This is a genomic window from Nocardia wallacei, assembly GCF_029868745.1.
GTDB classification, from domain to species: Bacteria; Actinomycetota; Actinomycetes; order Mycobacteriales; family Mycobacteriaceae; genus Nocardia; species Nocardia wallacei_B.
Genome location: NZ_JARWOP010000206.1, coordinates 1 through 47,437, shown reverse-complemented (window position 1 = coordinate 47,437; position 47,437 = coordinate 1). Strand labels below are relative to the sequence as shown.

The following is a 47,437-nucleotide window of genomic DNA, read 5'->3' as shown; positions in this document are numbered from 1 at the left end:
CGTCTCCCCGGTCAGCGGCGTGGTGGCCCGCCTCCTACTCCCCACCACCAACCCCCCCCCCCCCACCCCCCCCCCCCCCCCCCCCCCCCCCCGGCGCCGGCCCCCCCCCCCCCCCCCCCCCCCCCCCCCCCCCCCCCGGCCGGCCCCCCCCGCTGCTGTACTACTGGCTAACCCGTCAGGTCGTCCACTGTGGGGGACTCGTTGCGGGAGAGGGTGATTCCGAGGTTGGCGGCGGTGCGGTCTACCTCGTCGTCGCTTTGTTGGAGTTGGATGGCGGTGCCGGCGGAGAGGACCTCTACGTTGAGGCAGAGGGACTGGAGTTCTTTGAGGAGGACCTTGAAGGACTCCGGGACGCCGGGCTCGGGGATGTTCTCGCCCTTGACGATTGCCTCGTACACCTTGACGCGGCCGACGATGTCGTCGGATTTGATGGTGAGCAATTCTTGCAGGGTGTAGGCGGCGCCGTAGGCCTGCATGGCCCAGCACTCCATCTCACCGAAACGCTGACCACCGAACTGCGCCTTACCACCCAACGGCTGCTGCGTGATCATCGAGTACGGACCCGTCGACCGCGCGTGAATCTTGTCGTCCACCAAGTGATGCAACTTCAAGATGTACATGTAGCCCACCGCCACCGGATACGGGAACGGCTCACCCGAACGACCGTCGAACAGCGTCGCCTTGCCGTCGGCCCCGACCATGACCTCACCGTCACGGTTGGGCAGAGTCGAGCCCAGCAGCCCGGTCAGCTCGTCCTCGCGGGCGCCGTCGAACACCGGGGTGGCGATATTGGTGTCCGGCTCGGCGGACAACAATTCCTCCGGCAGGCGTTGCGCCCAGTCCGGACGCGTGCCGTCGGCGAGCTGAATGTTCCAGCCCGCCTTACCGATCCAGCCCAAGTGGGTTTCCAGGATCTGGCCGATGTTCATACGACGCGGCACACCGTGCGTATTCAGGATGATGTCCACGGGAGTGCCGTCCGGCAGGAACGGCATGTCCTCCTTCGGCAAAATCTTGCCGATCACACCCTTGTTGCCGTGACGACCCGCGAGCTTGTCACCGTCCTGAATCTTGCGCTTCTGGGCGACATACACCCGCACGAGCTCGTTCACACCCGGCGGCAGATCGTCGTCGTCCTCACGCGAGAACACCCGGATACCGATCACCTTGCCCGACTCGCCGTGCGGCACCTTCAACGAGGTATCACGCACCTCGCGCGCCTTCTCACCGAAGATCGCGCGCAACAGGCGCTCCTCGGGGGTCAGCTCGGTCTCACCCTTCGGCGTGACCTTACCGACCAGGATGTCACCGTCACGAACCTCGGCACCGATGCGGACAATGCCCCGCTCATCGAGATCCGCCAAGACCTCATCCGAGACATTCGGAATGTCCCGCGTGATCTCCTCGGCACCCAATTTGGTGTCACGAGCGTCGACCTCGTGCTCCTCGATGTGAATCGAGGTCAGCACATCTTCTTCCACGACGCGCTGCGAGAGAATGATCGCGTCCTCGTAGTTGTGGCCCTCCCACGGCATGATCGCCACCAGAAGGTTCTTGCCGAGCGCCATCTCACCGTTCTCGGTGGACGGACCATCGGCCAGAACCTGACCCTGCTCGACCCGGTGCCCCTCGTCCACGATCGGACGCTGGTTGGCGCACGTGCCCTGATTCGACCGCGAGAACTTCCGCATGCGATAACTACGACGAGTGCCATCATCGTGCATCACGGTGATGTAGTCAGCCGAAACCTCTTCGACCACACCGGCTTTCTCGTTCACGACCATGTCGCCCGCATCGACCGCCGCACGCAACTCCATGCCCGTGCCGACCAAAGGCGCTTCGGTGCGGATCAGCGGCACGGCCTGCTTCTGCATGTTCGCGCCCATCAGGGCACGGTTGGCGTCGTCGTGCTCGAGGAACGGGATCATGGCGGTCGCCACCGAAACCATCTGGCGCGGTGAGACATCCATGTAGTCGACCTCGTCGACGCTGACCAGTTCGACCTCGGAGTTCTTGCGGCGCACCGGAATACGGCGCTCCAGGAAGCGGCCCTCGGCATCGAGCGGCTCGTTCGCCTGCGCCACCACATGCAGGTCTTCCTGGTCGGCGGTCAGGTAGACCACCTCGTCGGTCACCTTGCCGTCCAGCACTTTTCGGTACGGCGTCTCGATGAAACCGAACGGGTTCACTCGCGCGTACACCGACAGGTAACCGATCAGGCCGATGTTCGGGCCTTCCGGCGTCTCGATCGGGCACATGCGGCCGTAGTGGCTGTAGTGCACGTCGCGCACGTCCAGACCGGCGCGTTCGCGGCTCAGACCACCCGGACCGAGCGCCGACACGCGGCGCTTCTGCGTCAGGCTGGCGAGCGGATTGCGATGGTCGAGGAAGTTCGACATCTGCGAGGTGCCGAAGAACTCCTTCATGCCCGCGACGACGGGACGGATGTTCATCAGCGTCTGCGGTGTGATCGCCTCGACGTCCTGGGTGGTCATGCGCTCACGGACCACGCGCTCCATACGCGACAGGCCGACCCGGAACTGGTTCTGGATCAGCTCGCCGACCGTGCGCAGGCGACGGTTGCCGAAGTGGTCGATGTCGTCCACCTCGACCGGGACCTCGATACCACCGGGCGCGGTCATCGTCCGGTCGCCCGCGTGCAGGCGCAGCAGGTATTCGATGATCGTGACGATGTCTTCCTCGGTGAGCACCCGCGGGCCCGCGGCCTCGCCGGGGTGGGTGCCGAGCTTCTTGTTGATCTTGTAGCGGCCGACGCGAGCCAGGTCGTAGCGCTTCTCCTTGAAGAACAGATTCTCCAGCAGAGCCTGCGCCGACTCCTTCGTCGGCGGCTCGCCCGGACGCAGCTTGCGGTACACGTCCAGCAGCGCCTCGTCGGTGCCCGGGGTGTTGTCCTTCTCCAGGGTCGTCATCATGATCCCGGAGAAGCCGAACCGCTCGGTGATCTGTTCGCTGGTCCAGCCGAGCGCCTTGAGCAGCACCGACACTGGCTGCCGGCGCTTGCGGTCGATGCGTACGCCGACGGTGTCGCGCTTGTCGACGTCGAACTCCAGCCACGCGCCGCGCGACGGGATCACCCGTACGGCGTGCAGGTCCTTGTCGGTCGCCTTGTCGGTGGTGCGATCGAAGTAGACGCCCGGGGAACGCACCAGCTGCGAGACGATCACGCGCTCGGTGCCGTTGATGACGAAAGTGCCCATTTCGGTCATCATCGGGAAATCGCCCATGAAGACCGTCTGAGACTTGATCTCACCGGTGTTGTTGTTGATGAACTCCGCGGTGACGAACAACGGCGCCGCGTAGGTCATGTCCTTGTCCTTGCACTCGTCGACGGAGGCCTTGACCTCCTCGAAGCGCGGATCGGACAGCGTCAGCGACATGGTTTCGGCGAAGTCCTCGATGGGGCTGATCTCCTCGAGCACCTCCGCCAATCCGCTGACCGGCGAGGTGCCGCGCGCCTCGGCACGGGCACGCCAGGCGGGCGCGCCGATCAGCCAGCCGAACGACTCCGTCTGCACGTCGAGGAGGTCGGGGACCTCCAGTGGTTCACGGACTTTCGCGAAAGAGACACGCTTCGGTGCGCCGGGAATGGTCTGATTCGAGACTGCCAAGATGCGTCCTTCGTCACGGTATCTGCTTGACCTGCGGGCGGATTTCACATATCGCGCCGTTCCGGACGCCGTGCCGACCGACTCGACGGCAACACGCGAAAAGCGGCATGCAGACAAGTGCCACTTTCCATGGTTGGGCATTTCGAGAGTCGGACAGCACGCGACCCGGCGCGAAGACTCAAATTACACCCAGAATCGGGAGATGTCTAGAGACGCAAAGAAACAAGCACCTGATTTCCGGTGCCTTCCCATATTCATAATGGCATCGCACCGTGCGATCCGTCAAGTCGCGGGATCGGCCCTGTGACGAGCGACGTACTCATCGATCTCGGCAAGGTACCGCTCGCGCCGCGCCGGCGTAATCCAGGAGGCGCGGAACGAGTTTCGGGCCAGCTCGGCCAGCTGCTCCCGGCTCAGTCCGGCCTGTTCGGCCAGGGCCGTGTAGTTCTCGGCAGCGTACGCGCCGAAATAGGCGGGGTCGTCGCTGTTCACCGTGACGGTCACACCGCGCTCCAGCAGCCCGGTGATCTCGGCCGATTTCATCTGCGCGGTGACGAACGAGTTGGAGACCGGACAGCAGGTGAAGGCGATGCCCTTGGACCTCGCGAACTCCACCAGGCGCTCGTCCTCGACGATGTTGGTGCCGTGGTCGATTCGGTCCACGGCGATGTCCTCGAGCGCCTGCCGGATGTGTTCGAGGGAGTTCTGCTGATCGATGTCGCAGTGCATGGTCAGCTGGAAGCCCTCGCGCCGCGCGCGCTCGAAGACGGCGGCGAACTTGCTCGGCGGGTTGCCGCGCTCGTCGGAGTCCAGGCCGACGCCGATGATCCAATTCCGGTACGGCAGCGCCTCCAGCAAGGTGGCCATCGCGTATTCGGCGGAGTGGTCGCGCAGGAAACACAGGATCAGCTCGGCCGAGATGCCTACCTCGCGGTGCGCCCGCACGATCGCCGAGCGGTAGCCGCCGATCACCGTGTCGAAGGAGACGCCGCGGCCGGTGTGGGCCTGCGGGTCGAAGAACATCTCGACGTGCCGCACGCCTTGGGCGTGCGCCCGGAGCAGGTATTCGTAGGCGAGGTCGTGGAAGTCCGGCGCGCGCTGCAGGACCCGCATGGCCGGGTAGTAGACCTGCAGGAAGGACGTCAGGTCGTGGAAGTCGTAGGTCTGCTTCACCTCGTCCACCGTGCGTTCGGGCAGCTCCACACCGTTGCGCCGGGCCAGCCGGAATTTCAGCTCCGGCTCCAGCGTGCCCTCGAGGTGCAGGTGCAGTTCGGCCTTGGGCAGTCCGCGCACGAAGGCGGCCAGGTCGCTCGACATACCTCCATGATCACCCCGCGCCCCGCGTTTCGCGCGCAAATAGCGGCGTGCCACATAGGACCGAAACTGTCCTATATCCCGATCAGGATGGGTTCATGACGGAACTCTCGCGACGCGCGCTGAACCGGACACTGCTGACCCGGCAGTTCCTGACCGAGCGGGTGACGATGCCCGCGCTGGAGGTGATCCGCCATCTGGTCGCGGTGCAGGGGCAGGAGCCGAACTGGCCGTATGTCGGGCTGTGGACGCGGCTTCGGGGCTTCCGGCACGACGAGCTGGAGGGCCTGCTGCGGGATCGGAAGGTGGTGCGATCCACCATGATTCGCCGCACCGTGCATCTGTCCACGGCGGAGGATTTCCGCTGGTTGCAGCCGACGGTGCGGGCGGCCGTCGAGTCGCTGCTGCGGTCGGCGTACTTCCGCGACGAGATCGCGGGACTGGATCTCGGTGAACTGGCCGCCGCGGGAAGGGGTTTGCTGACCGGTGCCACGCCCACCCGGCGGGAGCTGGGCAAGGTGCTGGCCGAACGGTTTCCGCGGCGGCATCCGGGACGGCTCGCCCAGTCGGTCGGGCTGCTGATGCCCCTTGTGCACGTGGGTGATTCGGGCGCGTGGGGCGGCTGGCGCACCCGGTACGTGTCGGTCGCGCTCGCGGAGGAATGGATCGGCGAGTCCCTGGAACGGCTGCCGCAACCGGAGACGATGGTGCTGCGATATCTCGCGGCGTTCGGTCCGGCGACCGTCGCGGATGTGCAGGCCTGGTCGGGCGTCACGCGGCTGACGGAGGTCGTGGAGCGGTTGCGGCCACGGCTGCGGATCGTCCGAGACGAGGACGGTCGCGAGCTGTTCGACCTGCCCGGGGCGCCACTGGCCGACCCGGAGTTGCCGGTGCCGGTGCGTTTCCTGCCCGCCTTCGACAACGCGCTCCTCGGGCATCGGGATCGGCGGCGCGTCATCAGCGACGAGGACCGGACGCGCATCGCCAAGGTGGCCTCGGCGGGCGTGCCGATGTACCTCGTCGACGGATTCGTCCACGGCCGTTGGGATTTGAGCGGTTCGACGCTGCGCATCACCCCGTGGCATCCGCTGTCGGCCGCCGACGAGGAGGCCGTGCGCGCGGAGGCGGCGCAGTTGCTGCCGTTCCTGTTGCCCGGAGGCGGCGAGATCGCGCTGACACCGGCCTGAGCGGACGCAGATCACCCCGGCACGGCGAGAATTGCCGCGCCGGCCCGGATTGTGTCCGTTAAGGCCGAATGCCTTGTGGCCTTCATGACGTGGCGCGATACGACGTGCTTCATCTACTATTTACGTACGTAGATAGTAGATTGCTCAACGGCGAGCAGAGAGGCGAGAGTCATGGCATATGTTCCTCGCGCAACGTTCACACTCACCGCGATTGCCGCGGTGATCGTCGGAGGGGTCGGCCTGGTGACAGGCCCGGCCGCGGCGGAATCCCACACGTCGACGGTCCACCCCACGGCGGCCTGCGCCTGGGACGGCGCCGCGCATCACCCCGGCGCGACCGTGGTCGCGGGTGGCCGCGAGTATCGTTGCGGGGCAGACAGTCTCGGCGCACCGTACTGGTTCGCCGGAGCCTCGACCGATCGCCTCGACACCGTCGCCAACCCGGGTGCCCGCACCGATCCCGCCGGGCAGTTCAGCGCCGGGGCTCGCCAGCCCGGCACCTCGTACAACGACTACTGCAGCGGCAACCAGCTGATCCCCGGCACCGAGGACATCTACCAGGTGGTCCGGGCCGCCGACGGGCGGCTGTTCTGGAAGGCCGCCGGGCCCGTAGCGGGCTGGCACTTCGGCGCGGGAACGGCCCGCCCCGAAGCGACTTGGCGCACCGCCTCGCTCTGCTACGACGGCAACATGGCCTGATCGCCCACTCGGCGAGCGCGATTCAGCTCGCCGAGTAGCCGCCAGGTTCGGCGCTGGTCCTCGGAGGTGGTCAGGCCGGTCTGCGAGAAGACCACATCGGTCGCGCCCGCGGCGAAGTATTCCTCGACGCGGGCGGCGATGTGCTCCTCGTCGCCGATGACGACCAGGTCGGCGGCGCGGGAGACGCCGGAGAGGCCGATCATGCGGGTGTAGGACGGGATGGAGTCGTAGAAGGCCGTCTGCTCGGCCGCCGCCTCGCGGGCTCGGTCGACATCGGCGGTGACGACTCCGGGAACCAGCACGACCGTGCGCGGGCGGTTCCGCCCGGCCCGCGCCGCGGCGCGCTCGATCGGAGCGACGACGTGTTCGGCCAGTGCCCGCGGACTCACCAGGAAGGGCAGCGTGCCGTCGGCCAGTTCGCCGGTGGCCCGCAAGGCCTGTGGTCCCATGGCCGCCACCAGGATCGGCACCCGCGGCTCGGCGCCGGCGACCGCGGCGGGCATAGGGTTCGCCGCCGTTATCGTCTCGCCCTGGAAATCGACTGTGCCGGTGTCGAATACGGAGTTCAGCACGGTGACGAATTCGCGCAGGCGGGCGATCGGGCGCGCGAAGCCGGTCCCGAAGACCTGTTCGGTGGTGGCCGCGGTGCCGAGCGCCAGCCCGAGCATGAAACGCCCGCCCGTCGCCGCCTGCGCGGTCTGGGCCTGGCTCGCGACCAGCAGTGGATGGCGGCCCGAAATCGGCACGGCGGACGTGCCCACCTCGATACCCGGCACTTCGCGCCCCACCACGGCGGACACCAGCACGGCGTCGTGCGAGAAACCCTGCCCGAACCACAGCGAACTCAGCCCGGCCCCGGCCGCCTCCCGGCCGATGGCGACGGCCGCATCCACCGCATTGCCGGTGGCATCGAGCGCGAACGGCGATACCGCAATTCCAATGCTCACCCCAGGCCCAACCCCCGCCGCGAGCGAACCGATTCCCCCATGACCGTTTTCCGCTCAATCGGCGCCTTCGCGGTTTTCCAGGCCGACCGCGGCGAGCAGTTCGCGGCGGTCCTGTTGGAGTTCGGGGTTATCGGTGCCGACGGCCTGCATCAGGTCGGCGAGGCCGTCGGCGATCGCGTTGAGTTTCTGCTGGACGGCGGCGTCGGCGCGGCGCTGGGTGTTCTGCAGGAGGGCGACGAGGAGGAAAGTGATGACCGTCGTCACCGTGTTGATGATCAGCTGCCAGGTGTCGAGGTCGGTCAGGAGAATCGTGGGCGCCCAGAGGACGACGATGAGCGCGCAGGCGGTGAAAAACCACGCCTGCGAGACGCGATCCGCGACGACGGTCGCGAAGCGGTCGAACACCGACCGGTCGTCACCTACCTGGCTCGGCAGCACGGCCTGATCGCCCCGAGAGTTGTTGTCGGACATCGTCCCTCCTGCTCGGGGCGGGTTTCGCGGCCCCAATCCGCACTTCGCTGAGCGCTGACGAGATACCCGCGCAGCGGGTCGCGAAACGCCCGTCAGTTGCTCCGGGTGTGCCCGAGATGCACCGCATTTGGCGCCCCGCTAGTTTCGTGGAGAACATTCACTCGGATCGGCGATCCCGGTCCGCCCGCAGCACCGCCTGATGGAGGAAAACCGTGCGCATCCTGCTGGTCGCCAGCGCATTCAACAGTCTCACGCAGCGGGTGCACACCGAGCTACGGGAACGCGGGCACCGAGTCGGCGTCGAACTGGCGCTGGGCGACGATCTGCTGCGCGCGCGGGTGAGCCATTTCCGGCCGGACCTGATTCTGGCTCCGATGCTCACTTCGGCGATTCCGGAGGACATCTGGACTGCCTATCCCGTCCTGATCGTGCATCCGGGTCCCAAGGGCGACCGTGGACCGTCCTCGCTGGACTGGGCCATTCAGGAGGGCGCTCCGGAGTGGGGCGTCACCGTGTTGCAGGCGGTCGCGGAGATGGACGCCGGGCCGATCTGGGCCTCCGAGCCCTTCCCGGTCGCGGCGTGCGGCAAGAGCGAGCTGTATCGCAACGAGGTCTCCGACGCGGCCGTGCGCGCGGTGCTGCTCGCCGTCGAGCGCTTCGCCGACAGCCGGTTCATGCCCGAACCGCTCGACTACAGCCGCCCCGACGTGCGCGGACAGCTGCGGCCCTACCACGCCCAGGAGTACCGCCGCATCGACTGGTCGGCCGACGACACCGCCACCGTGCTGCGGCGGCTGCGCGCCGCCGACTCCCAGCCGGGCGTGCTGGACGAGCTGTTCGGGCGGCAGTACTTCCTGCACGGCGGGCACAACGAGGATCGGCTGCGCGGCTTCCCCGGCTCGGTGATCGCGACCCGCGACGGCGCGATCTGCCGGGCCACCGTCGACGGCGCGGTGTGGCTGCCGCAGTTGCGGCCGCGGCGTACGCCGGGCGGACCGGCCACATTCAAGCGGCCCGCGGTCGACGAGCTGGGCCCCGAGTTGCTCGCCGGAGTTCCGGAGGTTCCGGTGACGCCGTTCGAGGCGGCCACCCGGGACACGTGGTCGGAACTGCGGTACCGCGAGCACGGCGAGGTCGGCTATCTGGAATTCGCGTTCGCGGGCGGTGCGATGAGTACCGATCAGTGCCGCCGGCTGCTGGCCGCCTACCGTCAGGCCGCGCAACGGCCGGTGGCCGTGCTGGTGCTGGGTCCGCCGCGGGACTTCTTCTCCAACGGCATCCACCTCAATGTCATCGAGGCGGCGGACGATCCGGCCGAGGAGTCCTGGTACAACATCAACGCGATGAACGACCTGGTCGAGGCGATCCTGACCACCACAGACAAGCTGGTCATCTCGGCCCTGGCGGGCAATGCGGCCGCGGGCGGGGTGATGCTGGCGCTGGCCGCCGACGAGGTGTGGTGCCGCGAGTCGGTCGTGTTGAATCCGCACTACCGGCTGATGGGACTGCACGGGTCGGAGTACTGGACCTACACGCTGCCGCGGCGGGTCGGCAGCGAGGTCGCCGACCGGCTCACCCGCGAGACGCTGCCGGTCGGGGCCCGGCGCGCGGCGGCGATCGGCCTGGCGGACCGGGTGGCCCCGGGCAGTGCCGAGGAGTTCCGGGCGTGGGTGCGCGGAGAGGCCGAGGCGATGGCCGCGGCGCCGGAGCTGGCGGACCGGTTGGTCGCGAAGAAGCAGCGCCGCGCCGCGGACGAGGCCGCGAAGCCGCTGTCTGCCTACCGGGATTACGAACTGGCGCAAATGCGCCAGAACTTCTACGGCGAGCACGAGCCCTACCACCGGCTACGCCGAAACTTCGTGCACAAGGTACGTCCGCAGGTGACACCGACCCACCTACTAGCCTGAGCCGCTGATCCAGCGGCACGAAGCTTTCACAATGCAATCCCCAACCCGCACCGGATTGAACTATCGTCCGGTCACGGATTGATAACTGCTGTTGCCATTGGAGAACATCGCCGTGCTCGAGCTCGACCATTTCAACCATGGGTTGCTGACACCCATTCTCGCGTATCTCATGTCTTTCATCGGCTCTGTGCTCGGCCTTCGCTGTGCCGTCCACGCCCGATCGTCGCGGTGGCCGGGCGGCTGGCTCGTCGCCGCGGCGGTGGCGCTGGGTGGTTGCGGCATCTGGGTCATGCACTTCACCGCCATGCTCGGTTTCTCCATTCAGGGCATGACCGTTCGCTACGACATTCCGATGACGTTGCTCAGCGCGGCCATCGCGATCGTGGTGGTGTGGATCGGGCTGTCCATCGTGGTGCGGGTGCGGCGGGAGATCCTGGCGCTACCCATCGGCGGCGCGGTCACCGGCGTGGGCGTGGCGGCCATGCACTACCTCGGGATGTCCGCGATGCACGCGGGCGCGCACGTGGAGTACGGCATGGGGCTGGTGACGCTGTCGGTCGTGATCGCGGTGGTCGCGGCGACGGCGGCGCTGTGGTTCATGCTGCACGTGCACGGCTTCGGCGCGACCCTCGGCGCGGCGGTGATCATGGGTCTGGCGGTGTGCGGCATGCACTACACCGGTATGGCGTCCATGAGCGCGCACCACGGTGATCATGCCGTGGGCGGCAGCGGTGTGGAGCCGGTGGAACTGCTCACTCCACTGATCATGACGGTCACGCTGGTGACCATGATGCTGATCGTGCTGGTCGGCCTCGCCGAGGTGGACGCACCGTCGCGACGCGAGGCCGACGCGCTGGAGCAGGAGCCCGAGCTGGCCGACAGCGGACGCAGCTGGCCGCGCCTCGACCCCTTCTCCGACGCGCCGAGCCAGCCCGTCCGCGCGCCCCGGCCACCGCAGCAACCGCAGCAATCCGTCCCCACCTCGGTCAGCCTGCGGGCCGCCAGCAACCGAGCCGCCGACAACGGGCCGGGGCTGGGCCGCTCCGCACGCTGACCCGCCATCGGCGGCTGGTCGTTCCGTCAATTCTTACCGCCGCCCCTGGGCCCCGCCACCGACCCCGACCCGGCCTCGTCATTCCGGCATGCTCTTGGCCGGAATCCATTCGCGCGACGTGGATCCCGGCCAAAAGCGCGCCGGGATGACGAGGCGGGACGGGCGACGACGAGGCGGGACGGGGACGGGCTGGCGTGGCTAGTCGGCGACCGTCAGGACCGTTCCCGCGGCGACGGTGCGGCCGCCCTCTCGGACGGCGAAGCCGAGGCCGGGTTCGAGGGGGATCGGGTGGCCGAGGGTGACGGTCAGTTCTACCGTCGAGCCGGGGGTTACCACCTGGGTGTCGAGGGTGACGTCGCCGACGACGTCGCCCGTGCGGATGTAGAACTGCGGGCGGTAGCCGGTGGTGATCGGCGTGCGCCGGCCGCCCTCCGCCGCCGACAGCAGGTGCACCCGGGCGGTGAACCGGGTGTGCACGCGCACGCTGCCGACCGCCGCCACCACCTGGCCGCGCCGCACCTGGGACCGTTGCACGCCACGCAGCAGCAGCGCGACGTTGTCCCCGGCTTCCGCGGATTCCATGGTGCGGCCGAAGGTTTCGACCCCGGTGACCACCGACTCCAGCGCGCCGTCGTAGCCGAGGATCTCGACCCGGTCGCCCATCCGGACCCGGCCGCGCTCCACCGCGCCGGTGACCACCGTGCCGCGGCCGGTGATGGTGAGCACGTTCTCGACCGGCAGCAGGAAGGGCGCGTCGGTATAGCGCACGGGGGTCGGGATGTAGGCGTCGACCGCGTCCAGCAGGCGCAGCAACTCACCTACCCAGTGCGGGTCGCCCGCCAGTGCCCGCAGTCCCGACACCGGCACCACCGGCGCACCGGAACCGTCGAAACCGTTGGCGCTCAACAGATCCCGGACCTCCAGCTCGACCAGCTCCAGCAGTTCGGGGTCGGCGCCGTCGGCCTTGTTCAAGGCCACCACGACGTGCTCGACACCGACCTGCCGGGCCAGCAGCACATGTTCGACGGTCTGCGGCATCACGCCGTCGTGCGCCGACAGCACCAGGATCGCGCCGTCCAGCTGGGCCGCGCCGGTGATCATGTTCTTCACGAAGTCGGCGTGGCCCGGCATGTCGACATGCGCGTAATGCCTTGCGGCCGTTTCATATTCGACATGCGCGATATTGACCGTGATGCCGCGCGCGGCCTCCTCCGGCGCGCGGTCGATACGCTCGAACGGCACGAAGGAAGCACCGCCTCGGGCGGCCAGCACCTTGGTGATGGCGGCCGTCAGCGTGGTCTTGCCGTGGTCGACGTGGCCCATGGTGCCGATGTTCAGGTGCGGCTTGGTGCGGACGAAGGCCTGCTTGGCCATGATGAAACTCTCCCTGGGAGTTGCGAATCGGAACCTCGCGCGCCGAGCCACCTTCCCCGGCCGAGGTCCCGGGGACATCCCGGGGAATGTCAGCGTCGGGCGCCGTCGAATGCGGATGCGACCGCCAGGGCAGCAGCCATCGCGCCCGCGACCGCGGGCGATGCGACGATGGACTGCCGGAACATGCGAATCATGGTGCCCGGTGCGGGACCACCCGCGCCACCGGTTTTTCGGCGAGCACGGCGGCCCGGACCCGCCCGGTGGCGGCGACCCGGGCGGGCTGTGCTGGAATCAGAGGGAACGGCGTGATGGACAGCGACAACGAAAGTCACTCGTAATGCGCATGGTGTGGCGGCGGCAGAGGCCGACGGACGACGACTACGGGCTGCTGGTGACCGTGGCGACAGTCTTCGACGAGACCACGGCCGGTGATGTGGCGCGGCTGCTGCGCGAGCACGGCATCCGGTCCACCCGGGGCCGCGCCGGCCGCGCCCGCAATCGCATGCGCATCCTGGTCTTTCCCGAGGACGCCCGGCGCGCCTACGACGTGCTGTTCCTGCACACCAGCTGACCGGCCGTTCCTATGCGCCCCAACCCTATCCACGTGCCCGATGCGGTGCTGGACGACCTGCGGCACCGGCTCGAACTCACCCGGTGGCCCGACGATGTGGGCAACGAGGATGGGTACTACGGGGTCAACCGCCGCTATCTGGAGCGCCTGGTCGACTACTGGCGCAGCGACTTCGACTGGCGCGCGGCCGAGGCACGGATCAACGCGTACGAGCACTACCGCGTCGAGATCGACGGCGTGCCGGTGCATTTCATGCGCAAACCGGGAGTCGGCCCCGCCCCCACGCCACTGATCCTGACCCACGGCTGGCCGTGGACGTTCTGGCATTGGGCCAAGGTGATCGATCCACTGGCCGACCCCGGCGCACACGGCGGCGATCCGGCCGAAGCGTTCGATGTCATCGTCCCGTCGTTCCCCGGCTTCGGGTTTTCCACACCGCTGACCGATCACCCCGATATGAACTTCTGGAAGGTCGCCGACCTCTGGCACGTCCTGATGACCGAGACCTTGGGGCACAGCCGGTACGCCGCCGCGGGATGTGACGTGGGGGCGCTGGTCACCGGTCAGCTGGGGCACAAGTACGCCGACGAACTGTTCGGCATCCACATAGGGTCGGGTTTGAAGTTGACGCTGTTCAACGGCGACCGGGCGTGGGATTACAGTGGCGGACAACCTATTCCGGACGGCCTACCCGCCGAGGTCCACGCCCGCGTCGTCGAATTCGATCGCCGCTTCGCCGTCCATCTGGCCGCGCATGTGCTCGATTCCAGCACGCTGGCCGTCGGGCTGTCGGACTCACCCGCCGGGCTGCTCGCGTGGATTCTGCGCCGGTGGCAGAGCTGGAGCGACAACGGTGGTGACCTGGAATCGGTATTCGGCGCGGACGATCTGCTCACGCACGCCACGATTTTCTGGGCGACGAACTCGATCGGCACCTCGATACGCACCTACGCCAACAATAATCGTTACCCGTGGACGCCGTCGCACGATCGGTGGCCGGTGGTGGAAGCGCCGACCGGCATCACCTTCGTCGCCCACGAGAACCCGCCGGGCGTCGGGACCGACCGCCGTGTCGAGCACTTCCTCGCCGACTCGCGCGCGAGTTGGTACAACCTGGTCAACGTCACCGCCCACGATCGCGGCGGTCATTTCATACCCTGGGAGACCCCGGACGAATGGGTGGACGATCTGCGGCGCACCTTCCGCGGACGGCGCTGAGCCGGGCGCACACGACGGTTTCATCGCGGGCCTCAGAAGCGCCGGGCGCCGCTGGCGGGCATCTCGGACAGGTCCGTCATCTGCACGCCCGTGCTGTTGGTTCCCGCGTGGATGACCTTCCCGTCGCCGGCGTAGAGGGCCGAGTGGCCGCCGCCGTAGAACGACACCATGTCACCGGGTTCCAACTCGTCCATGCCCACCGGGGTCCCGGCGGAGAGCTGCTCGTAGCTGGTGCGCGGCACGTCGACGCCGGCCTGCCCGTAGGACCACTGCACCAGGCCGGAGCAGTCGAAGGAGTCGGGGCCGGCGGCGCCGTAGCCGTAGGCCGCGCCGATCTTCGATTCCGCCGCTTCGACGGCCAGTTCACCGCGGGTCTTCTCGGGTGTCACGGGCGCGTCCGCCGCCTCCGGCACGCGGGGCGCGGGCAGCAGCGCCCGGAAATCGATGCCCGGAATGACGGACTGCAATTGCTTCACGATTCCGGTGACGGCCGCCTCCGAATGCGGCGCGACCTTCGGCGCCACCGGCTCGACGGCGGGCACGGTCTCCGGAATTTCCGCCGGTGCCTGAATTTCGATCGGTACCTCGATCGACCCGATACCCGGAACGGATATCTGCTGCGCCGAGGCTTGGCCCGTGGTCAGTAGGAGTGCTCCGAATGCTCCGAATACCACCGCCGCGGCCGCTGTCAGCCACCAGAACAGGCGCCGCGTGTTGCGGGTATATCGGACTTCGTCGGTTCCTGCCATGATGCGGTCCTCCGATCCTCTCGTCGAGACTCCGGTGGCGACGCCGTATTGCGTCGGCCGGGCCCTCGAACAGATTCGAAAAGTTCGCGTCTTTCATGTCAGTCCAGCCGGATCCGAGGTGCCATGATTCGCCCGCATTCATATGAATGCAAGCAGATAAGCAGACAAATGCGATAACAAGAAGATAAACAATAGAAAACCGTCAGATCTCGAAGAAATGCCCCGCAGCCGATTAATATTCGCCGCGGGGCATTTCCGAACGGGGCTCAGGCCGTGATCTGCTGCTCGATCCGCTCGGCCATGTCGCGCAGCCGAGCCGCGAATTCCCGGGCCGCGCCGGGATCACCGGTGGAGCTGCGAACCACCCGGCGGGTCAGGGCGGCGAGCCGGGACTCCACGGTGCTGAACAGATCGACCGGACGGTCGGCGGCCCGCTCCTGGCTCATCTCGCCGCGCAACCACGCTTGCAGGCGCTGCACGGCCAGATCCTTGTCGAAGCGTTCCGGCAGCACCGCCGCCGCCTCCCGCAGCTTGCCCGCGGTGATCTTCACCTCGTCGGCGGCCAGGGTGGCGTAGACGGTCACGGCCGCCTCCTCGCCGTGCTCGGCCGCCACCGGCAGCAGTTCCCGGATCTGGCCCTCGTTGATGCCCGGGGCCATCGGGTGCAGCTTGGCGGCCAGCGGCCAGGCGCGAATCAGCTTGTGGGCGTAGGAGCGCTGCATCTCCCAGCGCTGCTCGACATAGTCGTCGAAGGTGCCGTACTCGCTGCGGTACAGCCGCCCGTCGCGGACGATCTGCAGCGCCCGGCCCGCCGCCCAGAACGCCAGCCGCAGCGTGCCGATCGAGGATTCGCACGCCGACAGCTGTACCTGCTCGTGTTCGCTGAGCGGGCCGTCGCCGGGTGCGGGCAGCGGCATCGTCAGCACGTTCGCGGCCGGATCCGAGGGCACCACCGACAGATTCCGCGCCGAGCGCCGCCACTCCGCGTCGCGCAGCGGCGAGACGGGCGGGGTGTGCTCGGCGGTGTCGGCCAGCGGATTGACGGCGACGGCGGCATTGCCGGATTTGGCGCCGATCACGGATTTCCTGCGTTGCGGAGGCATCAGGCGGGCACCCCCAGCGCGACGCGATAGGGACTCACCAATTCGTCACCCACCTGCCGGTATTCGCCCAGATCGTGCAGTGGATTCTCGGCCCCCTCGCCGACTTCCCCATCGGCGGCTTCCCGATACCACTTCCAGGCGCTCAGATACGAGCCGAACACCTCGTAACCGGCGTCCTCCAACTGCGTCCGCTGGGTGCGATATTCGGTGGAGACGTTGACGCCCTTCTTCATCGTCACCGGAACCTTCGTCATCAGGACCCGGACCCGGATCTCGCGGGCCGCGTCGACGGCCGCCTCCTCGGCGGCCCGATAGGTACTGGGCACTCGCTTCACCTCCGAGGGACTCACGCTCGTCAACAGGACGAGCTCGTCGGTCGAGGGAATCGCGGCCTTGAAGATCTCCGCCGATTCGCCTCCGGCATCCACGATGATCACGTCGTAGTTCGCGGCATTGTCGGCGATGCAGTCGTCGACGTGCCGGGACGGAAACGCGATCAGCGTGAATGGCACATCCACTTCTCCTTTCTGTAGCCGCCGATACCAGGAATAGCCGGTCTGGCTCAGCGGGTCGGCATCGATGACCAGCACTCGCAACTCGTGTTCGAGGGCGAAGTAACCGGCGAGAAAAAAGGCGGAGGTGGTTTTCCCGACGCCGCCTTTCAGATTCCCCAGGGTGACTACCAAGGGTTTCGGCAGATCCAGTGATGCAGCGGAATTCGTCACGGACGGTCCTCCTTGCATGAGGAGAGCAACACTGTGCGCCGCTCAGTGTTACACGCATGTAAGTCGAACGCGGAGATTTGGCGGTGGGACGCGGTGTGTCCAATTGGACACAGGACGCTACAGTGATCACCGTGCACCGAATCTTCGTAGTCACGCCGCCCCCCGCCGCCTGAGCGGGGCGGTTTGCCGGCCGGTAGGCCATCGAGACATCTGCCCCGCGTCGTCGTCATGTCTTCCTTCGACGCAGGAGCACCTTTTCATGTCTGTCGACATCGTCGCGCCCGCGCGCGACCGTTCGGCGGCGGCACTGATCGCCGCCGGAATCCTCTGGGGCACGGGCGGACTCGCCGGGTCTCTGCTCGCGGACCGGGCCGGTCTGCGGCCGCTGTCCGTGGCCACCTATCGACTGTTGCTCGGCGGCGGCCTCGCGGTCGCACTGCTCGCCGTGACCGGCGGGTTGCGCGGGGTGCCGCGCACCCCGGCCGTGGGGCGGCGGGTACTGGTCACCGGCGGCCTGCTGGGCTGCTATCAGGCCAGTTATTTTGTTGCGGTGCAACATATTTCGGTCAGCTTGGCCACGATGGTGACAATCGGGACGCTGCCCGTGTTCGTCGCCCTCGGCGCGGCGGTGCGCGACCGCCGCGTACCGGGCCGGGCCACGCTGCTCGCGATCGCCCTCGCGGTGAGCGGGCTCATCCTGCTCACGTGGTCACCCGGCGGCGCCGCGAGCGGCTGGACGTTGGCCGCCGGGGTGGGCACGGCATTGCTCGCCGCGGCGGGGTTCGCCCTCATGACCCTGATCACCGCGACGCCCGTCGCGGGTCTGGATCCCTTGCGCACCACCGCTTTCGGCATGCTCACCGGCGGAGTACTGCTCACCCCGGCGGCGCTGGCGTCCGGGATGGCGCTGCCGCTGCGGCCCGATGTGCTACTCACGGCCGCCTATCTGGGCAGCGCGCCGACGGCACTCGCCTACACCGCCTATTTCCGCGGATTGCGCACTGCCGCACCGGTTCTCGCGGCACTGGCGGCCCTCCTCGAACCCCTCACCGCCGCCCTGCTGTCGGCAGTGCTCCTCGGTGACCGGCTCGGTGGCCCGGGATGGTGCGGCGCGGCCCTGTTGATCACCGCCCTGGCCATCAGCTACCGGCGGTGAGGCCACGGCGGCGCGCCGCCCTCAGCGGGACGTGGTGGTCTCCGAGGTCGGCTCGCCGCCGGTGGCCAGCACCGAGTGGCGTCGGCTGTAGGCGAAATAGATGATCAGGCCGAGCACGAACCACACCCCGAAACGGGCCCAGGTCTCCGGCTTCAGATAGGTGATCAGCCAGAGCGAGAAGCCGATGCCGACCAGCGGGACGATCGGCATCAGCGGGGTGCGGAAGCCGCGGGGCAGGTCGGGCCGGCGGTAGCGCAGCACGATCACGGCCGCGCACACCACCACGAAGGCCAGCAGGATCCCGATGTTGGTCAGCTCGGCCGCCTCCCCGATCGGGAGGAAGCCCGCGATCAGCGCCGACACCGAGCCCGCGATCCAGGTGATCCGGGTCGGCACGTGCCGGGTCGGGTGCGTCTTGGCGAACCACCTGGGCAGCAACCCGTCCCGGCTCATCGAGTACCAGATCCGGGTGACGCCGAGCATGAAGGTGAACAGCACGGTCATGATGCCGACGATGGCCCCGGCCGCGATCAGGCTGCCCAGGCCGGGCAGGCCGACCGATTCGAAGGCCGAGGACAGCCCGCTCTTCGGGTTGATCTCGGTGTAGTGCTGCATGCCCGTCAAGACCAGGCACACCAGCACGTACAGCACCATCGAGACGGCCAGCGACAGCAGGATCGCCTTGGGCAGATGACGTTTGGCGTCCACCGACTCCTCGGCCGCCGTCGACATCGCGTCGTAGCCGAACACGGCGAAGAACACCGTCGACGCACCGGTCACCGCGCCGCCGAACCCGAACGGGAAGTACGGGGTGTAGTTGCCGCTGTCGAGGTAGAACGCGCCGACCACGATCACCACCAGCACCACGACGACCTTGATCCCGACCACCACGGTCTCGAACCGCGCCGCCGCCTTGATGCCCCGGTTCAGCAGGAACGCGATCAGCAGGCACAGCAGCGCGGCGAAGAGGTCGACGTAGTGCCCGTCGCCGGTGCCGGGCGCGCCGAGCATCCACTCCGGCAGCGCGATGTCGAGCTGCTCGAGCAGGAACGAGATGTAGCCGGAGATGCCGATGGCCACCACCGCGACGATGGCGGTGTACTCCAGCAGCAGGTCCCAGCCGATCAGCCAGCCGACCGGTTCGCCGAGCACCGCGTAGCCGTAGGTGTAGGCCGATCCGGCCTTCGGGATCAGGCCCGCGAACTCGGCGTAGGACAGCGCGGCCGCGGCGCTGGCGACGCCCGCGATGAGGAACGAGATGAGCACCGCGGGACCGGCGGTGTCGTGGGCGACCGACCCGGCGAGCGCGAAGATCCCGGCCCCGATGATGCCGCCGACTCCGATGGCGGTCAGCTGCCACAGGCCCAGTACCCGCTGCAGTCCGCCGGCGGGTTCATCCTCGATCAGCTCGATGGGTTTGCGCCGGAAGAGGTCACGCATCGCTGGGCTCGCCGGCATGTGTCTGCTCCTTGCACTACCTGATCGGGATACCGTAAATGTGAGCGATAACAACGCCATTGTCCAGCATCAGCCGATCTGCCCCACACCTTCCGCCACCGGCGCGAGGGCGACGGTGATGTTGTCGGCGCCGCCGGAGCGCACCGCGTAGTCGGTCAGATCCTGTGCGGCGCGGCGCGGGTCGGCCCCGGTCGCCACGGCGGCGAGACCCTCGGCGTCGGGCAGGTAGTTCCACATCCCGTCGCTGCACAGCAACAGCACGCCGGGTCCGCGCACGCGCAGCGAGTGCACGGGAGTCTCGGCGGGGACGTGGTCGGAATCCGCGCCGAGCCAGCGCATCAGCACATGTGCGCGGGGATCGCGCATCGCGGCTTCCTCGTCCACGCCGCTCGCGACCAGCAGTTGCGCGAAGGAGTCGTCGGAGGTCAGCCGCCGCGAGGACGTGCCGGTCTCGTCGGCGCTGAGCCAATAGGCCCGGCTGTCACCGACATTCGTCACCGTGATCGCGCATTCGCCGTCACTGCCCGGCCGCAGCACCGCCGACACGTACGTGCACGACGGGGAGTGCCCGTCGCCCACGGACAGGCCGCGCACGGCCGCGAAGGCCGCCTCCAGCCCCTGGAGCAGCGCCTCCTCGGCCGTGCGGCCGGCCGCCAGCGCGGCCAGGCAGGCGGAGACGCCGCTGCGGACGGCCGCGCCCGCGGCGACCTGCGGATCGTCGGAGGTCGAGACGCCGTCGGAGACCGCGAGCACGATCGCCGGTCCGTCCGGCCGCTCGAGTACCGCCGCCGCGACGGCATCCTCGTTGCGCGCGTGCACGATTCCGCGATCGGTGACCAGGTGCACCGCGTCCAGGTCGGCCGCCCCGCGATCGGTCTCCAGCTCGGCGAGGGTCAGTACATTCACCGCATACCACCTATCCGCTGTAGCGCGGGGCCGGCGCCCCCGCGGACGGTCCGAGCACACCGAGGTGGGCGGCGTACAGACGCTGCCAGGTGCCGTCGGCGCGGATCCGGTCGAGCACGCCGTTGACGAAGCGGACCATGTCGTCCTGGCCCTTCGGTACGCCGACCGCGTAGTTCTCGAAACCCAGTGGGTCACCGACGACTTGGAGGTTGGAGTCCTGTTCGGCCAGTCCGACCAGGATGGACTCGTCGGTACTGATCGCGTCCACCTGACCCTGCTGCAACGCGACCAGGCAGTCGGTCCAGTTGTCCACGCCCAGCACCTTGGGGCGGTTCGGCAGGGTGAACAGCGGACCGGAGGAGGTGGCGCCGAAGGTGACACACACACGCTTGCCCGCGAGATCGGGCAGCGCGCGGATACCGGCGGTGCGGGGTGCCAGAATGCGTTGCGCCCCTTTGTAATACACGGCCGAGAAGGCGACCTCGCGGCGGCGCTCACAGGTCACCGAGAAGGTCCGGGCCACGAGGTCGACCTGGTTGTTCTGCAGGGCGGGCAGCCGTTCCGCGGTGGACACCGAGCGCAGTTCGATGCGGTCCGGATCGCCGAACAGGTCGCGGGCGATCTCGCGGGCCAGATCGATGTCGAAGCCTTCCAGCTGACCGGTGGCCGGATCGCGGAAACCGAACAGGTAGGTGTTCTGGTCGACGCCCACCGTCACCCGGCCCTTCTGCACGATGCGGGCCATCGTCGAACCCGGCGGCATCGCACCGGGAGTGGGCTGCGGGCCGGGTCGCAGGCTCGCCTCGGCGTCGCAGCTGCGGTCGGCCCCCGGGGGCGTGGTGATCTCACGTGCCTTGGGCGGCAACGGATTCACCGCGACCGCCGGGCCGGAGCGTGGCACGGCCGGATCCGCGCCACAGGCCGCCAATACGGCGATCGACGCGACCACCAGTCCCGCGCGCAGCACCCGTGTGTTCACAGGAACTCCTTCAGCCGCGGCCACAATCCGGTGACGACGACGCCGGCCGCGACCACCAGCAACACCAATGTGCCTGCCGCGCCGCCGATCCACGCGTCGCCCGCGCCGTCGATCTGATCGCGCAGCTGTGCCCGCGTCCGCTCGAGCCCCTCGCGCAGCGAGGTGTCCAGCTGAGCGAAGCGCTGGGCCGACGACTCCGGGCCGGAGCCGATCGCTTGCTCCACCGCTGCCGGGTAGTTCGCGGAGTTGTAATGCTCGAGTTGCCGCTCGTGCCCGGCGGTCCACTGCGAGAACTGCTGCCGCATCGGCGAATCCGCGCCCACGACACTGGACAGCTCGGCGTCGAGCTGCGCCGTCTTGGTCTTGAAGTCCTCCTCGGTCTCCTTGGTATCGCCGCGGGTGATCAACTCGAGGGTCTCGTCGGTGCGGGCCTGCTGAGCGAGAATCCTTGCCTGCGCGAGGTTCTCGCTGTGCGCCGTGGGACCGCCGCCGCCCGTGTCGATCGCCTCGTTCGAGATGACGGTCGCCAGCACGATCCACAGCAGTGCCAGCGCCGCCGCGCCCGCTCCGGCCGCGAGGCCCGGATTGAACAGCCGGTTGGTGCGCCGCACCAGCATTCGCGACGCGACCACCGCACCGGCCAGCGTGAGTATCAGCAACACCAGTGCCGCCCACGGCGGGCCGGTGACGGCGCGCTGGTCGGCACGCAGCGCGGCGTGGCGCTGCTCGGTGAGCCGGGCGGCGCTGGGCAGCAGCGAGTTCTGCATCAGGCCCGAGGCCTCGCGCAGGTAGGCCGAGCCGACCGGGAAGCCCTGCCGGTTGTTCGCCCGCGCGGACTCCACCAGGCCGGTGTACACCGGGAGATCGGCCGAGATGCGCGCGACGACCTCGCGGGTCTGCGCGTCGCCTCCGCCCGCGGTGGCCGTGGCCAGCGCGTCGGCGGTGTCGGCGAGGGCCTGCTGGTATTGCCCGCGGATCCGCGGCGATTCGATGCCGCCGGTGAGGAACGCGGTAGCGGCCGAGGCGTCGGCCGCGGACAGCGCCACGTACAGCCGCTGCGCCGCGTCGGCCAGCGGCTCCGAGCGCTGCAGCGCCGCGTCGCGCCGGGCGGTCTTGGCGCTCAACTCGTTCGCGCAGACCAGGCCGGAGAGCAGACACAGCACGACGGCCGCGACGGCGATCACGACGATCGCGCCGGGGGTCGTCGCGGCGAAGCGCCGCAACCATTCCGCACCGTTGCGGACCGGCGCCGGTAGGCGAAGTCCCACACTCCCCTCCCCCTCGGTCCACCAGGAGTTCCGATCGCGATCGTACGGGAGCCGCCACCGATGTGCCGGGCGACCGCACGGGGGCCGAAACCGAGACCGAAAGGCAAGAAGTTCGCGACCGTTTCGACCCTGCCGACGCCCGAGCGGGCGTAGAGTACCCACCTGTCTTCCGAGTCCGACGACGCGACTCGACCCTCCTTTCACGACTGTCAGGGTGAGACGGATGCCCTTCCTGGATCGCCGCGAGGCCGGCCGCCGGCTCGTCGAACGCCTGCGCGCCTTCCGCGGGCCCGACACCATCGTGCTCGGGTTGCCGCGTGGTGGCATGCCGGTGGCTTTCGAGGTCGCCACCGCGTTGCGGGTGCCGCTGGACGTCGCCGTGGTGTGCAAGCTGGAGGTTCCCGACCGGCCCCGGCTGGTGTTCGGCGCGGTCGCCGAATCCGGTGTGCGCGTGGTCGACGACGACCTGGTGGTGCGGGCGTTCATCGGCCCGCCCGAGCGGTCCCGGGTGGAACGCCAGGCTCGAGAGACGGTGCTGCGCAACAGCGCTCGGCTGCGGCGCGGGCGGCCGCAGCCGCGGATCGCGGGCCGCACCGTGGTACTCGTCGACGACGGCGTCACGACCGGCAACACCGCGCGAGCGGCGTGCGAGCTGGCCCGGGCCCGCGGCGCGGGTGGTGTTCGCGGTGCCGGTGGGTTCCTGCCGCCCGATCCGCGCCCTGACGGGGTCCGCCGACAACGTGATCTGCCTGGAGACACCGGCGCTGTTCCACACCATCGGCCAGTGGTACCGCCACTTCGACGAGGTCAGCGAGGACACCGTGCGTGCCCTGCTGGACCGCGCGGCGGGCGAACTGGGCGACCGGCCGCCCACTCATCCGATTCGTACCGTCTGAAACATGTTCTAGACACATAGCCGGATTTGTCTTACCGTCGAGACATGCACGAGGATCTGTCTCACGAAGCTCGGTTCCGCCTCCGCTCCGGCGACAGCTGGCGCGACCCGTGGACGATGTACGCCGCGCTGCGTGAGTTCGACCCGGTGCACCACGTGGTTCCCGAGGGCCGCGCGCACGAGGACTACTACGTGCTCTCGCGGTACGCCGACGTGTACGACGCGGTCCGTGATCCCGAAACGTTCTCCTCCGCACAGGGTTTGACCGTCGACTACAACAACCTGTCGGAGATCGGGCTCGGCGAGAACCGGCCCTTCGTGTTCACCGATCCGCCGGATCACACGGTGTTCCGCCGCCGGGTGGCCAAGGGGTTCACGCCGCGTCAGGTGCAGGAGATCAGCCCGGCGGTCCGGGAATTCGTCGCCGAACGGATCGAGCGGATGCGCGCCGCGGGCGGCGGCGACCTCTCCGCCGAGCTGTTCAAACCGCTGCCGACGATGGTGGTCGCGCACTATCTCGGTGTGCCGGAAGAGGATCGGGCCAAGTTCGACGAGTGGAGCGAGGCCATCGTGGCGGCCTCGGCCACCGGTGGGATACTACAGGCGCAGGCCGCGGTCGGGGAGTTGAGCCAGTACTTCGCGGCGCTGATCGAGCGCCGCCGCGCCGCTCCCGGCGACGACACCATCTCGCATCTGCTGGCCTCGGGCCTGGCCGAGGACGGCGACGTCGGCGGCGTGCTGCAGATCCTCGGCTTCGCCTTCACCATGATCACCGGCGGTAACGACACCACCACCGGAAACCTCGGCGGCGCTGTGCAATTGCTGACGCTGTACCCGGAACAGCGGCGGTTGCTGCTGGACGATCCGGACCTGCTCTCCGGCGCGATCGACGAATTCCTGCGGCTCACCTCGCCGGTGCAGGGACTGGCTCGCACCACCACCCGGGACGTGGAGATCGAGGGTGTCACCATCCCCGCCGGGCGCCGCGTGCTGCTGCTGTACGCGTCGGCCAACCGCGACGAACGCGAATACGGCGCGGACGCAGGCGAACTCGACATACTGCGGCGGCCGAAGAACATCCTCACCTTCGGCAACGGCAACCACCACTGCCTCGGCGCGGCCGCGGCCCGCATGCAGGCGACCATCGCGCTGCGAGAGCTGCTGACGCGCTGCCCCGACTTCACCGTCGACCTCGACAAGGTGCGCTACACCGAAGGCAGTTACGTGCGGTGGCCGGTCAGCGTCCCCTTCCGGGCCGCGGCGTGAGCGGGACCGAGCGGCGCTGGTCGAGCGAACCGCGGGCGGTGCACGCCGCCGAGCGCATCCTCGACGCGGCCGCCGAGCTGTTCGCCGCACGCGGGGTGGCCGCCACGGGCATGGCCGATATCGCCAAGGCCGCCGGTTGCTCGCGCGCGACGCTCTACCGATACTTCGACAGTCGGCAGGCCGTGCGGTTGGCGTTCGTGCACCGCGAGGCCCGCCGCATCGGCGCCGCCGTGCTGCGCGAGATCGAGGGCACCGCCGCGCCCGCGGACCGGGTGGTGGCGGGCGTCTTGGCGGCGCTGCGAGCGGTGCGCTCGGACCCGCTGCTGATCGCCTGGTTCCGCCCCGGCGACGCGGGCCTCACCTCCGAGATCGCCGAGACCTCGGAGGTGATCGAGGCCATCGGGGGCTCGCTGTTCGACTCGGAAGACGGTGTGGCGCAACGGGAGCTGTCGCTGCGGGCGCGCTGGCTCACCCGGATCATCGTGTCGCTGCTGACGGTCCCCGGCCGCGACGAGGCCGAGGAGCGCGAGCTGCTGCGCCGGTTCGTGGCACCCGCGGTGACCGCCACACACCCCTGATCCGCACCGCTCGGGCCTGCGCGGGTAGCGGGGTTGCCGGGGGTTGCGCCCGATCGCCGGGCGCACAAGGGTGGTGAGCATGGATTCGCTGATCATGTCGGCCCGCGATATCGAGTTCCTCCTCTACGAGTGGCTGGACGTGACCGGGCTGACCGCCCGCGAGCGCTACCGCGAGCATTCACGCGAGACCTTCGACCAGGTGCTGAGCCTGAGCCGGGAGCTGGCGACCAAGTACTTCGCCCCGCACAACCGCGACAGCGACCTGCACGAGCCCACCTTCGACGGCGAGAAGGTGCACATCCTGCCGGCGGTGAAGCAGGCGCTGGACGCGTTCGGCGAGGCGGGCCTGGTCGGCGCGGCGATGGACGAACGAGTGGGCGGCATGCAACTGCCCTATACCGTGTTCTCCGCGTGCATGGCGTGGTTCTACGCCGCGAACGTCGCCACCACCAGTTATTCGATGCTGACCATGGGCAACGCGAATCTGCTGGCGGCGCACGCCGACGGGGATCAGATCGATCGTTTCGTCCGGCCGATGCTGACAGGCCGCTACTTCGGCACCATGGCGCTGTCGGAGCCGCAGGCGGGTTCCAGCCTGGCCGACATCACCACCAAGGCCGTCCCGCAGGACGACGGCACCTACCGACTGTTCGGCCGCAAGATGTGGATCTCCGGCGGCGACCATGAACTGTCGGAGAACATCGTCCACCTGGTGCTGGCGCGCATTCCCGACGCCCCCGCGGGCACCCGCGGCATCTCGCTGTTCATCGTGCCGAAGTTCCTGCCCGGAGCGGACGACTCCGTGGGCGAGCGCAACGACATCGTGCTGGCGGGCATCAATCACAAGATGGGGTGGCGCGGGACGGTCAACACCGCGCCGGTGCTCGGCGACGGCGCCTTCACCCCCGGTGGGCGGGCAGGCGCGGTCGGTTACCTGGTCGGCGAGGCGAATCGGGGCCTGTCCTACATGTTCCACATGATGAACGAGGCACGGCTGGGCGTAGGCCTCGCCGCCACCGCGCTCGGCTACACCGGATATCTGAAGGCGCTGGACTACGCCCGGAACCGGCCGCAGGGCCGCCCGGCCACCGCCCGCGGCCAGGCGACCGCGCAGATCCCGATCGTGCGCCACCCCGATGTGCGGCGAATGCTACTGGCGCAGAAGGCCTATGCCGAGGGCGCGCTGGCATTGCAGTTGTACTGCGGCACGCTGGTGGACGAACAACGCAGCGCCACAGCGGAATCCGAAATACAGCGGGCGTCGACACTGCTGCGGGTGCTCACCCCGATCGCGAAGAGTTGGCCCAGCCAGTGGTGCCTGGCGGCCAACGATCTGGCCATCCAGGTGCACGGCGGCGCCGGCTACACCCGCGACTACGACGTCGAGCAGCACTACCGCGACAACCGGCTGAACCCGATTCACGAAGGCACACATGGCATTCAGAGCCTCGACCTGCTCGGGCGGGCGGTCACCGCGGACAGCGGCGCGGCGCTGACGCTGCTGCTGGAGACGATCGGCGCGACCGTCGCGGCCGCGCGTGCCACCGCCGACGGCGAGCTGGGCGACTACGCCGACGCGCTGCAGCAGGCCGCCGGCCGGGTGGTCGCCACCACCGGACTGCTCTGGAAGGATCTGGATCCCGCACCGGCGCTGGCCAATTCGGCCGCGTACCTGGAGGCGTTCGGGCACGTGGTGCTGGCGTGGATCTGGCTGGAGCAGGCGGTGGCGGCGCACGGCCGCACCGGCTCGTTCTACGACGGCAAACGCGCGGCAACCCGGTACTTCTACCGGTGGGAGCTGCCGCGCACGGCCCCGCTGTTCGACCTGCTCGACTCGCTCGATCGGACCACTCTCGACCTCGACGACGACTGCCTGTAAGCCGCGCTCCACCGCCGGTTTTGCGACAATGCGAAACACGTGCGGTGTTAGGGTATTACGTATTCGACCTCGTGGTGGCAACGATGCCGTCCCGTACCCGCAAGGGCCTGGAGCCCACCCGGTATAGGCGGAACCGATGGACCTTCTCAATCCGATCGACGCGATCTTTCTGGCAATAGAATCCCGCGAGCATCCGATGCATGTCGGCGGCTTGCAGGTATTCGAGCCGCCGCCCGAAGCCACCGACGATTTCGTGCACGACCTGTACGACGAGGCGAGGGCGGCGACCGACGTGCGCCCCCGCTTCCGGCGTCGGCAGAGCCGCATCCTCGGCGGCTTCTCCAGCCTGGCCTGGTCGCACGCCGACGACGTCGATCTCGGCTATCACCTGCGACGCAGCGCCCTGCCCGCGCCCGGCGGCCGCACCGAACTGCTCGATCTGGTCGGCCGGCTGCACTCCGGCCTGCTCGATCGGCACCGGCCGCTGTGGGAGGGCCGGATCATCGAGGGGCTGTCCGGCGGCCGGTTCGCGATCTACGTCAAGGTCCATCACGCACTCATGGACGGGGTGTCGGCGCTGCGGCTGCTACAGCGCACGCTGACCGACGACCCGTACGACACCCGCCTGCGCGTCCCGTGGACGCAGGGCCGTCCCGACGTCTCCGACGACGCGGCCGTCGGGATGTGGGAACAGCTGCGAAAGACGCTGCCGCGCATAGCAACCGGCGTCGGCGCCACCGCCGCGGCGACCCGCGCGCTGGCCGAGCGGCAGCTCGAACTGCCGCTGTCGGCGCCGCCCTCGATGTTCAACGTCCCGATCGGCGGCGCGCGCAGCGTGACGGTCGGCTCCTGGCCGCTGGAACGCGTCCATGCGGTGCGCCGCGCCACCGGCGCCACCGTCAACGATGTGGTGCTGGCCATGTCGGCGGGCGCGTTGCGCTCCTACCTGCTGGAACGAAATGCGTTGCCGGACAAGCCGTTGACCGCGATGGTCCCGGTCGATCTGCGCGGCGCCGCCGACGGCGACTCGGACGGGAATCTGGTGGCGGCGGTGCTGTGCAACCTCGCGACCGACCTCGCCGATCCGGCGGCCCGGCTGGCGGCGATCGGCGCGTCGATGCGGCGGTCCAAGCGGGTCTTCCAGCAGTTGCCGCAGTGGGAGGCGATCGCGCTGTCCGGGCTGCTGATGTCCCCGCTGGGCATGACGCTGGTGCCGGGTTTCGAAGCGCTGCCGCGAGTTCCGTTCAACCTGGTGATCTCCAACATCCCCGGCCCGCGCAAACCGGTGTATCTGCAGGGCGCCCGGCTGGAGAGTAACTACCCGCTGTCGATCCCGTTCGACGGTCAGGCGGTGAACATCACCGTCACCTCCACCGCGGACACCCTCGACTTCGGTCTGGTCGCCTGCCGTCGCTCGGTCCCGCACCTACCCCGCATGATCGGCCACCTGGAGACCGCGCTGGCGGAACTGGCGCACGCCGCGACCTAGACCCGGTCCTCCGGGAACTTGCCGCGAGGTTCCTCGACGATGACCTCCGGCTCCTCCGGGCGGCCCGGCCACGGCCGTTCGGCCAGCACAGGGAACTGCCCGGCGTGGCCGTGCCGAATCTCCGCTATGCGCAGCACTTTCCGGCGCGCGAGGAACCACCCGCAGATCAGGGCGGGACCGAGCACCGCGACCAGCGCCAGCACCGCCGTGCGCTGCACCGGGGTGCCGCCGAAGGCCATCAGCGCCACCACGGCCGCGAGGAAGATCAGCGCCGAGATGCTCGTGTACGGCGTGCCGGGCAGCCGGAACTTCGGGCGATACGCCACGCCCTGCCGCCATCGGTACCACAACCGCAACTGGCAGAGCAGCACCACCGTCCACGACACGATGGTGCCGAGCGCCGACACGTTCAGCACGATCTCGAACGCCTGATTCGGCACCACCGCGTCGAGCCCCACCCCGATCAGGGCGATCGCGCCGGTGGCGAGGATGCCGACGTACGGCACGCCGCTGCGCGACATCCGCGCCGCGAAGCCCGGGGCGCTGCCGTTCATCGACATGGAACGCAGGATTCGGCCGGTCGAATAGAGACCGGCGTTGAGGCTGGAGAACGCCGCGGTCAGCACGATCAGGTTCATGACCGTACCGGCGGCGGGCAGGCCGATGCCCGCGAAGAAGGTCACGAACGGGCTCTCTCCCGCACGAAAGGCGGTGTAGGGCAACAACAGTCCGAGCAGGATCAGGGAGCCGACGTAGAAGACGGCGATGCGGGTGATCACCGAGTTGATGGCGCGCGGCATGACCTCCTCGGGGTTGCGCGTCTCCCCCGCCGCGATCCCGACCAGTTCGACTGCGGCGTAAGCGAATACGACACCCGTCGTCACGGTGATCAGCGGCAGCGCTCCGGTGGGGAACAGTCCGCCGTGTTCGGTCAGCACGCCCACGCCGGTGTGCTCGCCGTGGATCGTGAACCGCCCGGCCAGGAAGACCGTGCCGATCACCAGGAAACCGACCAGCGCAACGACTTTGATGAGCGCGACCCAGAACTCCAGTTCGCCGAACCAGCGCACCGAGATCAGATTGGTGCATACCACCGCGACCAGTGCGAGCAGCGCGAGCAGCCAGTGCGGCACAGCCTCGAACGCGCCCCAATATCGGAAATACGTGGCGATGGCCGTGATGTCGACAATTCCGGTCATGCACCAGTGGAAGAAATAGGTCCATCCGACCGCGAAAGCCAGTTTCTCGCCGTAGAATTCGCGCGCGTAGGACACGAAGGAGCCGGCCGAGGGCCGGTGCAACACCAGCTCACCGAGCGCACGCAGAATGAAGAACACGAAGATGCCGCACACGGCGTACACCAGGAACAACCCTGGCCCGGCGCCCGCCAGCCGCCCGCCCGCGCCTAGAAACAGCCCGGTCCCGATGACGCCACCGATCGCGATCATCTGCAGCTGCCGCGCGTGCAGGGATCTTCGATACCCGGCATCTTCCGCGTGCAACGCATCCGCCAGCGCCGACAGTTCCACAGGTCGCCGGACTGAAGCCATGACCATGGGCCTAACTGTGAGTCAAATCATGTCGCGCAATAATGTACCGTCATGTAGCGGTTCATTCAACAGCGGTAAGTGACGTTACGGTAAATCATCGCGGGGCGCACCTTAGGGTGAGGGCCGTGGATACGCGATGGCCACAGTTGCGAGAACGGTGCCTGCTCGAGGAGGACGCCGCGATCCTCGCGCTGAACAAACCCGGCGGGATCTCGGTGACCGGCGAGCGGCACGACACCGACATCGTCGAACTGGCCGCCGAACACGGCGAGACGCTCTATCCGGTGCATCGCATCGACAAGGTGACCTCGGGGCTGGTGCTGCTGGCCAAGGACCTCGGCGCGCACGGACAGCTCACCCGGCAGTTCACCAAGCGCACGGCCGACAAGACCTATCTGGCGATCACCGCCTCGACCGGCCTGCCCGACCAGGGCGTCATCGACCTGCCGTTGAGCGTGGGCCGCAAGAACCGGGTGCGGATCGCCGCGCCCCGCGACAGCATCGCGCACAGTGCGGGGAGCTGGCAGGTGGACGAGCGAGACCTGTTGGCGGGCAAGAATTATCCGTCCCGCACCGAATTCACGACCGTGCTGCGCGCCGGCGAGTACACGGTGCTCGCGGTCCGCCCGATCACCGGTCGACGCCATCAGATCCGGGTCCATCTGGCCTGGATCGGACATCCGATCGCGGGCGATCCGCTGTTCGACAAGTCCGGCCGATATCCGCGCACCCACCTGCATTCGTGGCGGCTGCGACTGGACGCGCCCTGGCGGACTCCGGCCGTGCTCGACCTGGAGGCCCCGCCCGGCCCGGATTTCTGGACCGTCGGCGAGACCACGCTCACACCGGCGGCCGAGGCACTCGGCGGCCGCTAGCCATTTACCCTGGATGGGTGTGCCGACCAGGCACGCCCGGGCGCAACGGCGCGATTCCCACGAGAAAGCGGACGCCGATGATTGTGTTGGCACAGCTCAGCGACACCCACTTCGACCTGCACACACACAACTCCGAGCGGGTCGAGCGGGTGATGGCCTACCTCGCCGGCCTGCCGCACCGGCCCGACGCGATCCTGGTCACCGGCGACATCACCGACTCCGGCAAGGCCGAGGAGTTCGAGCAGGCCCGCGCCGCGCTGCGGGCCGACGTCCCGGTGTGGGTGCTGCCGGGCAACCACGACGACCGCGCCAATCTGCGCGAAGTGCTGCTGCGCCAACCGCCCTCCTACGAGCCCATCAACCAGGCTCTGCGCCTGGACGGGCTGACCGTGGCGCTGCTGGATTCGACCATCCCCGGCGAGAGCGGCGGTGAACTGTCCGACGACACCTACGCCTGGCTGACCGACCTGCTGCGGGACACCCCCGCCGACTCCGCGGTACTGCTCGCGTTGCACCACCCGCCGATGCCCATGTACAGCACGGTGGTCGACCCGATCCGGCTGGCGAATCCGCAGCGCCTGGAGCAGATCGTCGCCGCCGACGACCGGATCGTCGGCGTCGTCACCGGGCATATGCATTCGATGGCGACCACGCTGTTCGGCGGGCGGCAACTGGTGGTCGCGCCCAGCGTGGCGTCGCTGATCGGCGGGCAGTGGGAGGTGGGCACTCCGGGAGAGGTCCCCATCGACTACGGCCCCGACCCCTCGCTGGTCCTGCACGCCGTCGACGGACATCGGCTGACCTCGATCGTACGAATCGTCCCGATGGGCGGCCGGATCGGCGTGCAGCCGCGCTGAATTACGCCGCGACACTTCAGAATCGGCGTGACGGCGACCCGGCGGCCAGCCCGTTGGCCGCCACCCGCTCGCGGCGGTACGCCGACGGCGTGGTGCCGGTCCAGCGCTTGAACGCGTAGATGAACGTCGAAGCCTCCGCGTAACCCAGCCGGATCGCCACATCGCTCACCGACAGCGGTGTGGCCGTGAGCATCTCCTCCGCCAGCGCCCGGCGCACCTCGTCCAGCAGGGCGCGGTAGCTGGTGCCCGCGGTGTCGAGGTGGCGGCGCAGGGTGCGGGTGCTCATGTTGAGATCGCGTGCCACGGCGTCGATTCCGGGCGGTGCGGCGAAGCCGTCGGCCCCGCCGCGCGGCATCAGCCGCTCCCGGACCTCGGCGGCGATACCGGTGCGGGCCCGCCGCCGGTGCACCAGGTCCCGGCACTGGGCCAGGCACATCGCCCAGGTGTGCTCGTTGGCCTGCGGCAGTGGCTGTTCCAGGATCTCGGGCGGAAGCGAGAACAGGTTCCGCGGCTGCCCGAACCGCGGGCGCACCCCAATGATCTCGGCCAGCTGATCCGCGTAATCGGGCTCGGGATAGTCGAATTCGGCGCGAATGAGTTCCAGCGGGCGCCCCAGCAGATCCGTCATCACCTGGTGCATGGCGAGCACATCACGCTCGACCAGGAACCGCCGGACGTCGGCGGGCACCAGCTCGTCGTGGATGTCGGCGACGAATTCCTCCGGCTCCCAGCGGGTTACGGGGATGCAGAAGGTGAAGCTCAGCTCCAGGAAACGCAGCGCGAACGAGATCGCCTCGCCCAGTGTGGGACTCGACACGCAGGCGAAGCCGAAGATGCCGAACGTGGTGATGCGATAGCGGCGGCCCACCTCGACGCCCAGCGCCGGACGGTCCTCGGCCAGCGCCCGCACCAGATTGCGGACCACCGCCAGCTCGGTATGCGCGTCGATCTGTACGTCCGGGTTGGCGAGGACGCGCTCGGACAGTCCCGTGCCCCGCAGCATGCGTGCGGCGGGCAGGCCGTGCTCGCGGGCGTAGCCGACCATCAGCGCCACGCTCGCCACCCCACGCGGGAAGTCCCAGTTGCGAATGCCGGGGTGCTGCACGGTTGCCATACCGCGATTATGGCCGAATATGTCGATCTAGTTCGCCGACCCTCCCTACAGTAAGGATGAGAAGCATGATGTGAGGAGCACCACAATGCCCGCGACAACGCCGTCGGTCATCATCATCGGCGCCGGATTCGGTGGCCTGGGCATGGCACTGGAACTGCAGCGCAACGGGTTCGGCGCGTTCACCATTCTGGAACGCGCCGCCGACCTGGGCGGGGTCTGGCGGGAGAACACCTATCCCGGCGCGGCCTGCGACGTACCCTCGCCGCTGTACTCGTTCTCGTTCGAGCCGCGGCCGGACTGGCCGCATCGCTATTCCGGGCGCACCGACATCCACAACTATCTGCGCGCGATCGCCCGCAAGCACGGGCTGCTCGAGCGGATCCGGTTCGGGGTCGAGGTCACCGAGGCCGCCTTCGACGAAGCCGCCGGACGGTGGACCGTGCGCACCGCCGACGGCGCGGTGTACACCGCCGACGTGGTCGTCTCCGCGGTCGGGCAGCTGTCGCGGCCGCGACTGCCCGACATCCCCGGACGCGAGACCTTCGCGGGTCCCTCCTTTCATTCGGCGCTGTGGGACCACTCGGTGGAACTGACCGGCAAACGCGTCGCCGTAATCGGAACCGGGGCCAGCGCAATCCAATTCGTGCCCGCTATTCAGCCGGAGGTGGCGCGGTTGACGCTGTTCCAGCGCACGGCGGCCTGGGTGGTGCGTCGCACCGACCGGGAGTACCGGCCCGTGCACCACGCCCTGTTCCGGCACGTGCCGGGCCTGCGCCTGGCGCAGCGGCTGTGGGTGTGGTGCTTCCTGGAATTCCTCTCGCTGGGCCTGGCGACGTTCCCGCCCATCCGGCGGATCGCCACCTGGCTCGGCCACCGCGCGCTGCGCCGCGACGTGCCCGATCCGGAACTGCGCGCCGAACTCACACCCGACTACCCGGTGCTGTGCAAGCGCGTGCTGTTCTCCAACGAGTACTACCCGGCGCTCACCCAGCCGAATGTCGACGTGGTGACGACCGGGATCGCCGAGATCGTGCCCGGCGGGGTCCGCACCACGGACGGGGAGGTGCATCCCGCCGACGTGATCGTCTACGGCACCGGCTTCAAGGGCAGCGAATTCCTCTGGCCCATGCGGATCACCGGGCGCGGCGGGGCGGAACTGGATCGGGCGTGGACCGGCGGCGCCCGCGCCTACCTCGGCATGGCGGTGCCCGGGTTCCCCAATCTGTTCCTGATGTACGGGCCCAACACCAACCTCGGTATCGGCTCCATCGTCTACATGATCGAATGCCAGGCCCGCTACATCCGCCAAGCCCTCGCCTACCTCGCCGCGCATCCCGGCCGCGGGCTCGAGGTCCGGGCCGCGGTCGCGCGCGAGTTCGACGACCACACCCAGCGCCGCCTGCAACGCACGCCGTGGACCGGTTGCAGCAGCTGGTACCGCGACGCCGCCGGGCGCATCACCAACAACTGGCCCGGCACCGTCACCTCCTACCGACTGCGCACCCGACGGCTGAACCCCGCCGACTACGACCTCGTAATGCCTTCTTGACCTCGACGGCGCTCATGCCAGAGATGTCACAGAAACGAACTGGCAGACTTGACCCGTGACCGCTCCACCCCAGCCCGGCACCGGGCCGACGCCCGTGCACGGTCCGCTGCGCCCCATCGAGCTGGCGACCGGAGCGGTGCTCGGCGGCGTCACCGTCGGACTCGTGACGCTGGGTTCGGTGATCCCGTTCGCGGCGGCGCTGAATCTCGTCGCCGCCGTGCCGCTGGGCCTGCTCGCACATCGCTACCGCCTGCGTGCCATCGTCACCACGACGGTGGCGGCGACGCTGGTGACGTTCGTCGCGGGCGGGCTGGTACCGGCGATCACGGTGGTCAGCGCGGCGACGCTGGGCGGCATCGTCGGCAGCGTCAAGCGGCGTCGCGGCGGCCTGGCGGCGGTGCTCGGACTCTCGCTCGCCGCCGGACTGATCTGGTCCGCGGTGGTGCTGGGCTGGCTGCTGATCTTCTCCACGGCACGAAACCTGTTGTTCGACAACATCCGCAACGCGTCGCGCGGGTTCGAGAACCTCGCTGGGCAGGCCCGGCTGGACGGCGCCGGACATGCCGTCGCCGATGTCGCCGACCTGATACTGCGCTGGTGGTGGGTCTTCGTCGGCGCCGGTGTGCTGGGCGGCATGGTGGCGACCGCGATCTTCTCCTGGTACGCGCTGGGTTCGGTGCTGGACCGGCTGGCCTGGCTGCCCGGCGTGGACCGGCTCGACGCACCGGTCGACGACCGGCCGGTTCAGCCGCTGCCGGTGACGCTGCGCGACGTGTCGTTCCGCTATCCGGGCGCGCGGACCGAGGCGCTGGCCGGGATCGACCTCACCGTGCGAGTCGGCGAATTCGTCGCCGTGGTCGGGCACAACGGGTCGGGCAAATCGACGCTGACCCGGGTGCTGGCCGGACGCCCGCCTACCGGCGGGACCGTGGAACGGCCCGGATCGGCCGGGCTGGGCGTGCTCGGCGGCACCGCACTGGTATTGCAGCGGCCCGAGAGTCAGACGCTGGGCGTGCTGGTCGCCGACGACGTGGTGTGGGGGCTGCCGCCCGAACTCGCCGCGCAGGTCGATGTCGAGGCGCTGCTGCACGAGGTCGGTCTGGGCGCGCTCGGCCGGGCCGAGACCGCGACGCTGTCCGGCGGGCAGCAGCAGCGCCTGGCCGTCGCCGCCGCCCTCGCCCGCAAACCCGCGCTGCTCATCGCCGACGAGGCCACCTCGATGATCGATCCCGACGGCCGCCGCGAACTGGTCGCCCTGCTCGCGGCACTGCCCCAGCGGCATGGGATGGCGGTCGTCCTGGTCACGCATCACGAGGCCGACGCGGCGGCCGCGGACCGGGTCGTGCACCTGTCGGGCGGACGTCAGGTCGAGCGGTTGCCGGCCTGGCCGCGGCCGGTCCGTGATGCCCGCCGCCGGCCGATGGGCGAACCGCTGCTGGAGTTGCGCGGGGTCCGGCACACCTACAACCGCGGCACGCCGTGGTCGGCCGCGGCGCTGCACGGCGTCGATCTCGCGGTGCGCCGCGGCGAGGCGCTGCTGGTGGTGGGCGGCAACGGTTCCGGCAAGTCGACGCTGGCCTGGATCATGGCCGGGCTGATCGTCCCGACCGCCGGCACCTGCACGCTGCGCGAGCCCACCCGGACCCGGCCGGTGCATCGCCGGATCGGGGCCGTCGAGCTGGCCTTCCAGCATTCCCGACTGCAACTTCAGCGCCAGACCGTCGGTGCGGAGATCGAGGACTGGGGCGGCAGCGGAACCGGTTCCGGCGCGGTCGGGCGGGCGCTCGACGCGGTGGGCCTGGACCGGATGCTGGCCTCACGGTCCATCGAATCGCTGTCCGGCGGGCAGGCCAAGCGGGTCGTGCTGGCCGCGATCGTGGCGGCCCGGCCGCAGGTCGTGGTGCTGGACGAGCCGCTGGCCGGACTGGATCCGGAGGGCCGCGCCGAGGTCGTGGAACTGCTTGCCCGCCTGCGGGATTCCGGGTTGACCCTGATCGTCATCTCGCACGACGTCGCCGATATGGCGGCCGTGTGCGACCGCACCGTGCATCTGCGGTCGGGTCGCATCCTGGAGACCGCGCCGCACTCGGTCGCCGCGACCGGCGAGCAGCGCCCCGAGTCGGCCGCCGAGCCGACCGCCACCTTCGCACGGCTGCACATCCAGCGCCCCGAAGCACCCGGAGATCCCTCATGAGTACCGTGCTGCTGCGCCAGGTTCCGGTCGACAGTCCCGTGCACCGGATGTGGGCCGGGACGAAGATGATCGCGGCGTTCCTGATCAGCGTGCTGCTGATGGTGCTGCCGTCGTGGCCGGTGATCGGCATGACGGTGCTGTTCCTGGTGGTCGTCGGGCTGGTGGCGCGGCTGCCGCTGGGGACGTTGCCGCGGCTGCCATGGTGGTTCTGGGCCATGCTGCTGGTCGGGGCGCTGGTCAATGTTCCGGTCGGCGGCGCGGCCGTGCTGCGGTACGCGCAGGTGGTGGTGTTCGGCCTGGTCCTGGTGACCACGTCGTTCCTGATCGCCTGGACCACGCCGATGGGTGAGATCGCCCCGGCGCTCGCGACCTTGGGCGCGCCCCTGCGGAAACTGCGTATCCCGGTGGACGAGTGGGCCGTCGTCGTGGCGCTCACGCTGCGCGGCCTGCCCCTGCTGCTGGACGAGATGCGGGTGCTGCGGGCCGCCCGCAGACTGCGGCCCAAGGATTCGGCGCTGCAACGTGCGGCGGTGAACCCGCTGCTGGACATCCTGACCGCCGCCATGGCCGTCGCCACCCGCCGGGCCGGGGAACTGGGCGAGGCCATCACCGCGCGCGGCGGCACCGGGCAGCTCACCGCGCACCCCGCCGGGCCCGGCCGGCGCGACGCGATCGCGCTGGCGGTGGTGGTCGTCGTGTGCGCGGGCGCGGTCCTGGTGGACGTTCTCACGTAGAGCAAACTCGCCGGTACACCGAAAGAGATTCTCTCTGGAGCGATTTCCGGTACCCGGACGCGTCTGGTGACGGTACAGTTACACACGTCGTGTAGCCGGGTCGACGGGCCCGCGCCGCACCAGGGGTGACTTGATGTCAGGGGTTGTTGCAAGCGCGTGTCCGGGGGGCTTCCGACAACAACGAGTACCTGATGAAGATTGGAAAAACTGAAAAATGAAACTGCGCAATTTCACCGCTGCGGCGCTGCCGGTGGTCGTGGGTGTTGCCGTGGGGGCCGGCACCGTCCACGCGTCCCCCGGCGCACCCGACGTGCGCTACGAGACGACCCTGGTAGGCAACACCGTCCAGACCACCCTGCACGGCGGCTTCTTCGAGGTGTCGAGTGACGAACAGACCGTCGACGTGAAGTCGGCCGACGGCAATACGCTCGTCACGCTGCCGCTGTCGGTCCGCCAGGACGGGTTGGAATATCCGCTGCCGCACGCGGTGCGGTCGGAGGGCCAGGTATTGGAGCTGACCGCCGTCAAGAACGCGGCCGCGGCCCGGCCCGCTCCGGTGCAACCAGTGGCCTCGCTAGCAGAGAACCAACTCGCCATGCAGTCCTTCGGATCCCAGTTCGGCATCGCCACGGCGGTCGGCGGATTCATCGGCACGGCGCTCGGGGCTGTGATCGGATTGGTCCTGGGCATTTGGTCCGGCCCGTTTGATATCGCCGCGATCCTCACCGGCGCCGCCATCGGCGGCATCATCGGCACCCTGGTGGCAGGCGGACCGACCTTGATCGTCGCGGGCATAGATCTCATCGGCACCCTGTCCGCGCCGCCGGGCACGACCAAGTGGATGGAAGTCACCGGCCGCTGACCCAGCGCCGCAGCCGCCCCGCGCGCCCATGCCCGCGGGGCGGCCCACGCCGCACCGGAACCCGGTGTCAGCGAACCACACACCCCACCGGCGGCGGCACTCCCGCGAAACGGTCGGAGAGATAGTTCATACCGCCCAGCGCCTCGCCGATGGCCGCGCCGTTGTGGGTCGGGAACGGCGAGTGCACGGCGGTGAGATTCGCGCCCCGGGCACAGTAGTTCTCGACGAGCCCGGTGAATCCGGCCACGGGAATCAGATCGTCGGTGATGCCGTGGTACAGGTACAGCGGCGTGTCGGGAACGGACGCACCGAGTTCGTGCGCCGCCGCAGCGGCCCGGAAAACCGGGTGCGCCAGCACATTCGGGACGGCGGCGAAATCGTCCACCCGAGCCCCGGCGTACTTGGGGACCAGGTCGGATCCGCACGCGGTCGCATTCTCGGCCAGTAGCGCGCGGCCGCGGTCGTTGAGCAGCTCGAGCAGTCCGGAGTCGGGACCGTTGCGCGCCAAGGCCATCAGAATCAGCAGCGCCAGACCCGCCTGCACGCCCCCGTCGACCCGCTGCGCGATCGCCGGGATATCCGTCGGGACACCGCCCGAACTGATGCCCGCGAACCGCACGTCCGGCGCGTACCGCGCACGCAGTTCCGCCGCCCACAAGGTCGCGAACGCGCCGCCCGAGTATCCCCAGGCGCCGACCGGACTCGCACCGACCGCGGCGGGCGGGAACGAGCGCGCCGCCCGAATCCCGTCCAGCACGGCGCGTCCGGCGGTCGGGCCGTCGAAGAAACGCGACTGCGGTCCCTCGTAGTCGCCGACCACCACCGCCCAGCCGCGGCGCAGCGTCTCGGTCAGAAACGGCAGGTCCAGCATGGTGTTCACCACGCCCGGATCACGGCCGCCGCGCAGGGCGTACGACGGCGCGCACCGGGTGCCCAGACTGTCCTCGGCCACCTGGTACGACAGCAGCGGTCGCGGGCCCGGATACGGCAGCGGCGAGACGATCACCGTCGCCACGTCGAGCAGCGGACGGTCCGCGGAGTCGGTGGTCCGATAGCGAATCTGCCAGGCGGACACCGGAATCGGCAGATCGAGCAGCGAGATCGGCCGCGCTCCCAGCACCGCGCCGTTCGGCTGCTCCGCGAGATCGCCCGGCGCGGCATAGAACGGATCGTCGTCCGGAAACGGAATATCCGCTCGCGCAACGGGTGCCGAGAGCACTGCCAGCAACACCGTCACCGCGAGGACAGCCAGTGTGGAGCCTGTCCGATACGCCGATCCCTTGTGCCCCGAACCCATCGCACCTCCCACCTCGCCGCACACCGACGCGCGGGCACCCCGGTCACGGGTCCGCACCGAACACTTCACATCATCGGGCCACTCACCGTAACCCGACAGAAACACGCAGGTCAACGGCCATTACCAAGTCGAAGCAGAAGGGAGACCCGCGCACCGCGCCGCGACCGGGGCGTGGTTAGGCTCGGCCGGTGACGATCTCGGCGCGCGAACTACTCGGCGAACTGCTGGATCCGGATTCGTTCGTCGGCTGGGATCGGCCCCCGATCGAGGTCGATGCCGAGGACCGCTACCGCGCCGACCTGCGCGCCGCGGCCGAGCGGTCCGGCACCGACGAATCGGTGCTGACCGGGGCCGGACGGCTGCGGGGCCGGCCGGTCGCCGTGATCGCCTGTGAATTCGGTTTTCTCGCCGGGTCGATCGGAGTCGCGGCGGCCGAGCGGATCGTGACCGCCGTCGAGCGGGCCACCGCACTCGGGCTGCCGCTGGTGGCCTCGCCCACCTCCGGCGGCACCCGGATGCAGGAAGGCACCGTGGCCTTCGTGCAGATGGTGAAGATCGCGGGCGCGGTCGCGGCGCACAAGGCGGCCGGGCACCCGTACCTGGTGTACCTGCGCGATCCGACCATGGGCGGGGTGTTCGCCTCATGGGGTTCGCTGGGGCACATGACCTTCGCCGAGCCGGGCGCCCTGATCGGCTTCCTCGGTCCCCGGGTATACGAGGCCCTCTACGGCCGCCCGTTCCCACCGGGCGTGCAGACCGCCGAGAACCTGTACCGCAACGGGGTGATCGACGGCGTGGTCCCGGTGCGCGTCTTCCGCCGGATCGCGCACCGCGTGCTCAACGTGACCGGCGGTGCGGCGCCGGCCGACACCGTCGACAGCGCGAAACCGGCTGACCGCGAAGCGTTCTCGAAGAGATCCGGGTCGAGCGCACCCGTGACGCCGGTGCGCGCGGAGACCATCGAATCGGCGGAAAAGCCTGCCCGCGAACGGCATTCGGACGTGGAGGCGACCTGGCGCTCGGTGGCGCGCTCGCGGCGACCGGACCGGCCCGGCATCCGGGAGTTGCTGCGGCACGCCACGGATCGGGTACCGCTCAGCGGGACGGGACAGGGCGAATCGGATCGGACCGTGGTGCACGCGCTGGCGCGATTGCGGGGGCGGTCGTGTGTCGTCTTCGGGCACGACCGGACCGGGCAGACCGGCGAGAACACCATGGGCCCGGCCGCGCTGCGGGAGGCCCGGCGCAGCATGCATCTGGCGGCGGAGCTGCGATTGCCGCTGGTACTGGTGATCGACACGGCCGGAGCGGCGCTGTCCCGCGAGGCCGAGGAGCGTGGCCTGGCGCCCGAGATCGGGCGCTGCCTCGCGGACCTCGTCACGCTGGCGACACCGACGATCTCGGTGCTGCTCGGGCAGGGCAGCGGCGGCGGCGCGCTGGCGCTGCTCCCGGCCGATCGCGTGCTCGCCGCCCGCCACTCCTGGCTGGCGCCACTGCCGCCGGAGGGCGCCAGCGCCATCGTGCACCGCGATACCGGCCATGCCGCGGAACTCGCTGCCGCCCAACGTATCCGGGCCGCGGATCTACTGGCCGACGGCATCGTCGATCGCATCGTCCCGGAGCACTCCGACGCCGCCGACGAACCCGTCGACTTCGCCCGCCGCATGGTTACCGCTCTCGCCGACGAACTGGCCGTGCTGTGCGCGCGGCGACCGGACGAACTCGCGGCCACCCGACACCTCCGCTACCGGCGGCTCGGCCTGCCCCGACCCTGAACCGGAACCCGTCCCCCGCGGGAACACGCTCCGGGCGTTCGTTGACGGGCTGGTAAACCGCTTCTACGGTCGGAAAGGTGACCTTTCGCAGCGAGACCAGCGCAGTCCCGTCGATAATCCTCAACGACGGCAACGTGATCCCGAAGCTCGGTTTCGGTGTGTTCCAGGTACCCGAAACCGAGGCCTTCCGCACGGTGACCGCGGCCCTCGAGGCCGGTTACCGCAGCATCGATACGGCCGCCGCGTACGGCAACGAAACCGAGGTGGGGCAGGCGATCCGGGACTCCGGACTGCCGCGTGACGAGGTCTTCGTCACCACCAAGCTGTGGAATTCCGATCAGGGCTACGACTCGACGCTGAGCGCCTTCGACGCGAGCATGCAGCGGCTGGGTCTGGACTACCTGGACCTGTACCTGATCCACTGGCCGGTCGCGCGGGCCGACCGCTACATCGACACCTTCCGGGCGTTCCAGGCGCTGAAATCGCAGGGCCGGATCGGCTCCATCGGGGTGTCCAATTTCCACCGCGACCATCTGGAGCGGGTGATCGCGGAAACCGGCGAGACCCCGGCGGTGAACCAGATCGAGCTGCACCCCAGCCTGGCACAGGCGGACCTGCGCGCGTTCCACGCCGAGCACGGCATCGCCACCGAGGCGTGGAGCCCGCTCGGGCAGGGCGCCGAGCTGAAGGACCCGACGGTTACCGAGATCGCGCGGGAGATCGACCGCACTCCCGCGCAGGTGATCATCCGCTGGCATCTGCAACTGGGCAATGTCGTCATCCCGAAGTCGGTGACGCCCGCCCGCATCCAGGAGAACTTCGACGTGTTCTCCTTCGAGCTGACCACCGACCAGATGACGAAGATCACCGCCCTGGACACCGGCACCCGCGTCGGCCCCGACCCGGCGGAGTTCGCGGTCGGTCTGGAGGACTGACCCGGACCACCCGCCGAGTGCCGCTCGCGCGTTCGAGAGCGGTACCTACGACGACTACCGGCGCCGCAGCCCGAGATGGTCGGCGAGTTCGACCGCGGCGGCCTGCCCCGCTCGATTGGCCCCGATGGTGCTCGCCGAGGGACCGTAACCGAGCAGGTGGATCCGCGGATCCGCGGCGACCTGGGTAGCGAGGCGCCCGGTCATGGTGATGCCGCCGCCTGGGCCGCGCAATCGCAGCGGCGCGAGGTGGTCGAGCGCGCTGCGAAAACCCGTGGCCCACAGGATCACCTGGGCAGGTTGGAAGACGCCGTCGGCCCAGCGCACCCCATCCACCTCGATGCGCCGGAACATCGGGTGCCAGCGCAACGCGCCGCGCGCCCGGGCGGCACGGACGCGCTCGTCCACCGGCAACCCGGTCACCGACACCACCGACCGCGGCGGCAGCCCGCGCCGCACCCTTTCTTCGACCATCGCCACGGCCGCGCGGCCCGCGTCGGGCGTGAACGGTCCCTCCCGCCACCGCGGTTCGGTGCGCGACACCCACGTCGTGGTCGTCACCTGCGAGATCTCGTCGAGCAGCTGCACCGCCGACACCCCCGCCCCGACCACCACCACATGTTTGCCCGCGAACTCGTCGGCCGTGCGGTAGTCGTGCGCGTGCAACTGCCGTCCCGCGAATGTCTCCGCGCCGGGATAGTAAGGAATGAACGGCTTCTCCCACGTCCCCGTCGCATTGATCAGCCCGCGCACACGCAGTTCCCCGGCCGATCCACCCGTCGCCGACCCGGACGCGACCGTCGCACCACTGTCACCGCCGGACGCGGCCGTCGAACTACCGCCCTCCGTCTCGGCGTGCAGCAAGCCGTCGACCTGCTGGTCGGGGCAGGTGGCCGGGGTGGCGCGATCGCAGACCACGCGCACCGAGACCGGGCGGTGCACGCGGAGGTCGTAGCGCTGCTCGTACAGCGCGAAGTAGTGCGGTACCGCGGTCGCCGCCCGAGCGTTCGCCGAACCCTCCGGCAACGTCTCGGCGAACGACATGCCGGGCAGGTCGTGCACCCGGTTCACGGTGCTCAGCGTCAGCGACGGCCAGCGGAACTGCCAGGCCCCACCCGGTCCCGGTGCGTGATCGACGAGGAGAAAGTCCCGTTCGGGGCGCAATCCCAGCCGCCGCAGGTGATATCCGGCCGACAAACCCGCCTGTCCGGCGCCGATCACCAGGATCTCGAAATCGGGTGCGGTCACCGGCGTCACGCTACGCGGGGTGCGTCGAGAGCGGTCAAGCAACCTTTCGCCGCATAGAGTGAAAGTATTCGATACCGCATGGACGGGGAGGTCAGATTGCTCGGAGTCAGCCGCGATGGTGACGTGGTCACCATCGAATTGCAGCGCCCGGAGCGCCGCAATGCCCTCAACCTGGAGTTGGTCGGGCTGCTACGGGAAGCCGTCACGACCGCTGCGGCCGACGCCCGCGTCATCGTGCTGACCGGCCAGGGCCCGATCTTCAGCGCGGGCGCGGACCTGTCCGGCGTGTACTCCCAGGAGTTCCTCGACGCCCTGATGGAGATGCTGCGCACGCTCGAGACGATCCCGGTGCCGGTGATCTCGGCGATCAACGGCGGCGCGCTCGGCGCGGGCGTCCAACTGTCGCTGGCCTCGGACTTACGGGTGATGAGCCCCGAGTCCTACATCGCCATCCCGGCCGCGAAACTCGGCATCTCCGTGGACCGCTGGACGATCCGCCGCCTGGTGGCGCTGCTCGGCGGCGGCCCGGCCCGCACCGTACTACTGGGCGCCGAGCCCGTAACCGCCACCGACGCTTATGCTTTCGGCTTCGCCAACCGCATCGGCACCCTCGCCGACGCGCAGGCGTGGGCGAAATCGATCGCCGAGCTGGCGCCGCTGTCGTTACGCCATCTCAAGCTGGTGTTCAACGACGACGGCACCCGCGGCGAGGACAGTCCCGAGCAGCGGGCCGCACTGGAGGCCGCCTGGCGCAGCGACGACGCCAAGGAGGCCAAGCTGGCCCGCGAGCAGAAGCGTTCGGCGAAGTTCGCGGGGCGCTGATGAATTCGTCATTGGGTTCCGCTGTGCGCCGCGCGGCCGTGGGTGTCGCCGGTGCGGTCGGATTGACCTGGGCGCTGCGGGCGGCGCGCGGCCTGCCGGAGTCGATGGGAGCCTCCGCCGCGGCCATCGCGCTGACCGCGTCGCGCTCGGCGAGCTACCGCAACCGCCAGTTCCACAACACCGAGCCGAGCAATCAGTTCGCGCCGGGTTCGTCGCTGTCGCTGCTGTTCTCCGCGCTGACCCGCACCGGCGTGGGCCGTCCCCCGGGCGCCATACCGCTCGCCACCCCGGAGGTTCCCGCGCAGGCGGGCGATCTCGCGGTCACCTGGTACGGGCATGCCTCGGCCTTGATCGAGGTCGACGGGTACCGGATCCTCACCGATCCGGTGTGGAGCGAACGGGTTTCGCCGTCGCCGACCATCGGCCCGGCCCGCCTGCACCCCACGCCCGTCCCGCTGGACCAGCTGCCGCCGCTGGACGCGATCGTCATCTCGCACGACCACTACGACCACCTGGACCGCGACACCGTGCGCGCCTTGGCCGCCGGCCAGCAGGCCCCGTTCATCGTGCCGATCGGCATCGGTGCGCATCTGCGCAAATGGCGGGTGCCAGAGCAGCGCATCATCGAATTGGATTGGGGCGCTTCGGTTTCGCTGTCCGATCTGGACCGCGCCCGGGACAACGGCGACCTGGTGATCACCTGCGCCGAGGCGCGACACTTCTCCGGCCGGGGGCTGGTCCGCAACACCACGCTGTGGGCCTCGTGGGTGATCGCGGGCCCGGCGCGCCGGGTTTACTTCGGCGGCGACACCGGGTACACCAAGGCGTTCGCGGAGATCGGCGCGACGCTGGGCCCGTTCGATCTGACCCTGCTGCCGATCGGCGCGTACGACGTGCACTGGCCGGATGTCCACATGAACCCGGAGGAGGCGGTGCGTGCCCACGCCGACGTCTGCGTCGGCGACGCGGGCCGCGGATTGCTGATCCCGATTCACTGGGCGACGTTCAACCTGGCCTTCCACGGCTGGTCGGAGCCGGTACAGCGAGTGGTCGCGGCGGCCAAGGCCGCCGGCACCCCCATCGCGGTGCCGCTGCCCGGCCAGCGTATCGATGCGAATGCGGTATCACCGCTGGTCTCGTGGTGGGAAGATGTGCGCAAGTGATCCAGCCGAAGACCGATGAGTAAGGAGTAGGACCTATGAGTCTGATAGATACGCTCAAGGGATTGGTCGGCAAGGGCAGGGACGCGGCCTCCGAGAATGCCGAGAAGATCCACGGGGCGGTGGACAAGGCCGGAAGTTTCATCGACGAGAAGACCGGCGGCAAGTACACCGACAAGATCGGCAAGGGCACCGACGCGGTGAAGAACGCCATCCCCGAGCAGGGACAGGCGAATCCGGGCCAGGGTCCGGCGACCCCGCCGCCGCCGGCGCCCGAGCCCCCGGCCGACCCGGGCCGCCCCACCCCCTGATCCCCGTGGTGACGGGCCGTTCGACGTCTCGAATGCGAGACGGCGGCGGCCCTTCGCTGTGTGTACGGCCGCTGCCTGTCGGTGGCGGCCACTAGAATTCGAATATGGTGTCCCGCCGCCGGTTCGGGAGTATCGAGGTTGAGCTGTCCAACCTCGACAAGGTGCTGTACCCCGCCACCGGCACCACCAAGGGCGAGGTCATCGAGTACTACACCGCCATCGCCCCGGCCCTGCTGCCGCATATCGCCGGACGCCCGGTCACCCGCAAGCGCTGGCCCAACGGTGTCGCGGAGCCGTCGTTCTTCGAGAAGAATCTGGCCTCGCACGCTCCCGGCTGGCTCCAGCGGCAGACGGTCGAGCATTCCGATCGGCACGTCACCTATCCGGTGCTGGATTCGGTGGCCGGGCTGGCCTGGCTCGGTCAGCAGGCCGCGCTGGAAATCCATGTGCCGCAATGGCGTTTCGTGCGGGGCGAGCGCGGCCCGGCCACCCGCCTGGTGTTCGATCTCGACCCGGGCCCCGAGGTCGGGCTCGACGATTGCGCCCGGGTGGCGCTGTGGATCCGCGAGACGGTGCGCGATGCCGGACTGGACGCCTACCCGGTCACCAGCGGCAGCAAGGGCATCCACATCTACGTCCCCCTGGACCGCGAACTCACCCCGAGCGGCGCGTCCACGGTCGCCAAGCAGCTCGCCACGGGGCTGGAGAAACTGCATCCCGAGCTGGTCACGGCCACCATGGCCAAGGCGGCGCGGTCGGGCAAGGTCTTCCTGGACTGGAGCCAGAACAATCCGTCCAAGACCACCATCGCCCCGTACTCACTGCGCGGCCGCACCCACCCCACGGTGGCCGCGCCACGCACCTGGGCGGAGATCGAGGACCGTAAACACCTGCGGCACTTGACCTTCGACGAGGTCCTGGCCCGCTGGCGGGACAACGGCGATGTCCTGTCCGGCCTGGATCCCCCGCTCGCGGAACAGGCCACCGACCCACTCACCACCTACCGCTCGATGCGCGACCCGGCCCGCACTCCCGAGCCGGTGCCCGCCGGGCCGCCCGCGTCGGGCGCGGGCGACAGGTTCGTGATCCAGGAGCATCACGCCCGCCGCCTGCACTGGGATCTGCGGCTGGAGCGCGGCGGGGTGCTGGTGTCGGGGGGGGGGGGGGGGGGGGGGGGGGGGGGGGGGCGGCGGGGGGCGGGGCGGGGGGGGGGCCGCCGCGGGCCCCCCGCGTGGTTGGCGGTGATGCCGGTGGCCATCGGCTCACCGACGGGCTGACGCTCCAGCACGGACGCGGCCTGCAGTTCCAGCACGCGGCGTTCGTCGGTCTCGATGT

The 47,437-nt window shown here is 69.3% G+C and carries 39 protein-coding genes and 1 pseudogene; 24 read left to right on the top strand and 16 right to left on the bottom strand.

The annotated features are described in order from the left end of the window. Positions 1-167: 167 nt before the first annotated feature. Both rpoB and add read right to left on the bottom strand, forming a co-directional pair. On the bottom strand, positions 168-3,629 hold the full coding sequence (rpoB, locus tag QH470_RS17055; RefSeq protein WP_280273353.1) for a DNA-directed RNA polymerase subunit beta: 3,462 nt from the start codon (positions 3,627-3,629) through the stop codon (positions 168-170). Positions 3,630-3,911: 282 nt separating this feature from the next. Next, on the bottom strand, positions 3,912-4,946 hold the full coding sequence (add, locus tag QH470_RS17050; protein WP_280273352.1) for an adenosine deaminase: 1,035 nt from the start codon (positions 4,944-4,946) through the stop codon (positions 3,912-3,914). Positions 4,947-5,041: 95 nt separating this feature from the next. On the opposite strand from add, the gene QH470_RS17045 reads away from it, so the two are divergent. Both QH470_RS17045 and QH470_RS17040 read left to right on the top strand, forming a co-directional pair. After that, complete coding sequence (locus QH470_RS17045; protein WP_280273351.1) at positions 5,042-6,130, top strand: winged helix DNA-binding domain-containing protein; 1,089 nt, start codon at positions 5,042-5,044, stop codon at positions 6,128-6,130. Positions 6,131-6,301: 171 nt separating this feature from the next. Beyond that, a complete protein-coding gene (locus QH470_RS17040) occupies positions 6,302-6,829 on the top strand; it encodes a hypothetical protein (protein WP_280273350.1) in 528 nt (175 codons plus the stop codon). Here QH470_RS17040 and QH470_RS17035 read toward each other — a convergent pair. After that, on the bottom strand, positions 6,808-7,776 hold the full coding sequence (locus tag QH470_RS17035; protein ID WP_280273349.1) for a TIGR03564 family F420-dependent LLM class oxidoreductase: 969 nt from the start codon (positions 7,774-7,776) through the stop codon (positions 6,808-6,810). The genes QH470_RS17040 and QH470_RS17035 overlap by 22 nt on opposite strands. A 54-nt stretch (positions 7,777-7,830) precedes the next feature. Then, entirely contained in the window at positions 7,831-8,247 is a 417-nt protein-coding gene (locus QH470_RS17030; RefSeq protein ID WP_280273348.1) for a low affinity iron permease family protein, read from the bottom strand. 212 nt (positions 8,248-8,459) lie between these two features. Between QH470_RS17030 and QH470_RS17025 the strand changes: the two genes are divergently transcribed. Then, positions 8,460-10,154 carry a hydrogenase maturation protein gene (locus QH470_RS17025; protein ID WP_280273347.1) on the top strand — a complete coding sequence of 565 codons (1,695 nt, stop codon included), beginning with the start codon at positions 8,460-8,462 and terminating at the stop codon, positions 10,152-10,154. Positions 10,155-10,245: 91 nt separating this feature from the next. Further along, positions 10,246-11,208 carry an MHYT domain-containing protein gene (locus QH470_RS17020; RefSeq protein WP_280273346.1) on the top strand — a complete coding sequence of 321 codons (963 nt, stop codon included), beginning with the start codon at positions 10,246-10,248 and terminating at the stop codon, positions 11,206-11,208. Positions 11,209-11,406: 198 nt separating this feature from the next. Here QH470_RS17020 and tuf read toward each other — a convergent pair whose 3' ends face one another. Next, complete coding sequence (gene tuf / locus QH470_RS17015) at positions 11,407-12,582, bottom strand: elongation factor Tu (protein WP_280273345.1); 1,176 nt, start codon at positions 12,580-12,582, stop codon at positions 11,407-11,409. Between the two features lie 337 nt (positions 12,583-12,919). On the opposite strand from tuf, the gene QH470_RS17010 reads away from it, so the two are divergent. Together QH470_RS17010 and QH470_RS17005 are read left to right on the top strand one after the other, a co-directional pair. After that, complete coding sequence (locus QH470_RS17010; protein WP_280273344.1) at positions 12,920-13,153, top strand: hypothetical protein; 234 nt, start codon at positions 12,920-12,922, stop codon at positions 13,151-13,153. 12 nt (positions 13,154-13,165) lie between these two features. Then, entirely contained in the window at positions 13,166-14,371 is a 1,206-nt protein-coding gene (locus QH470_RS17005) for an epoxide hydrolase family protein (protein ID WP_280273343.1), read from the top strand. Positions 14,372-14,403: 32 nt separating this feature from the next. Here the strand turns inward: QH470_RS17005 and QH470_RS17000 are convergent, their stop codons facing one another. The 3 genes from QH470_RS17000 to QH470_RS16990 all read right to left on the bottom strand — a co-directional run bounded on the left by QH470_RS17000 (position 14,404) and on the right by QH470_RS16990 (position 16,948). Further along, entirely contained in the window at positions 14,404-15,120 is a 717-nt protein-coding gene (locus tag QH470_RS17000) for a C40 family peptidase (protein ID WP_280273342.1), read from the bottom strand. Between the two features lie 266 nt (positions 15,121-15,386). After that, complete coding sequence (locus QH470_RS16995) at positions 15,387-16,223, bottom strand: hypothetical protein (protein ID WP_280273341.1); 837 nt, start codon at positions 16,221-16,223, stop codon at positions 15,387-15,389. Beyond that, entirely contained in the window at positions 16,223-16,948 is a 726-nt protein-coding gene (locus QH470_RS16990) for a ParA family protein (protein ID WP_280273340.1), read from the bottom strand. The genes QH470_RS16995 and QH470_RS16990 overlap by 1 nt, the downstream gene beginning before the upstream one ends. 259 nt (positions 16,949-17,207) lie before the next feature. Between QH470_RS16990 and QH470_RS16985 the strand changes: the two genes are divergently transcribed. Continuing rightward, on the top strand, positions 17,208-18,104 hold the full coding sequence (locus tag QH470_RS16985; protein ID WP_280273339.1) for a DMT family transporter: 897 nt from the start codon (positions 17,208-17,210) through the stop codon (positions 18,102-18,104). A 21-nt stretch (positions 18,105-18,125) separates the two neighbouring features. Here the strand turns inward: QH470_RS16985 and QH470_RS16980 are convergent, their stop codons facing one another. From QH470_RS16980 to QH470_RS16965, 4 genes are all read right to left on the bottom strand, one after another. Continuing rightward, on the bottom strand, positions 18,126-19,562 hold the full coding sequence (locus QH470_RS16980; protein ID WP_280273338.1) for an amino acid permease: 1,437 nt from the start codon (positions 19,560-19,562) through the stop codon (positions 18,126-18,128). A gap of 69 nt (positions 19,563-19,631) precedes the next feature. Then, entirely contained in the window at positions 19,632-20,468 is an 837-nt protein-coding gene (locus tag QH470_RS16975; RefSeq protein ID WP_280273337.1) for a PP2C family protein-serine/threonine phosphatase, read from the bottom strand. Between the two features lie 10 nt (positions 20,469-20,478). Then, entirely contained in the window at positions 20,479-21,447 is a 969-nt protein-coding gene (locus tag QH470_RS16970) for a glutamate ABC transporter substrate-binding protein (RefSeq protein ID WP_280273336.1), read from the bottom strand. Next, positions 21,444-22,715 (bottom strand): hypothetical protein, encoded by a 1,272-nt coding sequence (locus QH470_RS16965; RefSeq protein WP_280273335.1) that lies wholly within the window; start codon positions 22,713-22,715, stop codon positions 21,444-21,446. Before QH470_RS16965 ends, QH470_RS16970 begins: the two co-directional genes overlap by 4 nt. 223 nt (positions 22,716-22,938) lie before the next feature. Between QH470_RS16965 and QH470_RS16960 the strand changes: the two genes are divergently transcribed. The 5 genes from QH470_RS16960 to QH470_RS16940 all read left to right on the top strand — a co-directional run bounded on the left by QH470_RS16960 (position 22,939) and on the right by QH470_RS16940 (position 28,822). After that, on the top strand, positions 22,939-23,631 hold the full coding sequence (locus tag QH470_RS16960; protein ID WP_280273334.1) for a phosphoribosyltransferase: 693 nt from the start codon (positions 22,939-22,941) through the stop codon (positions 23,629-23,631). A gap of 24 nt (positions 23,632-23,655) precedes the next feature. Then, positions 23,656-24,876: a cytochrome P450 gene (locus QH470_RS16955; RefSeq protein ID WP_280273333.1), complete on the top strand. Its 1,221-nt coding sequence runs from the start codon at positions 23,656-23,658 to the stop codon at positions 24,874-24,876. Beyond that, positions 24,873-25,454 carry a TetR/AcrR family transcriptional regulator gene (locus QH470_RS16950; RefSeq protein ID WP_280273332.1) on the top strand — a complete coding sequence of 194 codons (582 nt, stop codon included), beginning with the start codon at positions 24,873-24,875 and terminating at the stop codon, positions 25,452-25,454. Before QH470_RS16955 ends, QH470_RS16950 begins: the two co-directional genes overlap by 4 nt. 79 nt (positions 25,455-25,533) lie before the next feature. Continuing rightward, on the top strand, positions 25,534-27,333 hold the full coding sequence (locus QH470_RS16945) for an acyl-CoA dehydrogenase (RefSeq protein WP_280273331.1): 1,800 nt from the start codon (positions 25,534-25,536) through the stop codon (positions 27,331-27,333). A 136-nt stretch (positions 27,334-27,469) separates the two neighbouring features. Beyond that, positions 27,470-28,822 (top strand): WS/DGAT/MGAT family O-acyltransferase, encoded by a 1,353-nt coding sequence (locus QH470_RS16940; RefSeq protein ID WP_280273330.1) that lies wholly within the window; start codon positions 27,470-27,472, stop codon positions 28,820-28,822. On the opposite strand, the gene QH470_RS16935 is transcribed toward QH470_RS16940, so the two are convergent. Continuing rightward, positions 28,819-30,372: an amino acid permease gene (locus QH470_RS16935; protein ID WP_280273356.1), complete on the bottom strand. Its 1,554-nt coding sequence runs from the start codon at positions 30,370-30,372 to the stop codon at positions 28,819-28,821. The two genes, QH470_RS16940 and QH470_RS16935, sit on opposite strands and share 4 nt — an antisense overlap. Positions 30,373-30,497: 125 nt before the next feature. On the opposite strand from QH470_RS16935, the gene QH470_RS16930 reads away from it, so the two are divergent. Further along, positions 30,498-31,247 (top strand): RluA family pseudouridine synthase, encoded by a 750-nt coding sequence (locus QH470_RS16930; protein WP_280273329.1) that lies wholly within the window; start codon positions 30,498-30,500, stop codon positions 31,245-31,247. 77 nt (positions 31,248-31,324) lie between these two features. After that, positions 31,325-32,104: a metallophosphoesterase gene (locus tag QH470_RS16925; RefSeq protein WP_280273328.1), complete on the top strand. Its 780-nt coding sequence runs from the start codon at positions 31,325-31,327 to the stop codon at positions 32,102-32,104. 16 nt (positions 32,105-32,120) lie between these two features. On the opposite strand, the gene QH470_RS16920 is transcribed toward QH470_RS16925, so the two are convergent. Continuing rightward, positions 32,121-33,218: an AraC family transcriptional regulator gene (locus QH470_RS16920; RefSeq protein WP_280273327.1), complete on the bottom strand. Its 1,098-nt coding sequence runs from the start codon at positions 33,216-33,218 to the stop codon at positions 32,121-32,123. 85 nt (positions 33,219-33,303) lie between these two features. On the opposite strand from QH470_RS16920, the gene QH470_RS16915 reads away from it, so the two are divergent. The 4 genes from QH470_RS16915 to QH470_RS16900 all read left to right on the top strand — a co-directional run bounded on the left by QH470_RS16915 (position 33,304) and on the right by QH470_RS16900 (position 38,557). Beyond that, positions 33,304-34,767: a flavin-containing monooxygenase gene (locus QH470_RS16915; RefSeq protein WP_280273326.1), complete on the top strand. Its 1,464-nt coding sequence runs from the start codon at positions 33,304-33,306 to the stop codon at positions 34,765-34,767. Positions 34,768-34,822: 55 nt separating this feature from the next. Beyond that, positions 34,823-36,961, top strand: coding sequence for an ABC transporter ATP-binding protein (locus tag QH470_RS16910; RefSeq protein ID WP_280273325.1), 2,139 nt, complete (start codon positions 34,823-34,825; stop codon positions 36,959-36,961). Then, positions 36,958-37,695: a CbiQ family ECF transporter T component gene (locus QH470_RS16905; protein ID WP_280273324.1), complete on the top strand. Its 738-nt coding sequence runs from the start codon at positions 36,958-36,960 to the stop codon at positions 37,693-37,695. Before QH470_RS16910 ends, QH470_RS16905 begins: the two co-directional genes overlap by 4 nt. A gap of 214 nt (positions 37,696-37,909) precedes the next feature. After that, the gene (locus tag QH470_RS16900) at positions 37,910-38,557 is read left to right on the top strand and encodes a DUF8020 domain-containing protein (RefSeq protein WP_280273323.1); all 648 of its coding nucleotides are present in this window, start codon (positions 37,910-37,912) and stop codon (positions 38,555-38,557) included. A gap of 67 nt (positions 38,558-38,624) precedes the next feature. Here the strand turns inward: QH470_RS16900 and QH470_RS16895 are convergent, their stop codons facing one another. Next, complete coding sequence (locus QH470_RS16895) at positions 38,625-39,854, bottom strand: lipase family protein (protein ID WP_280273322.1); 1,230 nt, start codon at positions 39,852-39,854, stop codon at positions 38,625-38,627. A 188-nt stretch (positions 39,855-40,042) separates the two neighbouring features. Here QH470_RS16895 and QH470_RS16890 point away from each other — a divergent pair, with 188 nt between their 5' ends. Both QH470_RS16890 and QH470_RS16885 read left to right on the top strand, forming a co-directional pair. Next, positions 40,043-41,629: a carboxyl transferase domain-containing protein gene (locus QH470_RS16890; protein ID WP_280273321.1), complete on the top strand. Its 1,587-nt coding sequence runs from the start codon at positions 40,043-40,045 to the stop codon at positions 41,627-41,629. A gap of 77 nt (positions 41,630-41,706) precedes the next feature. Further along, entirely contained in the window at positions 41,707-42,564 is an 858-nt protein-coding gene (locus QH470_RS16885; protein ID WP_280273320.1) for an aldo/keto reductase, read from the top strand. A gap of 54 nt (positions 42,565-42,618) precedes the next feature. Here the strand turns inward: QH470_RS16885 and QH470_RS16880 are convergent, their stop codons facing one another. Continuing rightward, positions 42,619-43,818, bottom strand: a complete 1,200-nt coding sequence (locus tag QH470_RS16880; RefSeq protein ID WP_280273319.1) for an NAD(P)-binding domain-containing protein — start codon at positions 43,816-43,818, stop codon at positions 42,619-42,621. 87 nt (positions 43,819-43,905) lie between these two features. On the opposite strand from QH470_RS16880, the gene QH470_RS16875 reads away from it, so the two are divergent. The 4 genes and pseudogenes from QH470_RS16875 to ligD all read left to right on the top strand — a co-directional run. Continuing rightward, positions 43,906-44,631, top strand: coding sequence for an enoyl-CoA hydratase (locus QH470_RS16875; RefSeq protein WP_280273355.1), 726 nt, complete (start codon positions 43,906-43,908; stop codon positions 44,629-44,631). Next, positions 44,631-45,794 (top strand): MBL fold metallo-hydrolase, encoded by a 1,164-nt coding sequence (locus QH470_RS16870; protein ID WP_425302692.1) that lies wholly within the window; start codon positions 44,631-44,633, stop codon positions 45,792-45,794. Before QH470_RS16875 ends, QH470_RS16870 begins: the two co-directional genes overlap by 1 nt. Positions 45,795-45,829: 35 nt before the next feature. Next, complete coding sequence (locus QH470_RS16865; RefSeq protein WP_280273318.1) at positions 45,830-46,102, top strand: antitoxin; 273 nt, start codon at positions 45,830-45,832, stop codon at positions 46,100-46,102. Between the two features lie 104 nt (positions 46,103-46,206). Then, positions 46,207-47,256: pseudogene (ligD, locus tag QH470_RS16860) on the top strand (non-homologous end-joining DNA ligase); the annotation flags it as partial. Positions 47,257-47,437: the final 181 nt, after the last annotated feature.

Bases quoted from the DNA above. Each gene is read 5' to 3' on its own strand.
- add (WP_280273352.1), bottom strand. From the start codon at position 4,946: ATGTCGAGCGACCTGGCCGCCTTCGTGCGCGGACTGCCCAAGGCCGAA.
- QH470_RS17045 (WP_280273351.1), top strand. From the start codon at position 5,042: ATGACGGAACTCTCGCGACGCGCGCTGAACCGGACACTGCTGACCCGG.
- QH470_RS17040 (WP_280273350.1), top strand. From the start codon at position 6,302: ATGGCATATGTTCCTCGCGCAACGTTCACACTCACCGCGATTGCCGCG.
- QH470_RS17030 (WP_280273348.1), bottom strand. From the start codon at position 8,247: ATGTCCGACAACAACTCTCGGGGCGATCAGGCCGTGCTGCCGAGCCAG.
- tuf (WP_280273345.1), bottom strand. From the start codon at position 12,582: ATGGCCAAGCAGGCCTTCGTCCGCACCAAGCCGCACCTGAACATCGGC.
- QH470_RS17010 (WP_280273344.1), top strand. From the start codon at position 12,920: ATGCGCATGGTGTGGCGGCGGCAGAGGCCGACGGACGACGACTACGGG.
- QH470_RS17005 (WP_280273343.1), top strand. From the start codon at position 13,166: ATGCGCCCCAACCCTATCCACGTGCCCGATGCGGTGCTGGACGACCTG.
- QH470_RS17000 (WP_280273342.1), bottom strand. From the start codon at position 15,120: ATGGCAGGAACCGACGAAGTCCGATATACCCGCAACACGCGGCGCCTG.
- QH470_RS16995 (WP_280273341.1), bottom strand. From the start codon at position 16,223: ATGCCTCCGCAACGCAGGAAATCCGTGATCGGCGCCAAATCCGGCAAT.
- QH470_RS16985 (WP_280273339.1), top strand. From the start codon at position 17,208: ATGTCTGTCGACATCGTCGCGCCCGCGCGCGACCGTTCGGCGGCGGCA.
- QH470_RS16980 (WP_280273338.1), bottom strand. From the start codon at position 19,562: ATGCCGGCGAGCCCAGCGATGCGTGACCTCTTCCGGCGCAAACCCATC.
- QH470_RS16960 (WP_280273334.1), top strand. From the start codon at position 22,939: ATGCCCTTCCTGGATCGCCGCGAGGCCGGCCGCCGGCTCGTCGAACGC.
- QH470_RS16955 (WP_280273333.1), top strand. From the start codon at position 23,656: ATGCACGAGGATCTGTCTCACGAAGCTCGGTTCCGCCTCCGCTCCGGC.
- QH470_RS16945 (WP_280273331.1), top strand. From the start codon at position 25,534: ATGGATTCGCTGATCATGTCGGCCCGCGATATCGAGTTCCTCCTCTAC.
- QH470_RS16940 (WP_280273330.1), top strand. From the start codon at position 27,470: ATGGACCTTCTCAATCCGATCGACGCGATCTTTCTGGCAATAGAATCC.
- QH470_RS16935 (WP_280273356.1), bottom strand. From the start codon at position 30,372: ATGGCTTCAGTCCGGCGACCTGTGGAACTGTCGGCGCTGGCGGATGCG.
- QH470_RS16925 (WP_280273328.1), top strand. From the start codon at position 31,325: ATGATTGTGTTGGCACAGCTCAGCGACACCCACTTCGACCTGCACACA.
- QH470_RS16920 (WP_280273327.1), bottom strand. From the start codon at position 33,218: ATGGCAACCGTGCAGCACCCCGGCATTCGCAACTGGGACTTCCCGCGT.
- QH470_RS16915 (WP_280273326.1), top strand. From the start codon at position 33,304: ATGCCCGCGACAACGCCGTCGGTCATCATCATCGGCGCCGGATTCGGT.
- QH470_RS16905 (WP_280273324.1), top strand. From the start codon at position 36,958: ATGAGTACCGTGCTGCTGCGCCAGGTTCCGGTCGACAGTCCCGTGCAC.
- QH470_RS16900 (WP_280273323.1), top strand. From the start codon at position 37,910: ATGAAACTGCGCAATTTCACCGCTGCGGCGCTGCCGGTGGTCGTGGGT.
- QH470_RS16895 (WP_280273322.1), bottom strand. From the start codon at position 39,854: ATGGGTTCGGGGCACAAGGGATCGGCGTATCGGACAGGCTCCACACTG.
- QH470_RS16870 (WP_425302692.1), top strand. From the start codon at position 44,631: ATGAATTCGTCATTGGGTTCCGCTGTGCGCCGCGCGGCCGTGGGTGTC.
- QH470_RS16865 (WP_280273318.1), top strand. From the start codon at position 45,830: ATGAGTCTGATAGATACGCTCAAGGGATTGGTCGGCAAGGGCAGGGAC.